Source organism: Mycobacterium persicum (assembly GCF_002086915.1).
GTDB classification, from domain to species: domain Bacteria; phylum Actinomycetota; class Actinomycetes; order Mycobacteriales; family Mycobacteriaceae; genus Mycobacterium; species Mycobacterium persicum.
This window is the reverse complement of the sequence record NZ_MWQA01000001.1, coordinates 4780892-4836777: the sequence shown is the minus strand read 5'-3', so window position 1 is coordinate 4836777 and position 55886 is coordinate 4780892. Positions and strand designations below refer to the sequence as shown.

The 55886-nt window shown below is 65.6% G+C and carries 55 protein-coding genes, 1 other RNA gene and 4 pseudogenes (1 of these 60 cut by a window edge); 29 read left to right on the top strand and 31 right to left on the bottom strand.

Annotation, left to right across the window (positions count from 1 at the left end; translation table 11 throughout):
* The first annotated feature begins 4 nt into the window (after positions 1–4).
* Both B4U45_RS22080 and B4U45_RS22075 read left to right on the top strand, forming a co-directional pair.
* On the top strand, positions 5–700 hold the full coding sequence (locus tag B4U45_RS22080) for a TetR/AcrR family transcriptional regulator (protein WP_075545082.1): 696 nt from the start codon (positions 5–7) through the stop codon (positions 698–700).
* A gap of 33 nt (positions 701–733) precedes the next feature.
* Positions 734–1537 (top strand): SDR family NAD(P)-dependent oxidoreductase, encoded by an 804-nt coding sequence (locus tag B4U45_RS22075; protein ID WP_075545078.1) that lies wholly within the window; start codon positions 734–736, stop codon positions 1535–1537.
* Here the strand turns inward: B4U45_RS22075 and B4U45_RS22070 are convergent.
* From B4U45_RS22070 to B4U45_RS22060, 3 genes are all read right to left on the bottom strand, one after another.
* Positions 1534–2460 (bottom strand): DUF808 domain-containing protein, encoded by a 927-nt coding sequence (locus tag B4U45_RS22070; RefSeq protein WP_075545079.1) that lies wholly within the window; start codon positions 2458–2460, stop codon positions 1534–1536. The genes B4U45_RS22075 and B4U45_RS22070 overlap by 4 nt on opposite strands.
* Positions 2457–2756 (bottom strand): hypothetical protein, encoded by a 300-nt coding sequence (locus tag B4U45_RS22065; RefSeq protein ID WP_075545080.1) that lies wholly within the window; start codon positions 2754–2756, stop codon positions 2457–2459. Before B4U45_RS22065 ends, B4U45_RS22070 begins: the two co-directional genes overlap by 4 nt.
* A gap of 265 nt (positions 2757–3021) precedes the next feature.
* A complete protein-coding gene (locus tag B4U45_RS22060; RefSeq protein ID WP_075545525.1) occupies positions 3022–4245 on the bottom strand; it encodes an IS4 family transposase in 1224 nt (407 codons plus the stop codon).
* A gap of 96 nt (positions 4246–4341) precedes the next feature.
* Between B4U45_RS22060 and B4U45_RS22055 the strand changes: the two genes are divergently transcribed.
* Together B4U45_RS22055 and B4U45_RS22050 are read left to right on the top strand one after the other, a co-directional pair.
* Entirely contained in the window at positions 4342–4509 is a 168-nt protein-coding gene (locus B4U45_RS22055; protein WP_158006377.1) for a hypothetical protein, read from the top strand.
* Between the two features lie 37 nt (positions 4510–4546).
* Entirely contained in the window at positions 4547–5035 is a 489-nt protein-coding gene (locus tag B4U45_RS22050) for a lycopene cyclase domain-containing protein (protein ID WP_131808351.1), read from the top strand.
* An 80-nt stretch (positions 5036–5115) separates the two neighbouring features.
* Here the strand turns inward: B4U45_RS22050 and B4U45_RS22045 are convergent.
* Together B4U45_RS22045 and B4U45_RS22040 are read right to left on the bottom strand one after the other, a co-directional pair.
* Positions 5116–5232 (bottom strand): annotated as a pseudogene (locus B4U45_RS22045) (LLM class F420-dependent oxidoreductase); the annotation flags it as partial.
* A gap of 5 nt (positions 5233–5237) precedes the next feature.
* Positions 5238–6368, bottom strand: a complete 1131-nt coding sequence (locus B4U45_RS22040; protein WP_075548805.1) for an acyl-CoA dehydrogenase family protein — start codon at positions 6366–6368, stop codon at positions 5238–5240.
* Positions 6369–6454: 86 nt separating this feature from the next.
* Here B4U45_RS22040 and B4U45_RS22035 point away from each other — a divergent pair, with 86 nt between their 5' ends.
* From B4U45_RS22035 to B4U45_RS22025, 3 genes are all read left to right on the top strand, one after another.
* Positions 6455–6934, top strand: a complete 480-nt coding sequence (locus B4U45_RS22035; protein ID WP_075548806.1) for a winged helix-turn-helix transcriptional regulator — start codon at positions 6455–6457, stop codon at positions 6932–6934.
* Between the two features lie 119 nt (positions 6935–7053).
* Positions 7054–8187, top strand: a complete 1134-nt coding sequence (locus B4U45_RS22030) for a glycoside hydrolase 5 family protein (RefSeq protein WP_075548915.1) — start codon at positions 7054–7056, stop codon at positions 8185–8187.
* A 105-nt stretch (positions 8188–8292) separates the two neighbouring features.
* On the top strand, positions 8293–8697 hold the full coding sequence (locus B4U45_RS22025; protein WP_131808352.1) for a hypothetical protein: 405 nt from the start codon (positions 8293–8295) through the stop codon (positions 8695–8697).
* A 15-nt stretch (positions 8698–8712) separates the two neighbouring features.
* On the opposite strand, the gene B4U45_RS22020 is transcribed toward B4U45_RS22025, so the two are convergent.
* Both B4U45_RS22020 and B4U45_RS22015 read right to left on the bottom strand, forming a co-directional pair.
* Positions 8713–9915: a cytochrome P450 gene (locus B4U45_RS22020; RefSeq protein ID WP_075548808.1), complete on the bottom strand. Its 1203-nt coding sequence runs from the start codon at positions 9913–9915 to the stop codon at positions 8713–8715.
* Positions 9916–10710, bottom strand: coding sequence for a spirocyclase AveC family protein (locus tag B4U45_RS22015; RefSeq protein WP_075548809.1), 795 nt, complete (start codon positions 10708–10710; stop codon positions 9916–9918).
* 213 nt (positions 10711–10923) lie between these two features.
* Here B4U45_RS22015 and B4U45_RS22010 point away from each other — a divergent pair, with 213 nt between their 5' ends.
* Complete coding sequence (locus tag B4U45_RS22010) at positions 10924–11589, top strand: TetR/AcrR family transcriptional regulator (protein WP_075548916.1); 666 nt, start codon at positions 10924–10926, stop codon at positions 11587–11589.
* An 18-nt stretch (positions 11590–11607) separates the two neighbouring features.
* Here the strand turns inward: B4U45_RS22010 and lipY (B4U45_RS22005) are convergent, their stop codons facing one another.
* Together lipY (B4U45_RS22005) and B4U45_RS22000 are read right to left on the bottom strand one after the other, a co-directional pair.
* Positions 11608–13254: a triacylglycerol lipase LipY gene (gene lipY, locus B4U45_RS22005; protein ID WP_183154972.1), complete on the bottom strand. Its 1647-nt coding sequence runs from the start codon at positions 13252–13254 to the stop codon at positions 11608–11610.
* Between the two features lie 175 nt (positions 13255–13429).
* Positions 13430–14128, bottom strand: coding sequence for an MspA family porin (locus tag B4U45_RS22000; RefSeq protein WP_075548810.1), 699 nt, complete (start codon positions 14126–14128; stop codon positions 13430–13432).
* 235 nt (positions 14129–14363) lie between these two features.
* Here B4U45_RS22000 and B4U45_RS21995 point away from each other — a divergent pair, with 235 nt between their 5' ends.
* From B4U45_RS21995 to B4U45_RS21975, 5 genes are all read left to right on the top strand, one after another.
* Positions 14364–14639: a hypothetical protein gene (locus tag B4U45_RS21995; protein WP_075548811.1), complete on the top strand. Its 276-nt coding sequence runs from the start codon at positions 14364–14366 to the stop codon at positions 14637–14639.
* Between the two features lie 239 nt (positions 14640–14878).
* Positions 14879–15046: a hypothetical protein gene (locus B4U45_RS21990; RefSeq protein WP_176552510.1), complete on the top strand. Its 168-nt coding sequence runs from the start codon at positions 14879–14881 to the stop codon at positions 15044–15046.
* Positions 15043–15807 carry an alpha/beta fold hydrolase gene (locus tag B4U45_RS21985; protein ID WP_075548813.1) on the top strand — a complete coding sequence of 255 codons (765 nt, stop codon included), beginning with the start codon at positions 15043–15045 and terminating at the stop codon, positions 15805–15807. The genes B4U45_RS21990 and B4U45_RS21985 overlap by 4 nt, the downstream gene beginning before the upstream one ends.
* A gap of 34 nt (positions 15808–15841) precedes the next feature.
* Positions 15842–16057 carry a Clp protease/crotonase-like domain-containing protein gene (locus B4U45_RS21980; protein ID WP_122526388.1) on the top strand — a complete coding sequence of 72 codons (216 nt, stop codon included), beginning with the start codon at positions 15842–15844 and terminating at the stop codon, positions 16055–16057.
* Positions 16058–16087: 30 nt separating this feature from the next.
* A complete protein-coding gene (locus B4U45_RS21975; RefSeq protein ID WP_219859511.1) occupies positions 16088–17878 on the top strand; it encodes a serine/threonine-protein kinase in 1791 nt (596 codons plus the stop codon).
* 104 nt (positions 17879–17982) lie between these two features.
* On the opposite strand, the gene lipY (B4U45_RS21970) is transcribed toward B4U45_RS21975, so the two are convergent.
* The 11 genes from lipY (B4U45_RS21970) to prfB all read right to left on the bottom strand — a co-directional run bounded on the left by lipY (B4U45_RS21970) (position 17983) and on the right by prfB (position 27897).
* A complete protein-coding gene (gene lipY, locus B4U45_RS21970) occupies positions 17983–19167 on the bottom strand; it encodes a triacylglycerol lipase LipY (protein WP_082275580.1) in 1185 nt (394 codons plus the stop codon).
* Between the two features lie 400 nt (positions 19168–19567).
* Positions 19568–19935, bottom strand: a transfer-messenger RNA (tmRNA) gene (gene ssrA / locus B4U45_RS21965).
* A gap of 86 nt (positions 19936–20021) precedes the next feature.
* A complete protein-coding gene (locus B4U45_RS21960; RefSeq protein WP_075548818.1) occupies positions 20022–20867 on the bottom strand; it encodes a maleylpyruvate isomerase family mycothiol-dependent enzyme in 846 nt (281 codons plus the stop codon).
* A 19-nt stretch (positions 20868–20886) separates the two neighbouring features.
* Positions 20887–21921 (bottom strand): tetratricopeptide repeat protein, encoded by a 1035-nt coding sequence (locus tag B4U45_RS21955; protein WP_075548819.1) that lies wholly within the window; start codon positions 21919–21921, stop codon positions 20887–20889.
* Positions 21921–23141 carry an ATP-binding protein gene (locus tag B4U45_RS21950; RefSeq protein ID WP_162877277.1) on the bottom strand — a complete coding sequence of 407 codons (1221 nt, stop codon included), beginning with the start codon at positions 23139–23141 and terminating at the stop codon, positions 21921–21923. The genes B4U45_RS21955 and B4U45_RS21950 overlap by 1 nt, the downstream gene beginning before the upstream one ends.
* Before the next feature lie 51 nt (positions 23142–23192).
* Positions 23193–23690, bottom strand: coding sequence for an SsrA-binding protein SmpB (gene smpB, locus B4U45_RS21945; protein WP_075548821.1), 498 nt, complete (start codon positions 23688–23690; stop codon positions 23193–23195).
* A 2-nt stretch (positions 23691–23692) separates the two neighbouring features.
* Positions 23693–24586, bottom strand: a complete 894-nt coding sequence (gene ftsX, locus B4U45_RS21940; protein WP_075548822.1) for a permease-like cell division protein FtsX — start codon at positions 24584–24586, stop codon at positions 23693–23695.
* Positions 24587–25276: a cell division ATP-binding protein FtsE gene (ftsE, locus tag B4U45_RS21935; protein WP_036391809.1), complete on the bottom strand. Its 690-nt coding sequence runs from the start codon at positions 25274–25276 to the stop codon at positions 24587–24589. It abuts the gene before it with no gap.
* A gap of 44 nt (positions 25277–25320) precedes the next feature.
* On the bottom strand, positions 25321–25782 hold the full coding sequence (locus B4U45_RS21930; protein ID WP_082275581.1) for an Rv3103c family proline-rich protein: 462 nt from the start codon (positions 25780–25782) through the stop codon (positions 25321–25323).
* Between the two features lie 2 nt (positions 25783–25784).
* On the bottom strand, positions 25785–26780 hold the full coding sequence (locus B4U45_RS21925) for a mechanosensitive ion channel family protein (RefSeq protein ID WP_075548823.1): 996 nt from the start codon (positions 26778–26780) through the stop codon (positions 25785–25787).
* Positions 26767–27897, bottom strand: coding sequence for a peptide chain release factor 2 (gene prfB / locus B4U45_RS21920; RefSeq protein WP_075548824.1), 1131 nt, complete (start codon positions 27895–27897; stop codon positions 26767–26769). The genes B4U45_RS21925 and prfB overlap by 14 nt, the downstream gene beginning before the upstream one ends.
* Before the next feature lie 109 nt (positions 27898–28006).
* Here prfB and B4U45_RS21915 point away from each other — a divergent pair, with 109 nt between their 5' ends.
* Positions 28007–29380: an FAD-dependent oxidoreductase gene (locus tag B4U45_RS21915; RefSeq protein ID WP_075548825.1), complete on the top strand. Its 1374-nt coding sequence runs from the start codon at positions 28007–28009 to the stop codon at positions 29378–29380.
* Here B4U45_RS21915 and B4U45_RS21910 read toward each other — a convergent pair whose 3' ends face one another.
* The 4 genes and pseudogenes from B4U45_RS21910 to B4U45_RS21895 all read right to left on the bottom strand — a co-directional run.
* The gene (locus B4U45_RS21910; RefSeq protein ID WP_075548826.1) at positions 29381–30964 is read right to left on the bottom strand and encodes an FAD-binding oxidoreductase; all 1584 of its coding nucleotides are present in this window, start codon (positions 30962–30964) and stop codon (positions 29381–29383) included. It lies immediately after the preceding gene.
* A 9-nt stretch (positions 30965–30973) separates the two neighbouring features.
* Complete coding sequence (locus B4U45_RS21905) at positions 30974–31177, bottom strand: hypothetical protein (RefSeq protein WP_075548827.1); 204 nt, start codon at positions 31175–31177, stop codon at positions 30974–30976.
* A gap of 29 nt (positions 31178–31206) precedes the next feature.
* On the bottom strand, positions 31207–32577 hold the full coding sequence (locus B4U45_RS21900; protein ID WP_075548828.1) for an HNH endonuclease signature motif containing protein: 1371 nt from the start codon (positions 32575–32577) through the stop codon (positions 31207–31209).
* Positions 32578–32760: 183 nt separating this feature from the next.
* Positions 32761–32919 (bottom strand): annotated as a pseudogene (locus tag B4U45_RS21895) (dehydrogenase); the annotation flags it as partial.
* On the opposite strand from B4U45_RS21895, the pseudogene B4U45_RS21890 reads away from it, so the two are divergent.
* The 3 genes and pseudogenes from B4U45_RS21890 to B4U45_RS21880 form a co-directional block, all read left to right on the top strand.
* Positions 32914–33346: pseudogene (locus tag B4U45_RS21890) on the top strand (MMPL family transporter); the annotation flags it as partial. The pseudogenes B4U45_RS21895 and B4U45_RS21890 sit on opposite strands and share 6 nt — an antisense overlap.
* Positions 33347–33551: 205 nt before the next feature.
* Positions 33552–34535 (top strand): Acg family FMN-binding oxidoreductase, encoded by a 984-nt coding sequence (locus B4U45_RS21885; protein WP_089025018.1) that lies wholly within the window; start codon positions 33552–33554, stop codon positions 34533–34535.
* Positions 34536–34539: 4 nt separating this feature from the next.
* On the top strand, positions 34540–34968 hold the full coding sequence (locus B4U45_RS21880; RefSeq protein WP_075548831.1) for a pyridoxamine 5'-phosphate oxidase family protein: 429 nt from the start codon (positions 34540–34542) through the stop codon (positions 34966–34968).
* A 7-nt stretch (positions 34969–34975) separates the two neighbouring features.
* On the opposite strand, the gene B4U45_RS21875 is transcribed toward B4U45_RS21880, so the two are convergent.
* On the bottom strand, positions 34976–36367 hold the full coding sequence (locus tag B4U45_RS21875) for a WS/DGAT/MGAT family O-acyltransferase (protein ID WP_075548832.1): 1392 nt from the start codon (positions 36365–36367) through the stop codon (positions 34976–34978).
* Between the two features lie 184 nt (positions 36368–36551).
* On the opposite strand from B4U45_RS21875, the gene B4U45_RS21870 reads away from it, so the two are divergent.
* Entirely contained in the window at positions 36552–37550 is a 999-nt protein-coding gene (locus B4U45_RS21870) for an Acg family FMN-binding oxidoreductase (RefSeq protein ID WP_075548833.1), read from the top strand.
* Here the strand turns inward: B4U45_RS21870 and B4U45_RS21865 are convergent.
* From B4U45_RS21865 to B4U45_RS21855, 3 genes are read right to left on the bottom strand one after another with little or no spacing between them, the layout of a single operon-like run.
* Positions 37530–39263 (bottom strand): GAF domain-containing sensor histidine kinase, encoded by a 1734-nt coding sequence (locus tag B4U45_RS21865; RefSeq protein WP_075548834.1) that lies wholly within the window; start codon positions 39261–39263, stop codon positions 37530–37532. The two genes, B4U45_RS21870 and B4U45_RS21865, sit on opposite strands and share 21 nt — an antisense overlap.
* 9 nt (positions 39264–39272) lie before the next feature.
* Positions 39273–39920 (bottom strand): hypoxia response regulator transcription factor DosR/DevR, encoded by a 648-nt coding sequence (gene dosR, locus B4U45_RS21860; RefSeq protein ID WP_075548835.1) that lies wholly within the window; start codon positions 39918–39920, stop codon positions 39273–39275.
* Between the two features lie 37 nt (positions 39921–39957).
* Positions 39958–40758 (bottom strand): universal stress protein, encoded by an 801-nt coding sequence (locus tag B4U45_RS21855; RefSeq protein ID WP_075548836.1) that lies wholly within the window; start codon positions 40756–40758, stop codon positions 39958–39960.
* 237 nt (positions 40759–40995) lie between these two features.
* On the opposite strand from B4U45_RS21855, the gene B4U45_RS21850 reads away from it, so the two are divergent.
* From B4U45_RS21850 to B4U45_RS21830, 5 genes are all read left to right on the top strand, one after another.
* Positions 40996–43338 carry a nitric-oxide reductase large subunit gene (locus B4U45_RS21850; protein ID WP_219859510.1) on the top strand — a complete coding sequence of 781 codons (2343 nt, stop codon included), beginning with the start codon at positions 40996–40998 and terminating at the stop codon, positions 43336–43338.
* Positions 43339–43341: 3 nt separating this feature from the next.
* Entirely contained in the window at positions 43342–43968 is a 627-nt protein-coding gene (locus B4U45_RS21845) for a hypothetical protein (protein ID WP_075548838.1), read from the top strand.
* On the top strand, positions 43965–44762 hold the full coding sequence (locus tag B4U45_RS21840; RefSeq protein WP_075548839.1) for a slipin family protein: 798 nt from the start codon (positions 43965–43967) through the stop codon (positions 44760–44762). The genes B4U45_RS21845 and B4U45_RS21840 overlap by 4 nt, the downstream gene beginning before the upstream one ends.
* Positions 44763–45121: 359 nt before the next feature.
* On the top strand, positions 45122–46258 hold the full coding sequence (locus B4U45_RS21835; RefSeq protein WP_075548840.1) for a PPE family protein: 1137 nt from the start codon (positions 45122–45124) through the stop codon (positions 46256–46258).
* A 480-nt stretch (positions 46259–46738) separates the two neighbouring features.
* On the top strand, positions 46739–47878 hold the full coding sequence (locus tag B4U45_RS21830) for a PPE family protein (RefSeq protein ID WP_075548841.1): 1140 nt from the start codon (positions 46739–46741) through the stop codon (positions 47876–47878).
* Positions 47879–47883: 5 nt separating this feature from the next.
* Here B4U45_RS21830 and B4U45_RS21825 read toward each other — a convergent pair whose 3' ends face one another.
* The gene (locus tag B4U45_RS21825) at positions 47884–48228 is read right to left on the bottom strand and encodes a hypothetical protein (RefSeq protein WP_075548842.1); all 345 of its coding nucleotides are present in this window, start codon (positions 48226–48228) and stop codon (positions 47884–47886) included.
* Between the two features lie 23 nt (positions 48229–48251).
* Here B4U45_RS21825 and hisN point away from each other — a divergent pair, with 23 nt between their 5' ends.
* The 4 genes and pseudogenes from hisN to B4U45_RS21805 all read left to right on the top strand — a co-directional run bounded on the left by hisN (position 48252) and on the right by B4U45_RS21805 (position 52914).
* Positions 48252–49034: a histidinol-phosphatase gene (hisN, locus tag B4U45_RS21820; protein WP_075548843.1), complete on the top strand. Its 783-nt coding sequence runs from the start codon at positions 48252–48254 to the stop codon at positions 49032–49034.
* Positions 49035–49053: 19 nt separating this feature from the next.
* Positions 49054–50160: pseudogene (gene amrS / locus B4U45_RS21815) on the top strand (AmmeMemoRadiSam system radical SAM enzyme).
* Positions 50161–50242: 82 nt separating this feature from the next.
* On the top strand, positions 50243–51673 hold the full coding sequence (locus tag B4U45_RS21810) for an acyl-CoA dehydrogenase family protein (protein WP_075548844.1): 1431 nt from the start codon (positions 50243–50245) through the stop codon (positions 51671–51673).
* 32 nt (positions 51674–51705) lie between these two features.
* The gene (locus tag B4U45_RS21805; protein ID WP_075548845.1) at positions 51706–52914 is read left to right on the top strand and encodes an acyl-CoA dehydrogenase family protein; all 1209 of its coding nucleotides are present in this window, start codon (positions 51706–51708) and stop codon (positions 52912–52914) included.
* A gap of 20 nt (positions 52915–52934) precedes the next feature.
* Here B4U45_RS21805 and B4U45_RS21800 read toward each other — a convergent pair whose 3' ends face one another.
* Both B4U45_RS21800 and B4U45_RS21795 read right to left on the bottom strand, forming a co-directional pair.
* Positions 52935–53168, bottom strand: a complete 234-nt coding sequence (locus B4U45_RS21800) for a hypothetical protein (RefSeq protein WP_075548846.1) — start codon at positions 53166–53168, stop codon at positions 52935–52937.
* The gene (locus B4U45_RS21795) at positions 53165–53806 is read right to left on the bottom strand and encodes a TetR/AcrR family transcriptional regulator (protein ID WP_075548847.1); all 642 of its coding nucleotides are present in this window, start codon (positions 53804–53806) and stop codon (positions 53165–53167) included. The genes B4U45_RS21800 and B4U45_RS21795 overlap by 4 nt, the downstream gene beginning before the upstream one ends.
* A 106-nt stretch (positions 53807–53912) precedes the next feature.
* On the opposite strand from B4U45_RS21795, the gene B4U45_RS21790 reads away from it, so the two are divergent.
* Both B4U45_RS21790 and B4U45_RS21785 read left to right on the top strand, forming a co-directional pair.
* Positions 53913–55511, top strand: coding sequence for a bifunctional 3-(3-hydroxy-phenyl)propionate/3-hydroxycinnamic acid hydroxylase (locus B4U45_RS21790; RefSeq protein WP_122526386.1), 1599 nt, complete (start codon positions 53913–53915; stop codon positions 55509–55511).
* Positions 55508–55886 carry the 5' portion of an alpha/beta fold hydrolase gene (locus B4U45_RS21785; RefSeq protein WP_075548849.1) on the top strand. It continues 497 nt past the right edge of the window, so 379 of the gene's 876 nt are visible here — the first part of the coding sequence; the start codon lies at positions 55508–55510; its stop codon lies off the right edge, out of view. Before B4U45_RS21790 ends, B4U45_RS21785 begins: the two co-directional genes overlap by 4 nt.

Sequence of the window (55886 nt, the reverse complement as noted above, 5' to 3'; positions counted from 1 at the left end):
ATCTATGACGGATCCGCGTAACCGGAATTCCCGCCAACCCACCAACCTCAACGGCCGGCTCACGCGGCGCCGACACAAGCTTGCACCGGACCCCGGCATTCGACGCGCCATCCTGGTGGCCGCCTCAATGTCGGTGCGCGAGCACGGGGTACGAGGGCTCAACGTCGCCACCGTCCTGGACCGCGCGCAGCTGAGCACCCGTGCCTTCTACCGGCACTTCGAATCGAAAGACCAACTGGTCGCGGCGGTCTTCCTGGAGGTGGCGCGGGTCGAGGCGACGCGGCTGCGAACCCATATGGCCAAGGCCGCCAACCCGGTCGAGGCGGTGGCCGCCTGGATCGACGCGCGACTGGACCTGGCCTTCGACGAGACCGTGAAGGCCGACCTGCGTCACCTGGCCGTGGAGGCCCAATCACACATGCTCACCACCCCCGAGCTCGTCGCACCCGCATACGCCGAAACGCTCGAGCCACTGGTCGAACAGCTTCACCTGGGCCTGCAACAGAACGTGTTCGACGACATCGACCCGGTGAACGAGGCGCAATCCATCCAAGGTGTGGTGTGGGCCAGCACCGAGCAGCAGTGGGCGTCGGGTGATGGTGAACGCGGCGGCGTTCGGAAACGCACCGTCCGGTTCTGCCTGCGCGGTCTGGGCGTGGCGCCGGACACCATCGCCGAAGTGGCCGGCGCCGGCTGCTAAGCCGGCTGCTAACCCGGCTGCTAAAAAGGTGCGATGGACCTCGGCTTCACCGGATCGAAAGCTGTCGTCACCGGAGGCAGCAAGGGCATGGGCTTGGCCATCGCGGAAACCCTTGCCGCCGAAGGAGCCAGTGTGGCCGTCATCGCCAGGGGCAGGGCGGCGCTCGACGCGGCAGTGGACAGGCTGCGCCGGGCCGGTGCCCCGGATGCCGTCGGATTCAGTGCGGACATGGCCTACGCCGCCGCCATCACCGATGCCTTCGCCGCCGTCTCGGAGCGCTGGGGGCAGCTGAATTGCCTGGTCCACACCATCGGGCCGGGCGACGGGTATTTCGAAGACATGGACGATGCGGCCTGGGATGCCGCGTTCACGCTGGGCACCATGTCGGGTGTCCGGTCGATTCGCGCGGCCTTGCCGTTGCTGCGGGCCGCTGACTGGGCCCGCATCGTGACCCTGTCCGCGCACTCCATTCAGCGGCAGAGTCCGCGTTTGGTCGGCTACACCGCATCGAAGGCAGCGCTGACCAGCGTCACCAAGAATTTGTCGAAAAGCCTTGCCAAGGACGGCATTCTGGTGAACTGCGTGTGCCCGGGGACCATCGTCACGGCCAGCTTCACCGAACAGCTCACCGATCTCCTGGCCGCCGACGGCCTGGACGCCACCAATCCGCACGACGTTATGACGTGGATTGACAAGCATTTTCACCACCCATGTGATCTGGGCCGCGCCGGTCTTCCCGAGGAGGTAGCGTCCGTCACCGCTTACCTGGTGTCGCGGCGCAACGGCTATGTCACCGGCGCGACGGTGAACGTCGACGGGGGCTCGGACTTCATCTAACCGGCGGCGCGACCGTCCCGCCGAAACGGCAGCACATGCACCAATGGCACGACGATGGCTCCGACGGCCAATCCGATGACCGCCGAGGCCCCCGTGTCGACCAGCCAGGCCAGCACCGCGCCCATGGACCCCGCAGCGTGACGCACCTGCTCCTCGACGTGGTGAACCAAGGCGTACGGCGGGTGCCAGCCGACGCGGTCGCTGCCGACCAGCAGGATGTGGCCGCCCACCCACAGCATGGCCACCGTCCCGACCGTCGTGAGCGCTGAGAGCAGTTTCGGCATCGCGGCGACCAGGCCCCGGCCGACCTGCCGGCCCAACCGGGATCCGGTTTCGGCAAGCCGCAGGCCCACGTCGTCCATCTTGACGATGGCGCCGACGGCCCCATACACCACTGCGGTGATGATCAGGGCAACAACGACGAGGATGACGAGCCGCGGCAAGAACCTCTGGCTGGCCACCTCGTTGAGGGCGATCACCATGATCTCGGCCGACAGGATCAGGTCGGTCCGGACTGCGCCGCTCACCACCTCCTGCTCGCTGGCCGGGCCGGCCCCGGAATCATGACCGCGGATGCTGCTCCACACCTTCTCGGCGCCTTCATAGCAGAGGTAGGTCGCACCCAGCATCAGGATCGGGGTCAGTAGCCACGGCACGAACTGACTCAGCAGCATCGCGGCCGGCAGGATGATCAGCAGCTTATTGCGCAGCGATCCGATGGCAATGCGCTTGATGATCGGCAATTCTCGCTCGGCGGCGATCCCGTGCACGTATTGCGGCGTGACCGCGGTGTCGTCGACGACCACTCCGGCGGCCTTGACGCTCGCGTGGCCGGCGGCGCTGCCGATGTCGTCGACCGAGGCCGCGGCCAGCCGGGCCAGGGCCGCGACGTCGTCCAGGAGGCCGAACAGCCCCGCGCTCATGGCGTCTCCCCCATGGCGATCGAGGTTACCGTTTGCCGTTGCACTTGACCGTCGGCTAAGCCGGCTGAGCCGGCCCCGTTCGCCATGATCGCCTTGGCGCCGGTCTGCGCACGTTCGAGCGATGGCGCTGCAGCCGACGTGAGGCACCACGTCGACGTCGTCGGCTGGCGCCGGGCAGGCGCCGGCCCGCGCAACGCCGTCGGGAAGGTGTGCCCCAGGGCATTGTCGACCGGCACTCGGCCCACGGTCGCGCCACTGCGCGGATCAAGGATGGTCAGTTCGGTCGTCTCGGGCACTCGTGAGACTTCACCCGAAGAGCCGAAGCTAAACCCGCGCCTACCGCATGCTTGGGACTAAATGTGGACTAAATGCAATACCGTTCAGTTAAGACGGTGGATGGTGATGTTTGGTGAATGCTCGGGTTGGAGCCAGTGGGCGTAGTCGGCGCGTTTGACGTGCCACTTGGACATTTTGCGTTTGACCACCCGGGGTGCTGCGCGGTGGCGTCGGGCCGGGTTGAGGCGGTCGAGCAGTCGGCGCAGGAAGGCGCGCCAGTGCCGGTCAGGCGTTTCGGGGTGGTCCGGGGGGAAAAGCGCCCTGCTGGGCGACGGATTGACGCGTGATGCTCAGTGCGGCAGTGAAACTGACGCGGTCGGGGTCATGTCCGGCGTGTTCGGCGGCCTGGGTCATCAAGGTACGGATGGCGTAGTGGCAGCACAGGTGTCCCCAGATTTCTTGCTGGACCAGGTCGGGGGATTTGGAGCGCAGCACGATGCGAGGTCCACGCTGGTGGGTTTTGAGTTCGTCGAAGGTGTTCTCGATCTCCCAGCGCTGGGCGTATGCGGCAGCCAGCTCGACCGCTGGCGCCTGCTCGGGGTCGGTCAGCGTGGTCAAAAGCCGGTAGACGGTGGGGTTGTCGCGTCCGTCGTCGAGGGTGTAGTCGATGACGCGGGCCAGCATCGGGGTGCTGGCCCGATCGGCGCTGGCCCGCAGGTGAGCCAGCCAGGAACCGTCGGGAAGGTCTTGCACATGGGCCGGTTCCGGGGCACGCCAACCGGTGCGTACCCGCCACAACAAATCGGCCCCGGTCGCAGAGGCCTTGCGCCACAACGCATACGAGAAGAACCCGCGATCAGCCAGCAGCAACATCCCCGTGGTCAGGGTACCCAGCAGTTGTTCGGCGAGTTTGGACTCCGAATCGCGGTAGGCCCCGATCTGCACGGCAAAGACCGCGTGTGTCGCACACTCGGCCACCCCAACGACCCGAACCTGCGGGAAGGCGGCCTTCTCACCCTTGCTGGCACCGGGCCGGCCGAAGTACTCATCATTGGCCGCTGTGTCGGCCACATCCAGACAGGTTCCGTCGATGGCGACCAGTCGCCGCCCGGCCAACCACGCTCCCGGCGTGGTTGGCCCGGCCAACGGGCGGGCCACCCGCGAAAACAAGCTGGCCAGCGGTGCTGACCCCAGCCGCTCACGGGCCTGAAAGATCGCCGACTTACCTGGTAACCGGTAGCGTTCACGCCACCCCGACGCCCACGCCAGACCATCGGTGAGCTGGGCCAGCACATCCTCATAAGAGCCCTCCGCATACAGGCCCATCGCGATCGCGAAATACGCCATCACCCGCGCAGGCAGCGACCGATGCCGCTGCTGGGTGCGGCCCGCCTCCGCGATCACCTCATCCACCAGCGCCGCAGGAAACACCCGCGTCAACACCCCCACCGATACCAGATCTGACAACCGGCGATCCGACTCAGGCTTGCGCCAACCCGCACGAGGCATACCCTACAAACTACACCCATGTAGTCTTAACTGAACGGTATTGGGACTAAATGGGACTAACTGGATGGGCCGTACAGCCAGAAAGCGAGTCGGAAGGTGACCCACGCATATCTGATCGGCAGCGCAGGGCTGATGCTGATCTGGGTTGGTTTCTGGGTCCCGGCGGATACCACGCGCCGCATGACAATGTTGCGGGTCAGCGGGATCACCGCACTGACCGGCCTCGCCGAACCGCCGCTACTGGAATCCGCCGAGTCTGTTTGATCTGAACAACAGAATAGGCATCGATATCGAAAGTGTTGTGTTCTCATTCGCAGCGGGTGGAATGGTTGCTGCCATCTACACAGGCCTCCGCAAGATCGGCCGGAAAATCGGGCCGCAGCCGCGATGTGCACGCTCCCTCCAAGTTCTTGCCCTGGTTTCCCCGATCCCGGTCTTTGTCACTCTCATCACCACGACGAATGTGAACCCGATCTACATCACGATCATCGCGCTGTTCGCCGGTGCCGCCGCCTCGTGCGCCTGCTGGCCGGCGCGGATCCCGAGGATTATGCTGGCCGGCTTTCTATTCACGGGACTGTATTTTATGTGCTTCGTGATGTTCAGCGCGGTATATCCGCACTACCTGTTCCATGTGTGGAACTTGTCTGCCCTTTCGGGAGCGGTCATCGCGGGAGTCCCACTGGAGGAATTACTATTCGCGTTGTTCTATGGCTTCATGTATTCCAATGCCACAGAATACTTCTTCACCAGAATTTCTGCTGCGCGGGACCACGAAACCAGCCGCTGAACACCGGTCAGGCGATTACCCGGCCTGGTCAATCATGCCCAGGTTGTAGGCTACGTCGCGGCTTTCTCCCATGGCGATGGGGCCATCTCGCCGATCCAGAGGGCGTCGAAGCCTGCGTCGGAGGCCGCCAGCGCGACCTCCATTGCTTCGTGGTCGGGTCGGTCAAGCCAAAACGGCACGGCGACCTCGACGTCCATGCCGCTCACAGCATCGCCACGTCGCTGGGCTGGTCGAGCAGCACCCGGCCGGACAGCTCGCGGGAGGCCTCGTTGACCTGGAAGTGGGCGGTGGCGGTGAAGGCGTCCCGGAACCGGCGCTGCAGTGGCGAGCTGTCGTAAATGGCGCTGCCCCCCGCCAGGTCGTACATGGTGCGCACCACGTCGGCCGAAATCCGCACCGCATGCGTGGCCGCCAGCCGGAGCCGGTTGCGCAACGCCACCGGCACCGCATCGGCGCCGTGGCTGGCCTGCCACGCGGCGTCGATCGCCTGGTAGTACAGCGCGCGCGCGGCATCCAGCGCCGCTTCGGCCGTCGCCACCGCAGCCTGGGTCGCCGGGCGTTCGGCCAGTGTGCGCGTGGAGCCCAGGCCCTTCTTTCCGGCGGCCAGTTCGACGAGGTCGTCGATCGCGGCGCGCGCATTGCCCAATGCGGCCGCGCCGATCGACAGCGCGAAGAAGCCGAACACCGGAAAGCGGTACAGCGGCCGATCCAGCGCAGGTCCGTCGAACACCGAGAACACCCGGTCGGCGGGCACGAAAACCTCGTCGGCGACGCTGTCGTGGCTGCCGGTGCCGCGCAGGCCCAGGGTGTGCCAGGTGTCGAGGACCTTCAGGTCCGCTTTGGGCAACGCGACGACGGAGGGCACCCGCTGATCGTCGACAAAGCAACCCGCGAACATCATGTCCGCGTGGCTGATCCCGCTGCAGAACGCCCAGCGCCCGGACATCACGACACCGCCGTCGACAGAGCGCGCCGTGCCCCGCGGCGCCCACACCCCCGCCGCGACACCCCGCCCGCCGCCGAACATCTCCTCGCGGCTGGACGCCGGCAGGTAGGCGACCAGCAGGGCGCTGGTGATGGCGATCGATACGCACCATCCCGCGGAGGCGTCACCGCGCGCAATCGCTTCGGCGCACCGCAGCGCCGTTTCCGGCGCCAGCTCCAACGCCTCGACCTCGCGGGGCATGGTGGCGCGCAGCAGTCCGGCCGCATTCAGGCTGGTAACGAGTTCGTCGGGGAGTCGGCGATCGCGATCGATCTGCCCGGAAAGCTCGCGAGCCGCGAGGGCGATCTTCTCGGCAAGGTTCTCGATCTCGGCGTCGCGGTGATTCATCAACGGCTCCTGGTGACGGTGACGGCGGCGGTTCAATCAACTTACTCCTGTCGGTTCAGTAATTGAACCGGTAAAGTCGTTGAACTATGCACCCCGCCGAGTTGTCGCATCGCTTCGAGGGCGAGTCTGTCGGACGGGCCCTGGAGCTGGTCGGTGAGCGCTGGACGCTGCTCATCCTGCGTGAGGCGTTCTTCGGGGTGCAGCGCTTCGGCCAGCTCGCCCGCAACCTCAACATCCCGCGCCCCACCCTGTCGTCGCGGCTGCGGATGCTCGTCGACGTCGGCCTTCTCGACCGCGTCCCCTACTCCCGCGATCCCGAACGACACGAGTACCGGCTCACCGAGGCCGGCCGAGAGCTCTTCGCGGCGATCGTCGTGCTCATGCGGTGGGGCGACGAGCATTTGCCCCACCCTGACGGCCCGCCGATCATGCTGCGACACCACACCTGCGGCGAATTCGTCGATCCTCGCCTGATCTGCGTCCGCTGCGGCGAGGAGATCACCGCGCGCAATGTGACCCCCGAGGCCGGCCCGGGATTTCGCGACCGGCTGTCGGCATCGCGGTAACCGCCGCCGCACAACGCAAGTAACGATTCCCAACCTCAAACGTTTCGAATCGATAAGCAACTCCAAACACGTTGCCGAGCAACACCATACGGATCACCTGGCGAAATTATGGTCTTTTCGTGGACCGTCGGACCGCGTTGAAGCTGCCGCTGCTGCTGGCCGCGGGCACGGCGCTGGCCACGGCCGGGCGCGCCGGTGCCGAACCAGGCCGGTGGCCGGCCGAGCGTGCCAACAGCTGGTATCAAGCGCAGGGCTGGCTCGTCGGCGCCAACTACATCACGTCGAACGCCGTCAACCAGCTGGAGATGTTCCAGTCGGGCAGCTATGACCCGCGGCGCATCGACGGCGAGCTCGCCGCGGCGCGGTCACTCGGGTTCAACACGGTGCGGGTCTTTCTCCACGACCTACTGTGGGCCCAGGACCGCCAAGGCTTCCAAGGCCGTCTCGCGCAGTTCGTCGCGATCGCCGCGCGCCATGGCATCAAGCCGCTTTTCGTCTTGTTCGACTCCTGCTGGGACCCGTTCCCCAGGCCGGGCCGTCAGCGCCCGCCCAGGCCCGGGGTGCACAACTCCGGGTGGGTGCAAAGCCCCGGTGCCGAACACCTCGGTGACCGGCGCTACGTCGGCGTTCTTTACGACTATGTCACCGGAGTCGTGGGCCAATTCCGCAATGACGACCGGGTTTTGGGTTGGGACCTGTGGAACGAACCCGACAATCCCGCGCGCGTATATCGCAAGGTGGAGCGCAAGGACAAGCTGGCGCTGGTCGCCGACTTGCTGCCCCAGGTGTTCCGGTGGGCGCGGGCAGTCGAGCCTGCTCAGCCGTTGACCAGTGGGGTCTGGCAGGGAAACTGGGCCGACCCCGGGCAACGCAGCACGATCAGCGGCATCCAACTGGACAACTCGGACGTGATCACCTTCCACAGCTATGGCGCGCCGGCCGACTTCGAGGCCCGGATCGCCGAACTTTCCCCACTGGGGCGTCCGGTCGTGTGCACCGAATACCTGGCCCGCAGCCGGGGCAGCACCGTCGCGGGAATTCTGCCAATTGCCAAGCGGCACAACGTCGGAGCGTTCAACTGGGGGCTGGTCGCCGGAAAGACCCAGACGTACCTGCCGTGGGACTCGTGGGATCACCCGTACCGCACGCCGCCGAAGGTGTGGTTCAGCGACCTGCTGCGGCCCGACGGGCGGGCCTATCAGGACGGCGAACTGGAAACGATTCGGACGCTGACCGGCGTCCAGCAGGAATAGCGCTGCGCCGCATCGCGTGCAGGGGCGAGAAAAGCAAGTTGTTCCGCCACGCGCCTTCGACCGCTATGATTCCGCTGAGTCGCGCACAACCACGAGGTGGTGGACATGTTTCGGGAACTCGCCGTAGGCGCAATAGGAATGGGTGTTCTCGGAGCGGGGCTGCTGGTCGCTCCGCCGGCGCAGGCCGACGACCCCCCGTACCACATTCTGAGCGCCCAGGATCTGTGCAATCTCGTCTACCCGAGCTCGGAGGCGATGCCGGACCCGTCCAAAGAGCCACCGGCCGTTGGACTTATCTGTGTCCGGCAGGGCGGGGTGCTTCTCCGGTTGGCCCGGGATCAGCCGGCCATCTTCTCCAATACCTTCGCTCTCGAACCGGGCAAAGCTCCTGAGCTGCCGAAAGGTTCGGTGCGCGTCAATCCCAAGGATCCGCTCAGCGACTGGATCATTCCGGACTGCTACATCCCTGATCGCATCGACTGCAACCCCAACGCGCCCGGCCACCGCTGACCGGCTTCGCATTGATCAGGGCTTGGCCCGAACTGTCTTGACGGGCAGTCGCGCCCAGCCCCGCACACTGGACGTCCGTGCCCTGCTGGCGTTGTCGTAGTCGACCTCCCAGTCGGTCCATCGCTTGAGGACCTCTTCGAACGCGACCCGGGCCTCGAGCCGCGCCAGGGCCGAGCCGAGGCAGAAATGCAGTCCCTGCCCGAAGCTCAAATGGCCACCTTTGCGGTGGATGTCGTAGCGATCCGGCTCGCTGAATCTCTTCTCGTCCCGATTCGCCGAACCATTGAGCAGCAGCATGTGGGAGCCCTCGGTCACGGTGTGCCCGTACAACTCGACGTCGCGAGCGACGTAGCGCGCCTGCACCGGCGACGGCGGCTCGTAGCGCAGGGTCTCCTCGACCGCCGAGCCGATCAGGTGCGGATCCGCGACGAGTTCGTGTCGTTGGTCGGGATGCTCGCCGAGCAGTTGGCCCATGAAACCGATCAGCCGCGCGGTGGTTTCGTTGCCGGCACCGACGATCATCGCGGTGTAGGCCAAAACTTCGTTGCGTTCCAGGCGCCGCCGGGATCCGTCTGATTCGTCGACTTCGGCGTTGAGCAGATCTGTCGCCAGGTCGTCGGAGGGATGCGTCGCCCGCCACTCGATGTACTCGGCGAACATCGCCATCGAATCCTCGAAGATCGTCGGGCTGACCCCCTCCCGTCGCGGTCCGAGCGCGAGGTTCTGGTCGTTGCGGTCACGGATTAGCTGTTGCGCCTGCTCGGGGATGCCCAGCAGGTAGCCGATGGTGCGCATCGGCATGATCGCCCCCAGATCGGCGACGAAGTCGAACCCGTCCGAATCGCGAAGCGAATCCAGTGCGCGACAACAAAATTCACGCACCAGTCGGTCGACGGCCAGCATCCGCCGAGGGGTGAAAACCCGCGACAACAAGCGCCGGTGCAGATCATGCAGCGGCGGATCCTCGAACAGCAGGATTCCCGGCGGAACTTCGATGCCGCTGAACAAGATGTCGGCCGTGGTGCCCCGTCCCGACCGATACGTCTGCCAATCATGCAGTGCGGCTGCCACGTCGTCGTAGCGACTCAACGCATAGAAGTTGTACTTGTCGTTGAAATACAGTGGGGCCGCTGCCCGCATCCGTTTCCACACCGGATAGGGATCGTCATCGATGTCGAAGTCGAACGGATCGTAGTAAAGCTCCTGTTGGGTGGGCACTCATCCGCCCTGCCGGGGTTGGTTCGGTACGCCGGGGAATAGCTGCTCCGTCGGCCCGGAGGTCACCCACCCGCCCAGCTTGGTGACGAGGTGGGGCGCAAAGACCGCCCCGTACAGTAGGTTCCCGATGACAACGACGGCGACGACGGACAGCACTGCCGACTGCAGCCGGCTCGTCGAGCGCTTGTCGGCCCACATCTCGATGACGTTTCGTCCCTGGGAATCGGTGCGGCCCAGCAGATAGGTGAAGACCATCATCTGCACCCCCAATGCCAGCGAGTCGTAGACCGGGTACTGGTGCTTGGCGCCCTCGAAGATTGCCAGGCCGGGAATCACGTAGCCGTAATGGAAGACGCCGAGCCGGGCCCCGAGGAACGCGTTGAAGACGAAGGCCCAGCAGAAGCCGACGACGAGTCCGACGATCAGCAGCGTGATCGGCCGACACCAGCCGAACCGCGCGCTCAACCGTCGCCCGAGCGCCGCGCCGATCACCGCGGGCAGCACGAAGTAGCCGATGTAGCCGACCGGCACCGACGAGGGGAGCCCACCCCACGTCATGTTCAACGGCCACCACGACGGCACTCGTGGTAGGGCGGGCGGGAATTGCGCGTACATCGCCCAGTCGTAGGGCGCCTCGATCCACGAAAACGAGATCGCCGAGACACACAGCAATAGCAGTGGGTGTAGCCGACGGCGGCGAAAGCTCAGATACCCACCCGCCGCGGTGAACACGATGCCGCTACCCCAGCCAAAGATGACGGCCGCAGTCAGCAACGGCGTCAACTGGGTACTCATCGTGAGCGCCCGCCGCGGCGCGCTTCCGGGTCGATGTAGATAACCAGACCGAAGATGACGACGATCAGCCCGAACAGGGTTCCGAGCATGATGACCGCGCCCACAACACGCCCTTCCGGCAGGCTACCCGGCTTTGTGATAGTGGATACTATTCTAAGTCGAAGGTCAAGGCCGACGATCGTGAAATACCGGAGTGCCCAGGAGTAAATGACGGTGTCCCAGCGACTTTCGTCCAGCAACGGGCGCGCGGCCCAAGCGCCGGTTCAGCCGCTCCGTCGGCCTCGCGGTGAGCCGCGCCGGCTCCTGCTCGATGCCGCGCGCGAGCTGTTCGCCCGCCAGGACTACCGCAGCACCACGACGCGTGAAATCGCACAGGCGGCCGGAGTCAGCGAATACCTGCTATTCCGGCACTTCGGCTCGAAGGCCGGGCTTTTCCGGGAAGCACTGGTTCTTCCTTTCACCCGTTTCGTCGACGAATTCAGCCGGACATGGCAGTCGGTCGTCCCGGAGGAAACCGACGAAGAGGAACTGGCCCGCCATTTCGTCGAGCAGCTCTACGACATGCTCGTGGACCATCGGGGTCTGCTGCTGACGCTCGCGGCGTCGGAGGCGTTCGGCGAGGAGGAAACCGAGGACACCGGCATCGCCGACATGCGACGGGCTATTGCGGTGCTCGGTCAGATCAGCGCCGAGGGCATGCGGTTACGCGGAATCCGCTCGAGTCAGCCGGACCTGCCGGCGCACTCGACGGTGGCGATGATCGTCGGCATGGTCGCACTGCAGGCGACCTTCTTCGGGTCCGTGCCGCCCCCGCGGGAGGCGATCGTCGACGAACTCGTCCAGGCGATTCTGCATGGCTTCCTGCATCGGCGCGACTGAGCGGTGCTTCGCCCGCGATCAGGCGGCGATACCGAGTTGCCGGTTGATCTGCGGCCAGTATTGGAAACCGTCCGGAGTAAGCAGAATCCAGTCGTGAATCTGACCGTTGGCCAGCACGAAGCTGACCGGGGCCCCTTGAGTTACGGCCGCTTGTTGCAGGACAAACACGTCCGGCGCGAGGATGTCCAGGTTGCCCGAGTAGACATACGTCGGCGGCAGTCCGCCCAGGGAGCCGTTCAGCGGACTCACCATGGGGTCGTTCACGTCAAGATTGCCGGCCCACACCCTGCCGATCTGTTGCGCGGGCCCGACAGGAAGCAACGGATCCTGGACCAGCCCGATATTCGGATTGGTCATTCCCACGTCGAGCCACGGAGACACCAGAACCATTGACTCCGGCACGGGGTCGCCGTGGGCCACCAGGTATTGGGTAGCCGCCAGTGCGAGGTTGCCGCCCGCCGAGTCGCCGATCACGCTGACGTTGGACGGCTGGTGTTGAGCGATTTGCGTGGAGATGAAACCGGCCATCGTGGGTACGACCGAACCGGCGGTACCACCTTCCTGCAGCAACGGGTAAATCGGGACTTGAACGGTCGCGCCGGTCTGCTGGGCCATCACCGAGTAATTGATCCAGTGCAAGAACGAGGGCGGAAAGATAAACGCGCCACCGTGAATGGCGACCACGTATTCACCGGTCGGATGAGCCGGCGTGATCTGCACGACGCTCATCCCGTTATACGTTGTGTATTGCACCGTCTCCCCCAGCAGCAAATTCAGAAAAGGTGGCGGGGAGTTACCGAGGAACCACGACAGCGGCGGGATGTCGCTCGCGAACAACGCCAACAGTGGGTTACCGGGCACCGCAAGTTGAGTTTCCAGGCCGGACAACGCGAGCAGGGGTTTCACCGGCCACAGCGCGGCTTCTTCAAGTCTGGTCGCCAGCGACGGGGCGCCGGTGAAGTTCCCCGAATGCGTTGCCGCGAAAGGCGGATCAGCCGGCGCCCCGAAGACGCCGGTGATGAGGGTGTCGGAAACCCGGGCGAATCCACTGGCCAGTGCCGTGGGGGTCTGCTGAATTTGCTGTTCTACCAAGGCGAAACCGTTTCCGATTGCTTTGGCGAATTCGCCTGGCAGTCCAGGCAGATCTTGCAGCGCTTGTTCCCACGGGGCCAACTGCGCGACCGTCGTCGCGGCACTGCTGTGATATCCGCTCATCGCGGCGACGTCCTGAGCCCACATCTGCTCGTATGCAGCCTCGGCGGCCGCGATCGCCGGTGCGTTTTGACCGAACAGGTTAGAGATCACCAGCGACACCAACTGGCCACGGTTGGCGTTGATCAGTTCAGGGTGCACGATGCCGGCCAGTGCTGCTTCATAGGCGATGGCCGCCGCCCGGGCTTGAGCTGCTGACTGTTCGGCTTGAGCGGCTGCCTTTCCCAGCCAGTCCAGGTACCGGGCTGCCGCCGCCGTCATGGAGGCCGACGCGGCGCCTTGCCAGGCCTGAGCCCCCAGGTCCGAGGTGATCGAACCGAATGCGTTCGCCGCTGAGCTCAATTCACCGCCGATTCCGTCCCAGGCCGTCGCCGCCGCCAGCATCGGCTCCGATCCCGGTCCAGCAAGCAGCAGCACCGAATTGACCTCGGGCGGCCACACCGAAAAGCTCATTACCCTGCCCCCTCGATTCCCCCTCGATCAGGCTTATTCCAGGAACGTACCCCGTCCATGCCTTGGCGGAAGAGTTTTCGGCGGCAGTCGCGGTGGCATTCGCCGAGATCCGCAACAGAGCGTGCCGAGCACCAACGCCGCGGGTGCCGTCGAAGCTCGCCTTCGGCAATCGCGGTCAGACGGCCTTGGTGGAGCCGACGTAGGACAGCACCACGTCGGACTCATCGGTGATGCGGGTCATGGTCGCGTAGGAACGGATAAACGACTGGCCAACGCACCCGTCGATCTTGATGTGGAAGTCGCTGATCATGATCCACGGATTTGGCCCCTTGAAGTCTTTGCGGACCACCGGCACGATGACGACGAATCCGGGCTTGAGGCCCACGCTGACCACGTTGTTATACTGCCCGCTGGCCAGCGGAATGACGATCGGCGGCTGGCCGGGACCCAGCGGCAGTTCGGCGGCGAGCGAGGGAGAGATTCCGCTGCCATTTGCGATGACGAAGCCATTGGAGGTGCTCTGGTCGACCCCGCACCCGATCTCGTAGCCGACCTCCAGGACGCCTCGGGGGTCTTCCGGCCCGGTGAGCGAAGCGCCAAAGATTCCGCTGGAGAGGTATTCGCGGGACGACAGCGCGGTGGTCAGCGGCGCCACCGGAACGTGTTTCTCGTCCTTCGCGCCGAGGGCCAGGACCCAGCCGTCAGGGGTGTTCACCCTAGCCGGTGTGCCTGGAGGCACCGACCCGTCGGACGGTGGCACCGCACCGGGAGGGGGTTCGGCGTCGGGTTGGGCACCTGCCGACGGCGCGGTCATCGGTACGACGAGGCACACGGCCAGAACCGCAGCACGGCGAACTACCGCGGAAATCGGCATCACAGCCGATACGCTAAGCACCGCCCCATTCCGTTATGGCGTTGCTGGTTAACGAAATCAGAGTTGTTGCGCGTTTGTAGCTGGTTTGCGATTCAGAAGAGGCAGTCTGGCGAGACCCGCGTCACTCAGCGCTGGTCGCCGAGCGGTTCCTGTTTGCCGGAACGCTCACAGGTGCTTGGCGAGTAAACTTCACGTATAGCCAGGGATTCGTGGCAGACGGCAGAGAGGGCGACCGATGACGCTGCAAAGGTTCGCTCGAACGGCGCTGGCAATCCTGATAGCCAGCATCGGAATATGGATGACGGCTCTGTCCGGCGGCAGCGGCATCGCTTACGCAGACCCAGATGACGATGACGCGCTTCCGATCATCGATGATCTGCTCTTCACCCCGATATTCTCGCAGGATCCGCGCTTGCTACATCCGAGCAGAACAGGCCTCGAACAAGACTGGGGCCGTATCGGAATGGTCTGTCAGAACCGAACTGTCAAGTGCCAAAAGAACGGATTTTAGCCCGAGTTTGAGACGCCGTGGCGGCGATGGCGCTGCGTTATTGCCGTGAACGTGAGCGATATTGGCGCCCCATCGGTCAGTTCTAGGCCGTGCAAGCCCATTCGGTCACCATCGACCAGGAAGGTGGAGCCGGCCGAACTCGGCCCCGCGACCTCGAAATCGCTTGCGCCAAAATGCTTGCCGACCGGGCGGCACGACTGGTGACGGCGGTAACCCATCAGCCGCATGGAGCGATCGGTATGACGAAGGAGTATCCGTTGCACCACGTGACCCGTCGACTCTGGGCCTGGCACGACAAAGGTAAAGGGCATCATCGCTGCCCGAACCGGCTCGGCGCAGCGCTGGTCGCTCGCCGTCCCGACGCCCGCTACCCGGCCATCCAGTGCGGGTCCGAGGTGCTGGCGTGAAGCGCCTGCAGCGACCGGACGGGGTCACGCTGGTCTTCCGGGTGCACAATCCCCAGGCGCCGGGTGTGCCGCTGTTGCTCACGCACGGTTTCGGCGCCACCGGGGGCATGTGGGACCCCAACATTGATGCCTTGAGCGTCGACCGGCCGGTGATCGTCTGGGACCAGCGCGGCCACGGCGGCAGCGACGCGCCCGAGGACATGGACCGCTACAGCGAGCAGATCAGCGTCGCCGACATGGCGGCCGTTCTTGATGCCGCGGGCGCCGATCGGGCCGTGCTCGGCGGAATGTCCTTGGGCGGCTACCTATCCCTGGCCTTCCACCTCGCCCATCCGCAGCGGGTGGCGGCGCTGGTACTGGTCGACACGGGGCCGGGCTACCGCAACGACGCGGCCCGCGACAAGTGGAACGCATGGGTGGAACGGCGCGCCCAACGACTCGAACGAGGCGAAGCGCTCACCGACATGTCACCGGAACTCGCGCAGGCCGTGCACCAGCACCCCGAGGGGCTGCCCCGGGCCGCCCGCGGTGTCATGGCCCAGAAGGACGCTCGGGTGATCACGTCGCTCGACAGTGTCACGGTGCCCACGCTCGTCGTCGTCGGCGCCCAGGACACCGACTTCCTGGCCAGCGCCGACTACTTGGCCCGCAAAATCCCCGGGGCCCGCAAGGTTGTCGTCGACAACGCCGGGCACGCGGCAAACATGGACCAGCCCGGGGCGTTCAACGCCGCGGTGCGCGAATTCCTGGATCGGCTGTGAACATCCCGGAGTCACCGTCGAACGCGGCGGACACGTGGCTGTCGTGGAGATCCATCGACCTCCGAACAACTATTTCGACGCCGCCTTGATCGAGGGCATCGCCGACGCGTATGAGCGGCTGGACGACGACGCCCAATGCCGGGCGATCGTGTTGTGCGCAGGGAAAACACGTCTGCGCCGACGCCGACTTCTCCCGGCCCGCCGGGGGCGTGCCGACGCGGGCTGGCACCTCATCAGCGGGATTCGCTAGCCGGCCGTGGCGGTTTGTAGGCTTTCGGGCATGCCGTTCGACAACGGTGAGGTATTCGCTGGCTACGTGATCGAGCGCCTGCTCGGCACCGGCGGGATGGGGGAGGTTTACCTCGCCCAGCATCCCCCGCTGCCGCGTCACGACGCGCTGAAGGTCTTGTCGTTGGCCGCGACAGCCGACGAGGAGTTTCAGGCGAGATTCAAACGCGAAGCCGAGTTGGCGGCGACGCTGTGGCACCCCCATATCGTCGGCGTTCTCGATCGCGGTGAGTTCAACGGCCGGCTCTGGATCTCGATGGAGTACGTCGACGGCACCGACGCGGGTCGGTTGGTCCGGGAGCGCTACCCGAACGGAATGCCAGAGCAAGACGTCGCGGAAATCGTGACTGCGGTGGCCGATGCGCTCGACTTCGGTCATGATCGCCGTCTGCTCCATCGTGACGTCAAGCCCGAGAACATCCTCGTGACCGCGCCCGATGGCCACCGGCGCAGGGTGCTGCTCACCGATTTCGGCATCGCCCGCAGAATCGACGACGTCAGCAACCTCACCGACGTCAACGTCGCCATCGGAACCATCAGTTACGTGGCCCCCGAGCAGCTGCTGGGCAAGCCACTTGACGGCCGGGCAGATCAATATGCGCTGGCTGCGACGACGTTTTATCTGTTAACCGGTGCCCCGCCGTTTCACGACTCGAATCGCGCCGTCGTCGTCAGCAACCATCTCAATACACCGCCACCGCGGATATCGGCGCGCCGGCCCGAACTCGCGCACCTCGACGCCGTCCTGGCAAGGGCGCTGGCCAAAGACCCCAACCAGCGATACCCGACTTGCACCGAGTTCGCCCTGGCTCTCACACAGCGGGGCGCCCCGGCGCGCTTGCAAACGTCGGGGCCGGGCCCCGCCGAGGACCTCGCTTCGGGCGGACGTCCGGCCACGCAGCGTCTCGAGCGTCTGGTTGTTCACGGAACGGCGCGCGCCGTAGCGCAAAGCGCGGTCGGAGCCCAATCGCAGGTCGGGATCTTGTCGTTCCAGGTAGTCCCCTATGAGCCGCTCGGCGACCGGCGCGCTCCGCTTCCCGTCGAGATCCAAACCGACCTCGTCGCGGGTCAGCTCGCGGACGGGGACGAGGTCGAGATCACCGGCCTGTGGGACGGCGAAACCCTCGACGCTGACAAGATCGTCAACTTGTCAGCCGGAGCTCGTCCGAGGCGACGCCGGTCGGAGGTCGGTGCCACACCGCCGCGAGACAAGGCGCCGAAAGGCAGAAAACTCCGGCTCGCCGCGCTCGTCGCCGTCGTCGGTGTCATCGTGTTGACCGCGGCGGCGGTTCTGTACTTCACGCACGGTTTCGGCACCCGGACCCGCCCTGGACCAATCGTCAAGCCGGTGAGTGCAACGGTTTTTTCACCCGACGGCGCCCCCGACAATCCGCAGCAGGCCAACTTGGCGATCGACGGCAACCCGAACACGGCGTGGTCCACCGTTACCTATCGGGACGCGGTCCCGTTCCCGAAATTCATCGAGGGAATGGGGCTGTTGCTGCACCTGGCCCAGCCGACCGCGCTGAGCGCCGTGACGATCGACGTGTCCAGCACGGGAACCCAGGTGCAGATCCGTTCGTCGCCCAGCCAAACCCCGACCACATTGGCCGACACCACCGCGCTGACCCCGAACACGCCACTGCAGCCGGGGCACAACCGCATCACGGTGGATAACCGGACGAAGACCTCCAATGTGCTGGTGTGGATCTCCACCTTGGGCACCACCAATGGCCAGAGCCGGACGGAAATCTCCGAGATCACCCTGCAGGCGGCCGGGTAGGCGCAACTGCTGGTCGCGGACGGCCAGGCAGGCATGTTTCTGGGTTCGGTCGGGGCGGCAGTGAACAGGGCCAAGATCCCCGTGATCGTGGCGCCACCCTGCGATCAGGCGACGATACCGAGTTGTTGGTTGATCTGCGGCCAGTACGGCAACCCGCCGGGAGTCAGCAGAACCCAGTCGTGAATTCCGCAGGGTTCCACAACGAAGCTCATCGGGGCCCCTTGGGCTAATGCTGCTTGCTGGAGGACGGCCGCTTGTTGTGCAAGTGGATCCAGCGAGCCGGAGTAGACATACGTCGGCGGAAGACCGTCAAGTGACCCATTCAGCGGGCTGACCAGATAGTTGTTCGCGGGAAGATTGCCTGCCCACACCGCGCCGAGTCCCCCAGTCCCCACATCCAGCCACGGAGACAGCAACACCATCGACGACGGTACCGGTTCGGATTGGCTGACCAAGTATTGGACGGCCCCCAGTGCGAGGTTGCCGCCCGCGGAGTCGCCGACCACGCTGACATTCTGGGCTCCGTATTGCGCGATCTGCGATGAGATGAAGCCGGCTGTTTGCGGTACGACCGTGGCGGCGGTACCACCTTGCTGGAGCAACGGGTAAATCGGCACTTCGAAGGTCGCGCCGGTCTGGTAGGCCGTCACCGAGTAATTGATCCAGTGGAACAACGAGGCCGGGAGAATGTACGCGCCACCGTGCAGGGCAACCACGTGTTCGCCCGTTGGAGCGGCCGGCGTGATCTGCACGACGCTCATCCCCTGATACGTGGTGTACTGCACCGTTTGCCCCAGCAGCAAATTCAACAATGGTGGCGGGGAGTTGCCCAAGACCCACGACAGCGGCGGGATGTCGCTGGCAAGCAGCATCAGGAGTGGGTTACCTGGCACTGAAGTCAGGGATGCGAGCCCGGAGCTGAATCCGGCGGCAATCGTCGTGGGGATCTGCTGGATTTCCAGCTGAACGCCAAGCACCGCCTGCTCAAAAGTCGCCAGAGGCGCAGCGCCGGCCGCTTCGGCGGTGGCATACGCCCCGGCAGCGCCGCTCAATGCCTGCACGAACCGCTCATGGAAAGCCGCCGCGTGTGCGCTGACAGCTAGATAGTCCCGGCCGTGGGCCGAAAAGAAGGCCGCGATCGCCTCCGACACCTCATCCTCGGCCGCGGCCAGTACCTCAGTGGTGGCCGCGGCCATCCCCTGGTTTGCGGTTGCGACCACCGAACCAATCGAAGCCACCTCTGTGGCCGCGCCGGACATTAGCTCGGGAGACGCAAGAACATACGACACTGTGCCGCTCCACCCTTCGGGCAACCCGTCGAGTTGCCCAGCCGATACCGATCATCGAGTAGCCGGAGCTTATGCCGAGGACGGGTAATCACGTCGCGGTTTGCCGGAACCGGCGTCCAGGTGGACTCAGGTAAGCAAGACGAGACGACGAACGCGGCCGTCGGGCTGCCGATTGCGTGTTGAACAAGATGAACAGATCGTCAAGGCCGCATTGCGCAACGGCGAGCGCAGAGCGACGTCATCCGGCGGGCACCACGGCTGCTCGAACGGAAAGTGGTCGACCAGGTCCGAACGATCGATGTCGTTCTATGTGCACGGCGATGAACACGCCGTAGCGCGATACCTCGGTCTGTGATGGCTGTCGTTGCCTGCAAATGAGCCGGCGAACCGGCCCGTCAAGTGGTGGAGCTGCCGGGAATCGAACCCGGGTCCTACGGCATTCCCTCAAGGCTTCTCCGTGCGCAGTTCGCTATGCCTCTGCTCGGATCTCCTGGTCACGCGAACTAGCCAGGATGACGATCCCAGTCGCTGTTGGTGTCCCGACGAGTCCCGCGACCGAACTCATCGGTTGATCCCTCTAGCTGATGCCAGGGTCCGGGTCGAGGGCGGTCCCGGTCTGACAGACTAGCCGTCGCTTAGGCAGCGAGAGCGTAGTCGCGCTGATGTGAATCGGCGCTTATTTGGTTGCAACGACGCTTACGGTGGTCTCTTGCCTGCACCGGCACGCTTCCCTTGATTCGATGCGCGAAGTCGAAACCGTTCAGCCCCATGTCTTCGAGCACCCTTGCCGACTTCCGGCAAGACAATCAATGGTACGCGTCTACCAACAACGGGCAACGGGATTATCTTCCCGATCAGATCACGAAGTTCAGACGCTCGACGATCCGGCCCGCGAGGTCCTTGTCGCCGCCGAGTTCTACCTGCTGGCTGCGGGCGGGGCTCATCGGACGACCTCCGGCAAGCCTGGTGAACTGCAGTCCATCAAGCCGGATGGCCGCGGTCGGCTCTTGTCCGCCGAAGTCCTCGACCAGTTGCGCGCGGCCATCGACGCTGACCCGGATGGTGCGGGCCAATGGGCCGGTCAGTTCGAACAGCACCCGGGAGCCATCGGGCGCTTTGGCCAGCTTGCCTACGACGAACCCCATGCTGGAAGACATTTCGTCGAGGGACAGCTCGGCGGTCCGACCACCCAACTCGTCGTCGGACGACGGCCGCTGCAGCGCCTGGCGGATATCCTGTTCGTGCATCCAGCAATCGAAGGTACGGATCCGCATGAAGCGCCCGTAGGTGTCGGGGCCCGCCGGCGTCGTGGTCGCCGCGCTCCAGTCGGTCTCCGGCATTCTCTCCAAAGCCTTGCGGCGTTTGGTGGTCACCTCGCGGAACCGCTCCAGCACGCTGGTGCCCGACTCTCCGCTGAGATGAATCACCCAGCTCTCGTTCATCACTCCGATGGGGTTGCGCACATGCTCGAGCGTGGAGACGTCGATATCGGCCTCCGGTGCGCCGATGCCGAGCAGGAAGGACTCGGTACCGATGATGTGCGACACGACCGCCTTGACATTCCAGCCTGGCAGCGGGCTCATCGACTGCCAATCCGCCTCGGGCAGTCCGTCCAGCAGCGCATCGAGGGAGTCCCACACGGCGAAAAGTCCCGCCAGGACCTCGGACTTGTCGAGTTGGGTCAGCGGACGATCGGCCATGGCTCGGATAGTAGGCCGGTCACCATCCGAGCGTCACGCCGGCCCGCGCGAGAATCAAACCAATGACGATCAACATTCCCCCAACCGCGACCGCCCACGCCGACCCACCGAAAACGGTGACACCAGCGCCGGCACACGCTGCCGAGGCCGCGTGGATCAAGCGGGCGGCGACAAAGCCACGGTTGCGAAAGATGTACGAAATAACCCCACGAGGTATCGCTCGCAATAGCCAGCCAAGGATGGCGATCAGCACAGCGGTGAAGAGCCCGGCCAACATTCGCAATCTGGAGGTTGGCTCGCCCTGGTCGTGCGCGACGCCGACAAAAACGACAAACAATCCCAGGAGCACCGCGACGACAGTCAGACTTTTCAGCACCTTCGTGACAAGGTCGGCGATATTGCGGCGCGCAAGATCTCCTAGCGTCGGGTCACTTCTCGCGGCCCTCAGAAATCCCCGCAGCGCGAGTGAGAACTTACCGGCCAGAAGCCGATTGACGGCAATGTTGTGGAGCGCCGTGGCGTTGCCCGGATCCGACGCCAAGGCCTCCAGATACGTTGCGGTGGATTCGGGGATACGACGCAGGTCATGCAGGATGGAGCCGCGCAGCACCAACGCGTCGACACTCATGGGATCAAGGCGCAATGCCTCGTCTACTACGAGCAGCGCCGATGTAAGCTGGCGCGAATTTTGCAGCAGCTTCGCGTAAAGCCGCTGCGCCGCAGGTTCGTTGGGATGAGTAAGCACGGTCCGCCAGGCCATCCAAAGGGCGTCGTACGAGCGACCCAGGCCTTCCAGCGACAGCGCGTAAAGCCGCATGGCGAACTCGTACTGCGGCGCTGCAGATAACGCGCCGTACGCGCTATGAGAGGCCGTGTCGTAGTTGCCCAGCATGTACTCAGCCCGGGCGAGGTGCGCCTGCAGGACCGGATCGGTCGGGTTTTCCGCCAACGCACGGCGCAGGACATCCCGGGCCCGCTCATAATTTCCCGTGTCGACGTAGGCACTGGCGAGGTGGACAGCTTCGGCCACTCGGTCGGTGTCCGTTTCCGACATCACCGAATCTTTCTGCGCCGCAAGTACTTTGCCAACTCGTCGTAGGTACCGTCGTTGTTGGCGAATTCGACGACGTTGCGCGCGGTCTCAAACCAGGGCCCAGCGCTGGGCCTGACCTGCGCGGCAGCAGCCTGGACGTCCGCCATCGTGACCGGACGCACCTGCTGGCTGCGCATCGAATCGGCCATCGCCAATTGCGTTGCACTGTCGCAAACATGCGCCAGATCGGCGCCTGAAAATCCCTCGGTGCGGCCCGCGATCGCGGCGGGATCGATCCCGGCGACCGGCCGATCCTTCAAATGAAACCGGACTATCCCCGCCCTGGACTCGGCGTCAGGCAACCCCACGAAAATCATCCGGTCAAATCGCCCGGGCCGCCGCAATGCCGGATCGACATCCCAGGGCGCATTGGTGGCACCCAGCACATAGACACCGTTGTTGGCGGACGTAGCGGTGTCGAGTTCTTCCAGCAACGTGTTGACGATGGTGCGGATGCCCGAGCTGCCGCTCAGCGCGGAACGCCGGTGCCCCAACGCGTCGACCTCGTCGAAAAACAGCACGCACGGAGCGTTACGGCGGGCATTGTCGAAGGCCGAACGGATGCTGCGCTCGCTCTCACCCTGGTAACGATGCAGCACGTCGGCGATTCCCAGCTGGTAGAAGCTGGCGCCCAACTCTCCCGAAACCGCCTTGGCGACATAGGTTTTGCCGCACCCAGGTGGCCCGTATAGGAGCAACCCACCACGAGCGGACACCTTGTAGGCCTTCATCAGCTCGGGGTTGCGCAGCGGCCCCAGTAGCGAAAGTTCCAATTGCCGTTTGACATCGGCCATGCCCGCAACGTCGACCAGCCGCACCTGGCTGCGCTGCAGCACGTCGAAATCTCCTTCGGCCAGGACGTCGGGGGGCGCCTCCACGAAGGCGGGCTCGATGATGTCGGCGACTTCTTTTTCGGCAATGGACCAATCGAAGCCGTCTTCGGCAGGAGCCTGCGGCTGAGTCGGGATGGGCTCGGCCAGCGCGGCACTGCACCGCTGCAGCAGGCTCAGCGCGACGGCGTTGCCGGCGTCCTGGCTCAAGGCCGCGCTGCAATGTCCCAACGCCTCGGCATAGCGTCCCTTGTCGGCCAACAAGGTAGCCAAATGCACACGCAGCTCGACGACTTCGGGGCTGCGCTGCACCGCTGCGGACAACTCGCGAATAACTGGGTCTTCAGTCACGGCCATTCCCCGTAAATACCGCAACCCGCCCCTGCGCGCCAGTCAGCGCCGTCAGCCCATGCCCTTGGCGCGGCGGCCCAGCTCCCGGATCACCTCGCGCTGGGCGTCGCGGCGAGCCATGTCCTGGCGTTTGTCGTGGGCATGTTTACCGCGGGCCAGCGCGAGCTCGACCTTGACCTTGCCCTCGGTGAAATACAGCGACAACGGCACCAGCGCGAAGTTGCCTTCGCGCAGCTTCCCGATCAGAGTGTCGATCTGACGCCGGTGCAACAGCAACTTGCGGTTGCGCCGCGGTTCGTGGTTGGTCCAGCTGCCGTGCTGGTACTCCGGAATGTGCAGGTTGCGCAACCAAATTTCGCCGTCGTCGATGGTGGCGAAGGCGTCGACCAATGACGCATGCCCCTCGCGCAGGCTCTTCACCTCGGTCCCCTGCAGGGCCATGCCGGCCTCGAACACCTCGATGATCGAATAGTTGTGCCGGGCTTTGCGATTGGTGGCGATGATCTTTCGGCCGACCTTGGCCTGCTTGCCCGGCGCCTTATTGGCCATCGCTATTGCCGCACGTAGATGCGCAGCGTCGCGTAGGCCGTCAGCCCGGACATCGCCACGCCCAGCAGCAGCAGCCACGGCGCGATGTAGAGGATGTCGGCGTAGTCGACGCGGGCGATCAGATTGGCTTGGTAGAACTGGTTGAGCGCATTCTCCAAAAACATCGCCCGCACCACGATCAGGCCGCCGATGGCGATCAGGACGCCGACCGTCGCGGCCAGCATCGCCTCCACCAGGAACGGCAGCTGGGTGTACCAGCGGCTGGCCCCGACCAATCGCATGATGCCGATCTCGGTGCGCCGCGTATAGGCGGCGACCTGAACCATGTTGGCGATCAACAAGACCGCGCCGATGGCCTGGACAAGTGCGACCGCAAAGGCGGCATTGCTCAGCCCGTCGAGCACGGCGAACAGCCGGTCGATCAGATCCTTCTGGTTGAGTACCGACAGCACCCCGGGCTGGCCCTGCATCGCGGTGTCGAAGTCCTTGTGCTGCTCGGGATTTTCCAGTTTGACGATGAACGACGCTGGGAAGGAATCTTTTCCGGCCACGTCCTTGTACTGCGGGAATTTGCGGATGGCGTCGTCATAGGCCTGCTGACGGTTGAGGAAGCGCACCGCCTTGACGTCGGATCGCTTTTCGATTTTCTCGCGCAGCGCTTTACACGGGTCGCTGTCGCAGGCGGGATCGTTGGCGGAGACGTCATCGGTCAAAAAGACCTGGGTTTCGACACGGTCGAGGTAGATGGCCCGGGAGTTGTCGGCCAGCCGGACCACCAGCAGTCCGCCGCCGAACAGGCCGATCGAGATCGCGGTCGTCAGGATCATCGCGATCGTCATGGTGACATTGCGACGAAGGCCGGTCAGGACCTCGTTGAGCAGGAAGCCGAAGCGCACTTAGCGATCCATCCCATAGACGCCGCGCTGTTCGTCACGAACCAGCCGGCCCAGCGACAACTCGACGACCCGCTGCCGCATCGAGTCGACGATGTGGTGGTCGTGGGTGGCCATCACCACCGTGGTCCCGGTTCGGTTGATCCGCTCCAACAAATCCATGATGTCCTTACTGGTGTCTGGGTCGAGGTTGCCGGTGGGCTCGTCGGCCAGCAGGACCAGCGGCCGGTTCACGAAGGCGCGGGCGATCGCGACCCGCTGTTGTTCGCCGCCCGACAACTCGTCCGGCAGCCGGTTGGCTTTGCCCGACAATCCCACCGTCTCGAGCACCTCGGGCACCACCCGGTTGATCGCGTCAGTGCGTTTGCCGATCACCTCCAGCGCAAAAGCGACGTTTTCGTACACGGTCTTTTGCTGCAACAGCCGAAAATCCTGAAAGACGCAGCCGATCACCTGACGCAGCTTCGGGACGTTTCGACCACGCAGCTTGTTGACGTGAAACTTCGACACCCGCACATCTCCGGATGTCGGCGTCTCGGCTGCCAGCAGCAACCGCATGAAGGTCGACTTGCCCGAACCCGACGGGCCGATCAGGAAGACGAACTCACCCTTGTCGATCTTGACGTTGACGTCATCCAGCGCCGGACGTGCCGACGATTTGTACTGCTTGGTGACATGGTCCAGGGTGATCATCACGGCACGCCAGTGTAGCGGTGAGTTTCGCTGGGAAGCGAAATTCAACTGGCCGGGGGCGTCGAACTGGGCGGTGGCCCCGGTCCGGGCTGCGGTAGCTGTGACGGCGTCGGGGTGCTCGGAGTCGTGGTCGCCGGGCAGAAGGGCGGCGGCAGCAGACACGGAGGTGGCGGCGGGCCAGCCGAGGTCGTCGTGGTGGTCGTCGGTTCCGGCGTTGTCGTCGTGGTGGTGGGCATCGGCCGCACCCGAGTGGTCACAGGAGGTTGCACCCTGTCCCGCGGCACCCAGGTGTAGTCGGGATCGGGCACAAAGCCCGGTGGCACGACCTGCGCAGGCCTTGCGGGGGCCGGTTCCGGACGGTAGGTGTCATAGGTCCACCACACCGCCAGGAACACGATGATCAACACCACCGTCGACGTGCGCACCCGGCCGCCGAACAGGTGGCTCGGGGTGCGCCGTGCGCTATTCCGGTCGCGCTTACCCAGCACGTTGGGCCAGAAGTTCATCACTACCGCACCGCACCCTTGACTTCGCCGGGCTCGGCGGCCTCGGCGGCTTGGGTAGCCTGGGCGGCTGGAACCGCCGGGTCTTCGACCAGGCCGACCGTCGCGTCGGCGGCGGTCACGATGCCGGCGCGAGCAAGGGCCCGGATGACCAGCACCCGCAATTGCCGACCGGCCTCAAACTGCTTCCCGGGCAGCGTGCGGGCCACCAGGCGCAGTGTCACGGTGTCGACTTCGATGCTTTCCACCCCCATCACGGTGGGGGAATCCAGCAGCAACTCCCCCAGCACCGGGTCGTCGCGCGCGTGCTCGCACTCCTGGTGCAAGACCTCGTTGACCCGGTTGAGGTCGGCATTGGTCGACACCGGGATATCCACCACGGCACGGGCCCAGTCCTTGGAGAGGTTGACCGACTTGACGATCTGGCCATTGGGGACGGTGAACACTTCGCCGTCCGCGGAGCGCAGCCTGGTCACCCGCAACGTCACGTTTTCGACAGTGCCGGTCGCATCGGTCGCCGACCCCAGGATGGTGAGCTTGACCAGGTCTCCGAAGCCATATTGCCGCTCGACAATGATGAAGAACCCGGCGAGCAGATCCCTGACCAGCTGCTGGGCGCCGAAGCCCAGCGCCGCGCCGACCACCGTGGCCGGCGCGACCAGACCGCCCACCGAAAACTGCAGGACGTCGGCGATCTGCATGACCACGACGATGCCGATGAGCACGATCGACACCCACGAGATCACCGACGCCACGGCCTGCCGGTGCTTGGTGGCCTCCGAGCGCACCAGCGCATCGCTTTCGGCGAAGCCGAGGTCGAGCTGTCGGGTCACCCGTTCGGCCACCCAGCTGACGAACCGGGCCGCCAACACGGCCGCGATCAGCAGCATGACGATGCGCAAACCCCGGGTGATGATCCATTCGCCGATGTGACCGCGCCAAAAGTCGTGCCAGCGCTGGGCCACCGCGAGGGCGAGAACTGTGGTGTTAGTTGCTGTCATCTTTTCGGTTACGCCACCGGATTCCTGCTTCCAGGAACCCGTCGATGTCTCCGTCCAGGACGGCGGCCGGATTGCCTACCTCGTATTCGGTCCGCAGGTCCTTGACCATCTGGTAGGGATGCAGGACATAGGACCGCATCTGGTTACCCCAGGAACTGCCGCCCTCACCCTTCAACGCATCCAGCTCAGCGCGCTCTTCTAAACGCTTGCGCTCCAACAACTTTGCTTGAAGAACTCGCATCGCCGCCACTTTGTTCTGCAGTTGCGACTTCTCGTTCTGACAAGTCACCACAATACCCGTTGGGATGTGGGTTAAACGCACGGCGGAGTCTGTGGTGTTCACCGACTGGCCGCCGGGCCCGCTGGACCGGTAGACGTCGACCCGTACATCGCCCTCCGGGATGTCGATGTGGTCGGTGGTTTCGACTACCGGTAATACCTCGACTTCGGCGAACGACGTCTGGCGCCGGCTCTGGTTGTCGAACGGGCTGATCCGCACCAGCCGGTGGGTGCCCTGTTCGACCGACAAGGTGCCATAAGCGAACGGCGCGTGCACGGCGAAGGTGGCACTTTTGATGCCGGCTTCTTCGGCGTAGGAGGTGTCGAACACCTCGACCGGATATTTGTGCTGCTCGGCCCAGCGGATGTACATCCGCATCAGCATTTCGGCCCAGTCTGCCGCATCCACCCCGCCCGCGCCGGAACGGATCGTGACCAGCGCCTCACGCTCGTCGTATTCGCCGGACAGCAGGGTGCGCACCTCGGTGGCCTCGATCTCGGCGCGCAGCGCCTTGAGCTCGGCGTCGGCCTCGGCCAGGGCTTCGGCGGCGGTTTCCCCTTGTTCCTCGGCCGCGAGCTCGTAGAGCACCGGTAGATCGTCAAGTCGGCTACGCAGCTGCTCGACCCGGCGCAGTTCGCCCTGGGCGTGCGACAACTCACTGGTCACGCGCTGTGCGCGAGCCTGGTCGTCCCACAATTTGGGGTCGGATGCCTCGTGCTCGAGCTTGTCGATCTTGGCCCGCAAAGCGTCGACGTCGAGCACCCGCTCCACCGTGGTCAGGGTGGAGTCAAGGGCAGCGATCTCAGCTCGTCGGTCGGCTTGACGGTCGGGTTCCACAGCCGACCACGTTACCGGCAGTTACCGTGGTCAGCGTCTAGCATCATGGGACCAGTGCATCGCGCTACCGCGACACTTCCCATTCCGGGCACGAACAGAAAGCTCGAGCATGCGGCCACACCACCGTCCCTACCACGTCGCCATCGTCGGCTCCGGGCCGTCGGGGTTCTTCGCCGCGGCATCGCTGCTGAAGGCCGCCGACGGCTCCGACCACATCGACGTGGCCGTCGACATGCTGGAGATGCTGCCGACGCCCTGGGGACTTGTTCGCTCCGGTGTCGCCCCGGACCACCCCAAGATCAAGTCGATCAGCAAAACCTTCGAGAAGACGGCCGAAGATCCCCGCTTCCGTTTCTTCGGCAACATAGTGGTGGGCGAACACGTCTCCCCCGGCGAACTCTCCGAGCGCTACCACGCGGTGATCTACGCCGTCGGGGCACAATCCGACAAGCCGCTGAACATTCCCGGGGAGGATTTGCCGGGCAGCATCGCCGCCGTCGATTTCGTGGGCTGGTACAACGCACATCCCAACTTCGAACATGCGACGCCGGATCTGTCGGGTGCCCGGGCTGTGGTGGTCGGCAACGGCAACGTCGCCATCGACGTCGCGCGCATCCTGGTCACCGACCCCGAGGTGCTGGCGTGCACCGATATCGCCGATCACGCGCTGGAGTCGCTGCGCCCCTGCGGCGTCCGGGAAGTGGTGCTCGTCGGCCGGCGCGGTCCGCTGCAGGCAGCGTTCACCACGTTGGAGTTGCGGGAACTGGGTGAGCTGGAGGGGGTGGACGTGGTGGTCGACCCGGCCCAGCTGGAGGGCATCAGCGACGAGGACGCGGCGGCGGCCGGCAAGACCGCCAAGCAGAACATCAAGGTGCTGCGCGATTACGCCCAGCGCGCGCCCCGTGAAGGCCACCGTCGGATTGTGTTCCGGTTCATGACCTCCCCAATCGAGATCAGAGGCGACGGCAAGGTGGAGCAGATCGTGCTCGGCCGCAACGAACTGGTCGCCGACGAGAGCGGGTGGGTTTCGGCCAGGGACACCGGCGAGCGCGAGGAGTTGCCGGTGCAGCTGGTGGTGCGTTCCGTCGGCTACCGCGGGGTGCCGACGCCCGGACTGCCGTTCGACGAGAAACGCGGGACCATTCCCAACACCGCTGGCCGGGTTGAAGGCAGCCGCAACGAATATGTGGTGGGGTGGATCAAACGCGGCCCGACCGGCGTGATCGGCACCAACAAGAAGGACTCCCAGGACACCGTCGACACCCTGATCGCCGACCTGGCGGCTACCGAAGCGCTCACGGAATTCCCACCCGACCATGGCGAGCAGCTGGCCGCCTGGCTGGCATCCCGGCAACCTCAACTGGTCACGACGGCGCAGTGGAAAATCATCGACCACTTCGAACGGGCGGCCGGGGAGCCGCACGGGCGTCCCCGCGTCAAGCTGCCGAACGTGGCCGAGTTGCTCCGCGTGGGGCGCGGCTGATCAGGGGTCGACAAGCACACCGGGGTTGAGGATTCCGGCCGGGTCGAGCACGGACTTCGCCGCACGCAGGGCCGCCGCAAATGGATCGGGGCGCTGCCGGTCGTACCACGGGCGGTGGTCGCGGCCCACGGCGTGGTGGTGGGTGATGGTGCCGCCGGCCGTGCTGATCGCCTCGGACACGGCGGCTTTGATCTCGTCCCACTGCGCGTCCAGCGAACCCCAGCGTCCGCCCGCGTAGATGCCGTAGTACGGGGCCGGACCGTCGGGGTAGACATGGGTGAATCGGCAGGTCACCAGGCCGGTTCCGCAGACGTGTGCGATCGCTCGTCGTGCGGCATCGGTCACCGCGGCGTGCAGGGTGTCGAATCCGGCCCAGGTGCAAGCGGTTTCGAATGTTTCGGCGATGACGCTACGGCGGGCCAGGGCGTCTCGTTGGTAGGGCATCCGCAGGAACGCCGAGCGCCAGTTCGTGGAGGCATCGTTTTCCGTTGTGCTGGTTGCTGTTTCGCGGCCACGGCGCGCGGTGGTGCGGCCGCCGTAGTCGGCGGCGATCTCCACCGCCCGAGCCAGCCACGCGTCGACGGGGTGGTCCGCCGACTCGAAAGCCAGCACCAGCAACCCGCCGCTGACCGTGATGCCAGCGTTCAGGAATGCCTCGGCCGGGTCCAGTAGCCGGCAATTCGCGGGATACAGGCCGGCCTGGGCGATGGTCCGGGTTGCCGTCACCGCGGCGGCCCAGTCGTCGAAGGCGATCGACACGGTGAGCTGCCAGCGCGGCCGGTCCTGCAACCGCATCCAGGCCTCGGTGATGATGCCGAGGATGCCTTCCGAACCGAGGAACAGCCGGTCCGGGGACGGTCCGGCGCCGGACCCGGGCAGCCGGAGCGACTCGCTGATTCCGGCCGGGGTGACGACGCACATCGACTCGGTCAGGTCGTCGATGTGGGTGTACAGGGTGGCGAAGTGTCCCCCGGAGCGGGTCGCCAGCCAGCCGCCGAGAGTCGAAAAGCCGAAGGACTGCGGGAAATGGCGCAGCGTGAGATCGTGTGGGCGAAGCTGGTTTTCGATCGACGGACCGAATGTGCCGGCCTGGATACGCGCCACCCGGCTGGCCCGGTCAATGTCGAGCACGGCGTCCAGCGCGCCGATGTCGACCGTGACCGCCGGCTCGTCGAAGCGCGGCTCGACGCCACCGACCACCGAACTGCCGCCGCCGTACGGGATGACGGCGACGTGCTCGCGGGTACACCAGTCCAGCACGTCGACCACATCCTGCTCGCTGCGCGGCCGCACGATCAGGTCCGGGACATGGTCGAGGCGGCCCTGCAGGTTGCGCGCGACGTCGCGGAACGCCTTGCCGCGGGCATGCCCGGCGCGATCGAGTGGATCGGCCGAGCACAACCCGGCCAGCGACGCCGGCGGGGTGATCCGCGGTGGTGCCAACCCGAGCGCCGTCGGATCCGGAGGTTGGTGGTCGGTCAGGTCATGGCCGGGCAGCAGCGCTGCGACGCGTTCCGCCAGTGCCTGCGTCTCCGCCTGCGACAGCGCGTCCTCGACGTCACCCCAGCCCCACCACGAACGCATGCGGTGTGGTCAGCGTTTGACGACGACGACGGCTCCGCCGACGACCAGCAGCACCAGCGCCGTGGCAATAGCCCAGCCGGTGCCCGCCAGCCACCAGATGACGGCCAGCAATGCCAGCACCGGTGACAACGCGAACAGCACCATCCCGGGGTGCTGTTTGATCACTGCGAGCGCGCTTGTCGCCCGGACCCGATCGATTTCCTTGCCTGCCATGCGTTCAGCATGCCATGACACCGGCCCGGTCAACCCCCTTCTTCGTCGTCATCGTCTGCGTCGCGTAGGAGTTTTTCGGCGTGGTGGAACGCGTTGGTGCGGGGTTGGCCGTGGTCGAGATGCGCTGGCGGGATCCATTCGGTGTCACCCCTGGCGTTTTTGCGGGTGGTCCAGCCGCCGTCGAGGAGTTTGTGGTGGGGTCCGCAAGCCAGGGTGAGTTGGTCGACATCGGTGCGACGGGTGGTGGCCCACTCCCGTACATGATGGACCTCGCAGCGATACATCGGCACATCACAGCCCGGCGCTGAGCAGCCACGTTCTTTGGCGCACAAGACAATTCGTTGCCCGGGTGAGGCCAGGCGTTTGGTGTGGTACAGCGCAAGGGGTTTGCCGTCGTCGAAGATCGCCAGATAATGACTCGCGTGGCGGGCCAGGCGGATTACATCCGACATGGGCAGCAGGGTGCCACCACTGGTGAGGGCCTTGCCGGACGCCGATTCCAGGTCTTTGAGCGTGGTGGACACGATGATGCTGGCCGGTAACCCGTTGTGCTGCCCAAGGTTTCCTGATGCCAACAACCCGCGCAGGGCGGCGTTGAGGGCGTCGTGATTGCGTTGGCCTTCCGAGCGGGTGTCACGCTGCGCGGCTTCCTCAGGCGCAGGGCCATCAACTACCGGGCTCTCGTCGGCCGGATTGCACATGCCCGGAGCGCCTAGTTTGGCCAGGACCGCCTCGACGCTGGCCCGGGTTTCCGGGGTCAGCCAGCCATTGAGCCGCGACATTCCGTCAAGGCCCTGCTTGCCCAGGATCAGGCCGCGCCGCCGCGCCCGGTCCCCATCGGAATAGGTGCCATCGGGGTTAAGGCAGTCCATCAGCCGCTGCGCCAGCTTCGCCAACTGGTCGGGCCGGTACTGGATGGCCAACCGGGCCAGATGCGCTTCGGCTTTCTCCCGCGTCTCGATGTCCACATCGACTGGCAGGTGGCGGAAAAAGTCGCGGATCACCCGGACATGCGCCTCGCCGATATGGCCGTCACGCTGTGCGGCAGCGGTGGCGCTCAGCTGCGGGACCAACGGCTCGCCGGTCAAGGCCAGACGCTGCCCCAACTCGGCGGCCTCGCCCACCCGCCGGCCGGCCTCAGCGCGGGTGATCCGCAGCCGGCTGGCCAACGCCGCGGGCAGCCTGCCGCCCAATTCCTCCTCGGTGGACTGTTCGGCAATCTGATTGATCAGCGAGTGTTCGATGCTGGGCAGCTGACGCCGCGTCGTCTCACAGTGCTCCAGCAAGACCAGCCGTTCGGGAGTGGTCAACGCGTCGAAGGAGAGCTCGAGCAGCCGTGCCATTGTCGCCTTGAGCGCATCGAAGGCCGAGATGACATCTTCGCGACTAGCCGCACGCATGTTCGAATTCTATCGCCGGCCACCGACATCGACGACGTCGAACGGACGGGGCCGGTCTCTGGCTTGATCTGCCCGGGAGGACCGGTAGCGCCGATCTATGCCTTGGGGCTGCGCTTCCTGCCGGCTGTCACCGCCACCACGCGCGTCACCGTCACGGCGTGAGCAAGACCTTCACCCGTTCACCCGACCGGGACCCGGCAATCGCGTAGCCCTTGACCCCGGAGGCATGATCGGCGCCGCACCCCGGTCGGCAGCTCGCCCCAATCGCCCCCCGACCAGGTCGACGGCGAAAACCGTTGCTGCGCCTGCCGCAAACGCGCTGCGCAGCGCGCACAGTCCAACCTCGCGGTGTTGCTGTTCCGCATCGCATTCGGTTTGTCGATGGACTACGAAGTCTTCCTGATCGCGAGAATCCGCGAGTATTGGTGCGTGCCGACGCGGGATATGTCCGCCATGGCCCCCGGCCCCACGACGAGCCGCCAATGACGAAAGCGTCACCCGCGGCCTCGCCCACACCGGCCGCGTGATCACCGCCGCAGCGTTGATCATGGCGATCAGCTTTGCGGCACTGACTTCTGCCGACGTCTCGTCCATGCGGATATTCGGTCTCGGGCTCACGATCGCGGTGCTGGTCGACGCCACCGTGGTGCGGATGATCCTGGTTCCGGCGTTCATGTTCCTCATGGGCCAGTGGAATTGGTGGGCGCCCGCGCCGCTGACACGCCTGCACGAACGTATCGGCATCGACGAATCCGCAAGCCTGCCTTGACCGCTCGGTGAGCGACGGATTCCCGCGACTCTCGAGCCACGAATCCCGCTGCACACCCGCAAGCCGCGACCCGCCCGATACCAGCGTCACCAAACGGCCCAACCATTACCTTGAAACCACAGTGACACTCGACATTTGCCGAAATGACGAATGACCCTATCAACTACGGACAATGGCCCGTAACGTCCACCGTGTGGACATCGAGGTGCTCGCGAACGCAGTCCTGCTGGCCTGCCGCGCCCCGTCGGTGCACAACAGTCAACCCTGGCGGTGGGTCGTAGAGCACCATGCCGACGTCTACACCGCCCACCTCTTCGTCGATCGCCACCGAATCGTGCGGGCGACAGATCATTCCGGCCGTGAGGCACTCATCAGCTGCGGCGCGGCGCTCGATCACCTGCGCGTGGCGATGACGGCCGCGCAGTCGCAGCCGAGCATCACTCGCTTCCCCATCCCAGGTCGCCCCGACCACCTGGCCACCATGGAATTTAGCCCCACCGATCACGTCACCGCGGCCCAGCGACAGCGGGCCGAGGCGATTCTGCAGCGCCGAACCGATCGGCTTCCGCTGGACCGCCCCAGTTACTGGGACCTTTTCGAGCCGGCCCTGCGCGCCGCCGTGGACGACGATGTCGCGATGCTGGATGTCCTCGCCGACGAGCAACGATCACTACTGGTGCAGGCGTCACTGTACAGCGAAGCCCTGCGTCGTGACGATCCGTCTTATCATGCCGAACTCGACTGGTGGACTTCGCCATTCGCGTTGGCAGAGGGCGTACCTCCGAGTGCGCTGGCATCCGACACCGAACGCCTTCGGGTCGACGTCGGCAGGGATTTTCCAGTACGAAGCCACCAGCAGCGCCGCCCGCAGATCACGGCCGACTGGTCGAAAATCCTGGTGCTGTCCACACCCGGGGACACTCGACTGGACGTACTGCGTTGCGGCGAAGCGCTGTCGACCGTCCTGCTCGAATGCACCATGGCGGGTATGGCGACCTGCACGCTGTCGCATCTCATCGAGTCGAGCGAAAGCCGCGACATCGTCCGCGGCCTGATCGGCCACCGCGGCGAGCCGCAGGTCCTGGTACGCGTCGGGATCACGCCACCGATCGACGACGCTCCCCCGCCCACACCGCGGCGGCCGCTGAACACCGTCCTGGAAATTCGCGAAAAGCCCGAGAAAGGTTGAGCCGATGCCCGACGAGCCCGTTACCTTCCTGTCAGCCGACGAAAGCTGGAAACTCCTGAGCAGCGCCGCGCTCGGCCGACTGGTGACCAGCATCGCCGGTGAGCCCGAGATCTTCCCGGTCAACTATGTCGTGCAGGACCGCACCGTGCTCTTCCGCACCGCCGAGGGCACGAAATTGTTTCTCGCCGTGACGAATAGCCCGGTCGCATTCGAAGCCGACGATCACGACGCGGTGGAAGGCTGGAGCGTCATCGTCAAAGGCCATGCACGGGTTCTGCGTACCGACGCCGAGGTCCGGAAAGCCGAGCAAGCCCAACTGCGGCCATGGGTCGCGACGTTGAAGCTGCATTACGTGCGGGTCACCCCGTCCGAAATCACCGGCCGGCGTTTCTTGTTCGGACCGGAGCCGGACCGCACCGAGACGTTTGCGTGACGACCGGTCACACGACTAGGGACAGCCGTCCCTTACTGCGGCGGGCCTTGCGCCGCTTGCTGATTGCCACCAGCCGTGCTACCGCGGCTTCGATTCCCCGCGCCAGTTGATCGACATCGGTCACCGCGTCGTAGTCGGTGAGAATGCCGAAGCACAGGTCGTCAGCGTAGCTGAGCATCGCGACCCCGGTTCGCAGGTGCATCGCCAGCGGCGGAACCGGGAATACCGCGACCACCCTTTTACCCAAGACCTTTAGCGGGTGACGCGGCCCGGGCACATTCGTCGCCACCGTCACGATCCCACGCTGGGGCAACCGCATCAACAGCCCGACCGCCCGGGCCGTCATCGCGAATGGAAGGCGATTCGCAACTGACATGAACACGTTTCCGGCTTGCGGCTGACCGCTGGTCTTGGCCCGGCTCAACCGTTCATGCACGCTCCGCAGCCGCTGCACCGGATCCTCTTCCTCCACGGGAAGATTTGGAAGCATCGCGGATACGCGATTGTCGACCTCACCGAAGGCGTCCGTCGAACGGACCGAAACCGGCACCAAGGTGCGCAACGAACCCCGCCGGGGCCGCTGCCCACGCGCGACCAGGACGTTGCGGTAGCTCTCGGTAATCGCCGCCAGCGCAACGTCGTTGATGGTGACACCGAACGTCTGACACACCACATCGAGATCGGCCAGGGAGACCCGCGCCCCGCCGAACCGGCGCAAGTCGCTCAGCGGCCCGTTCAGCGTCGACTCGGCGGGGGTCAACAGACCCGCGACCAGTCCGCCGGCACCCCGGACGATGCGGACGATACCTGATGTGATCGCGCCGGGGGCAGTCCCTAGGCCACTCAGCAGGCTCAGCGGATTCGATGCGCCCAGTTCTGGTTTCAGCGCGGCGTGGGTCTTCTCCGCGAAACTGTCCCGAGCGACATGACCGCTGGGGTCGCACAATCCGGCCAGGATGTGGGAAGCCGCGATTCCGTCGGCCATGCAGTGGTGGACCTTGGTCAGCATCGCCCACCTGTCGTCGGTGAGACCTTCGATGACCCAGAGCTCCCATAGCGGGCGGTCGCGGTCCAAACGCCGGGCCATCACGTCGGCGACCAGCCGGTACAGCTCGCGGTCGTCGCCCGGATGTGGGACCGCAACCCGCCGCACGTGCCGGTCGATGTCGAAGTCCGGGTCGTCTACCCATTCGGGAGCACCCAGGTCCAAGGGGTGCAGCCGCAACCGTTGCCCGAACCGCGGACAGGCGCGAATGCGCTCGGCAAACAGCGCCACCAACACATCCTGGTCGGGCGCGGGGCCTTCGATGACCGCGAGGCCACCGATGGCCAGACTGACTCGCGGATCAACATCTTCGGCCTTGAGAAAACCGGCATCCAGCGTCGTCAGGTGAGTCATCATCAGCGTCTTTTCCCAGTTATCTGCAACTCTCGGTACCACTATGCCTGCCGCCGGGGCGTCGCGGCAGGGCCAAAGGTCCCTGCTTGCCGAGGGCTTCGTCCTCTGCCACGATCAATTGCCCCGCCCCGATCCTTGATGCATGACAGCGATGGGACGGCTGGTCTGAATCGGAAAGGCAGCCATGAATGCCCAATTCCCGGACGCGGGCACCCTTCGAGCGGTCCTCACGCTGGCTACCCGCGCGCCCTCGGTCCACAACACCCAGCCGTGGCGGTGGCGGGTGGGCGCGGCAAGTCTGGACCTGTTCTCCGAGCCCGACATGCAACTGCACAGCACCGATCCCGACGGGCGCGATCTGATCATTAGCTGCGGTGTCGCGCTGCATCACTGTGTCGTTGCCTTGGCGTCGATGGGCTGGCGCGCCAAGGTGAACCGGCTGCCCGATCCGGACAACCCCCGCCACCTCGCGACCATCGAGGTCCAGGCCCAGGATGCCGATCACGCCGACATCGCACTCGCCGCGGCCATTCCGCGGCGCCGGACCGACCGTCGCGTCTACAGCAGCTGGCCGGTGGCCGGAGGTGACGTCGCCCAGATGGCCGCGCGGGCTGCTCGCTGTGGGGTCATGCTGCGCCAGGTCGACGAGCTGGACAGGATGAGATCAATTGTCGCCCAAGCTGTGTGGCGCCATGCGGGCGACGAAGGGTACATCCGCGAGCTCACCACTTGGAGTGGCCGGTACGGCGGCGTGGCCGGGGTTCCGGCCCGGAACACTCCGCCGTCGGATCGCAGCGCCCCGATCCCGGGACGGCTGTTCGCGGCGCCGGCGCTGGCCCAACCCTCCGGCGTCTCGCCCGCCGACGACGGCGGCGTCATCGTGGCCCTGGGCACCGACCACGACGACCGGGTGTCTCGGCTACGGGCCGGAGAGGCAACCAGCGCCGTCCTGTTGACAGCGACCGCCATGGGATTGGCGTCCTGCCCGATCACCGAACCATTGGAGATCCAGAGCACGCGCGACGCCGTTCGCGCGGACGTGTTCGGCGACAGCGGCTACCCGCAGATGCTGCTCCGAGTCGGTTGGGCGCCGATCAATGCCGACCCGTTACCGGCCACGCCGCGGCGTAGTCTGTCGCAGGTCGTCGACGGGCCCCGGGAGCTACTGGATGAGCGGGGCTGACCAGCGCAGCAATGTACCGCCACCGGCGGCGGCTTCGATGGCGAATTCGCCGCCGGCCTCCGCTGCGCGCCGGCGCAGATTGGTCAGGCCGCTAGCGGTGAACTGCTCGGGCATTCCGCATCCGTTATCGCTCACCTCGATGCACAGGTCGTCGGCGACTTGGACCCGGACCATCAATGTCGTGGCCCGCGCGTGGCGGACGGCGTTGCTGACCGCTTCCCTGACCACTGCCTCGGCGTGGTCGGCCAGCAGGTTGTCGACCACCGACAGCGGCCCGACGAACTGCACCGAGGTGCGCAACCCCGATCCGGCGAATTGGGCGACCGCGGTATCGATTCGCTGCCGGAGCCGGGTGATGCCCTGCGAGCCGCCGTGCAGGTCGAAAATCGTGGTGCGGATCTCCTGGATGACTCCCTGCAGATCGTCGATCGCCTCCGAAAGCCTTTGCTGCACTTCGGGAACCCGTGTCCGGGGAACGGCAGCCTGCAACGCCAGACCGACGGCGAAAAGCCGCTGGATCACGTGGTCATGCAGGTCGCGCGCGATCCGGTCGCGCTCGGTCACGACGTCGAGCTCACGCATCCGGCGCTGCGAGCTGGCCAGCTGCAGTGCCAGCGCGGCCTGGTCGGAGAAGGCGGCCATCATCTCGAGTTGGTCCTCGGTGGCCGGTCCGGAACTGTCGTGACGCAACAGCACGACGACGCCGGCGCAGGTATCGGTAGCCCGTAGCGGCAACAGCAGCGCCGGACCAGCGACGTCGGCACCGTCCAGCTCGAACTTCTCGACCTGTTTGGGGCTGCTGTCGACGCAGACATCCGCGAGGGCGGCATCCGCCAACGAAATGACTTGCCCCATAACGGAAGCCACGGCGCTGCCCACCGTCTCGATCACCAGTAGCTCCGTCACGTCGACGGCCGGCACGTTCTCGTCGAGCGGAACGGCAACCAGGGCCGCGTCGGCCCCAGTTAGCTTGAGCGCCTCCTCGGCGACCAGCCGAAACACCGTCGCGGGTTCGGCGCCGGAGAGCAATTCGGTGGCGATGTCGCGGGTGGCCTCGATCCACGACTGTCGCGCCGTGGCCTGTTGGTAAAGCCGGGCGTTCGCAATGGCGATGCCCGCGGCCGCGGCCAGCGCCTGGACCAGCAATTCGTCGTCGTCGCTGAACGGCTGACCGTTGGTCTTGTCGGTCAGGTACAACGTGCCCAGCGACATGTCGTGCACCCGAACCGGCACCCCGAGGAAGGTGCTCATGGGCGGATGGTTGGTCGGAAAGCCGACGGATGCCGGATGCAGTGAAAGGTCGTCCAGCCGTAGCGGTTTGGGCTCGTCGATGAGCAGACCGATGATGCCGAGGCCCTGCGGCAGGTGGCCGATCCGCTCGACGGTCTCTTCGTCGAAGCCCTCATAGACGAACTGCAGCACCCGCTTGTCCCGGTCGTGAACCTCCAGGGCACCGTAGCGGGCGTCGACGAGATTGGTCGCCGAGTGCACGATCGTGCGCAGGGTCGCGTCCAAGTCCAGACCCGACGTGACGACGAGCATGGCTTCCACCAGCCCGTCGAGGCGGTCGCGGCCCTCCACGATCTGCTCGACCCGCTCCTGCACTTCCACCAGCAGCTCACGCAGCCGCAGCTGAGAAAGCGTTTGGCGCAGCGGACGCAGACCGGCGTCCAGGGTTGTGCCGGGATCGACGGGAAGCCTGCCATCAGCCATGGGTGCGCGTCACCCCGCGCCCGGTCGCGAACGCTGCAACTGCGTTGCGAATACCGCGGCCTGCGTCCGGCGCTCCATTCCCAGCTTGGCCAACAGCCGGGATACGTAGTTCTTCACCGTCTTTTCGGCCAAGAACATCCGGTCGGCAATCTGCTTGTTGGTAAGGCCCTCGCTCAGCAGCCCCAGCAGCGTGCGCTCCTGTTCGGTCAGGCCGGACAACGGGTCCGGCTCCTCGACACCGCCCCGCAGTTTGGACATCAGCGCGGCCGCTGCCCGATTGTCGAGCAGCGACCGTCCCGCGCCCACTTCTTTGACCGCACGGGCCAATTCCATTCCCTTGATGTCCTTGACGACGTAGCCACTGGCACCGGCCAGGATCGCATCCAGCATCGCCTCATCGGAGGTGTACGACGTCAGGATCAGACAGCGCAGTTCCGGCATGCGCGACAACAGATCTCGGCACAGCTCGATGCCATTGCCGTCGGGCAACCGGACGTCGAGCACCGCCACGTCGGGGTTAGCCGCCGGAATTCTGGCCATCGCTTCGCCCACCGAACCCGCCTCACCGACGACCTCGAGTTGAGGGTCCGCGTCGAGCAGGTCGATCAGACCGCGCCGTACCACCTCGTGGTCGTCGACCAAGAAGACTGTTACCAAGACTTCACTCCTGAGATAGTCCCGAGATTGGCTGTTCCTAGAGGTTGCCACTGCGCACGGTCAGCACCGAGCATCCTGCGCTGTAGACGTTGCATGCCTGGGCGGCATGGGAGTCGGTGACATATAGCTGGTCCGGCTTGGCGTTGGCGGTGATGTAACGGCAGGCATGCCCGCGGATGACGGTCGACTCGATTTTGACGTCAGGGTACAGCCGCGTCCACCGGGCCAGCCGGCGGCTCAGTTGCGCTTGCGCCAAACGGTTTCCGTCTCCGGCGTCGCCCGATGTGTCGGCCATGCGTGCCGAAAGCGCCCGCAGCGGCACTCCCCGCAGCCTTGCCTCCTCGAATGCATGTCGCAGCACCGAACCGTTGTTCACCTCCGCGACCACCGTGCTGACTTTCGGCGCCGGCATTCCGCCGGTGGGCACCTGGATGACCGCCACCGGGCATAGCGCCGAGCCGGCCAGGGTCGCCGCGACCGAGCCTTCGCCGCGGCGCGCGTGGTTGAGCCCGATGGACCCGACACACACCATCACCGCCGACCTGGACTCCTCCATCAGCTTGGTGAGCGGCCTGCCCCGCAGGACTTCGGTTTCCACCTTGACCGGGTGTCCGGTGGCTTCAACGGCACGGCATACGTCGAACAGTGCCGCGTGCGCCGTACCTTGCCGACCATCACGACCGCCACCGCCCGACGGTTCCAGCGGATCGATGACGTACACCAGGCGCAGCGGAATGTCTCGGCTGACCGCCTCGTCGATCGCCCACAGCGCCGCCTGGGTTGCCGCCTTCGATCCGTCGATACCGACGACCACCGCCGGAGCTGACGGGTTGCTCATCGTGCTCTCCTCTGCTGAGCCGTTGGCTACTCGCACGTTATCGATGAGGCAACCGGCTTACCCAGGGGCGTTGGTCCCGATATCAGTGCCATTGGTCCCTACAGGACAACGGTCGGTCAAACGCACTATTGCCAGCGCGCCGATAGACGAATTGGATGTTTACGAGCCGTCGTTGCATGTGAACAAGGAGTTGAATCCGCGGCGATACAGCCCATCATCCAGACAGGAGATCTCGGAATGGCTGCTCAACAGACATCGTCATCGCCAATTCCCAGCCGGCAATCGTCGCGCCCCCTGATCGGGAAGGGCTGGATTCAGGGTGTGGCCCTGGTGATGATCTTCGGCTTCCTGGTGATGGGAATCCTGGTCTACCGCACGTACACCGCGGCGATTCCGCTGCCGGACAAGGTCGTCGCCGAATCGGGCCAGGTCCTGTTCACCGGCGACGACATCACCCGCGGCCAAGAGCTCTACCAGGCGCGTGGCCTCATGCAATACGGATCGGTGCTCGGCCACGGCGCCTACCTGGGGCCCGACTACACCGCCGACTACCTGCGCATGGCCACCGACGACGTCGCCGATCAGCTACGGGCCCAAGGGGTGGCCGACCCCCGCGATCGGGTGGTCACCGAATTCCGGACCAACCGCTACAACCCCGATACCAAGACGCTGGTGTTCACCAACCGCCAGGCCGCGGCGTTCGGGCGGATCCAAAACCACTACGCGGCCTACTTCGGGGAGAACTCGACCAAGTACGGGCTGCTGCCGCAGCTGATCACCGATAAGGCACAAATCCGCGACCTGACCGCGTTCTTCGCCTGGACGGCATGGGCGGCCGCCGCCGAGCGGCCCGGCCACAAGTACAGCTACACCAACAACTGGCCGGCCGAGCAGCGCGTCGACAACGGTCCGACCGCAGCGGTGATCCTGTGGTCGGCGCTGTCGCTGATCGCGTTGCTGGGCGGCATCGGGATCATGTTCGCCATCTACGGACGCTGGAGCCAAAAGGTCGGCTGGCACAGCGCCGAGGCGTCCAACCTCTCCTTCCGCCAACCCGGCGAGGTGAGCCTGACGCCGGCCCAGCGGGCGACCATCTGGTTCTTCGCGATCGTCTCGGTGCTCTTTCTGGCCCAAACACTGCTGGGCGCCGCCGCCGAGCACTATCGGGCCGACTTGTCGAACTTCTTCGGCCTGGACCTGGCCCGGCTGCTGCCGTACAACCTGGCCCGGACCTGGCATCTGCAGCTGGCGCTGTTCTGGACCGCGGCGGCGTTTCTGGCGGGCGGCATCTTCTTGGTGCCGTTCATCAGCCGTCGGGAGCCCAAACGTCAGGGCCTGCTGGCCTACGTGTTGCTGGGCGCGGTTGCCGTCGTGGTGTTCGGCTCGCTGATCTGCGAGGCGCTCTCCATCTACGGGGTGATTCCCCAGGGCGGGCTGCTCTCCCAGCAGTGGGAGTACCTCGACTTGCCGCGGCTGTGGCAGATCCTGCTGATCGTCGGCATGTTCGTCTGGATCGCCATCATCTTCCGCGGCATGCGCGCCCGGCTCAAAGGCGAGTCGAAGATGAACATGCCGTGGTTGTTCTTCTTCTCCGGCCTGGCCATTCCCACTTTCTACGCCGTCGGGTTGTTGGCCAGCAGCGGCACCCACTACACCGTCGCCGACTTCTGGCGGTTCTGGGTGGTGCACCTGTGGGTCGAGGACTTCCTCGAACTCTTCACCACCGTGATGGTGGCCTACATGTTCGTGCTGCTGGGTGTGGTGCGGGAACGCATTGCCCTCGGCGTGATCTTCCTCGATGTCATCCTGTACTCCGCCGGCGGCGTCATCGGCACCATGCACCACCTGTACTTCTCGGGTACCCCGGTGGAGCACATGGCGCTAGGCGCCTTCTTCTCGGCTGCCGAGGTCATTCCGTTGACCTTCCTGACGGTCGAGGCGTGGGCGTTCCTGCAGCTGGGTGCGCGCCAGCAGTCCGGCGACGGCAACCCGTTCCCGCATCGCTGGGCGGTGATGTTCCTGGTCGCGGTCGGGTTCTGGAACTTCGTGGGCGCGGGCATCTTCGGATTCCTGATCAACCTGCCGGTGGTGTCCTACTACGAGATCGGCACCGCGCTGACGGCAAACCACGGGCACGCGGCCATGATGGGGGTTTACGGCATGCTGGCCGTCGGCCTGGCGATGTTCGCCTTCCGCTATGTGATCCCGGCCGACAAGTGGCCGGAGAAGCTGGCGCGAATCTCGTTCTGGGGCATGAACATCGGCTTGGCCTGGATGGTGTTCGCCACCCTGCTGCCGCTGGGCATCCTGCAGCTTTACCACTCGGTCAACGATGGCTATTTCGAGGCGCGGTCGCTGGGCTACATCACCAAGCCCGGCAACGCGGTGATCGAATGGCTGCGGATGCCCGGTGATCTGATCCTCATCGTCGGCGGCGTGCTGCCGTTCGTCTGGATCGCCTGGACCGCGTTGCGCAACTTCCGCTCCGGTTCGACGGTCGAGGAATTGCCGGAACATCCGCTGTACACCGAGGTTCAGGCGGAGCCGACATCCGGTGTTAAGTCGCCGGCGAGGGACTGAGCGGTGGCGCCGCCGGCTGCCTCGGTCTGGCTGTTCGCCGGGTATTCGCTGGCGTTGCTGGCCATCGGGTGGAGCTTCGACTCGATGGCGCGGCGGGCATCAGCGCGTGCGGCACGCTGGCGCACCGGCCAGTTCACCTATCACCGCGACCATGACGCCTGGGTGTGTCCACAGGACCAATGGCTATGGCCGAGTTCGTTTGATCCCAAGCACCGGGTCATGCGTTATCGGGCGTTGCCGGTGGTGTGCAACAGCTGTCCGGTCAAAGACAGCTGCACGACGTCGGACCACGGCCGGGAGATCAGTCGCGAGGTGGATCCGTGGCCGCACTCGGACGCCGGACGGTTCCACCGCGGGATCGCTTGCTGCGTGGCCGCGTTGGGAATCGTGCTGCCGCTGGCCACGTTGATCGCCAACCACTCGCCGGCTGAGATGTTGGTGTTGACGGGCACCATGCTGGTGGTCGTGGTGCTGGGGCTGCCACTCGCCCGCCACCTGTGGAACACCCCGTCCAACGCGCCCGACCATCTGCCGCATCGCAGCGCGATCGAAGACCAGGTGGCCGCCGCGGTCGACCGCTATTCGACCCGCTGGGGCGGCTGGGAAGGCAAGGAGGACAAGACATCGTGACCGGTGTGGTGATCGGCTTCATCGTTGTCGGCGTCGTGGTTCTGGTAGTGCTTGCCGTGCTGGCGCTGGCTGTGCTGCGCGAGTACGAGCGCGGCGTGGTGTTCCGGGTGGGGCATGTGCGCCCACTCTACCAACCGGGACTTCGGTTACTGATCCCATTGGCGGACAAAATGATCCGGGTCGACCAGCGGCTGGTCACGCTGACCATCCCGCCGCAGGAGGTGATCACCCGTGACAACGTGCCGGCCCGCGTCAATGCGGTCGTCATGTTCCAGGTGACCGACCCGATGAAAGCGATTCTGGCGGTGGAGAACTACGCGGTGGCCACCTCGCAGATCGCGCAGACCACACTGCGTTCCCTGCTGGGCCGCGCGGACCTAGATACCCTCCTGGCACATCGCGAGGACCTCAACAGCGATCTGCGCACCATCATCGAAAAGATGACCGAGCCCTGGGGTGTGCAGGTTCGCGTGGTGGAGATCAAGGACGTCGAGATTCCCGAGTCGATGCAACGGGCCATGGCCCGAGAAGCCGAAGCCGAGCGGGAACGCCGCGCCAAGGTCATCAACGCCCGAGGAGAGCTGCAGGCGTCAGAGGAGCTGCGGGAAGCCGCCGAGACTTTGTCGAAGAGCCCCGCCTCACTGCAATTGCGCTATCTGCAAACTCTTTTGGAGCTGGGCGCCGACCAGAACTCGACGGTCGTCTTCCCGCTGCCGGTCGACATCATCACCCCGTTTCTGCGGCAACCTGAACTGTTGCAGAGCGTTGTCGACAACTTCAACCACCGCGGCTAACCGGGCACCGCACGTCTGAGGAAGCCACAGGAAAGTCTCGGACACGATTTGGCTTCGCCGTGACTTAAAGTCGCGGCTCCTGGCTGACCTGCGGAGCTATTGCACCACAGCCCTGTTCACACCAGCTGCCAGCCGCGGCACACCGCGGTTCACCACACCCGCAAGCGCGCCTGCGGGGTAGTCGCCGTCCCGCGGCCACGGTCTGACCGGCTATACGCTGACCGCGGCCCGCGGCCTGCCGCACATGTCGTGATGCACGTCGACGGTCTCCGTCCTATTCCCGCACCCGCACCCACGCCGAAGCCGAAGCCACGCCGAAGCCGCCGCGAAGGCCACAACAGTCAAGGGGCTGTGACGCAATGGATTACGCATTCTTGCCGCCGGAGATCAACTCTGCGCGAATCTACAGTGGCCCGGGACCGCGCTCGTTACTGGCTGCTGCGGGGAGCTGGGATACGGTAGCCGCCGAATTGACGTCCGCGGCCGCGGGCTACGGCTCGGTGATCTCGACCCTGACCGCGATGTATTGGTGCGGTCCGGCGTCGGTGTCCATGCTGGCAACGGCTGTTCCATTTGTCGAATGGCTGGAAACGACTGCCGCCCAAGCGAAGGAGTCCGCTGATCAGACCAGAGCGGCAGCGGCCGCGTTCGAGCAGGCCCATGCGATGACGGTTCCTCCCGCAGTGGTCGCGGCCAACCGCAGCAGGCTGAAGGCGCTGATCATGTCGAACTTCTTCGGGCAGAACACTGCGGCGATCGCGGCTACCGAGGCGCAATATGTGGAAATGTGGGCCCAGGACGCCGCCGCCATGTACGGCTACGCGAGCAACGCGGCCGCCGCCACGGCGCTGACGCCGTTTTCCTACCCTGAGCTGAGCGTCAACCCGGCCGGGGTGCTCGCCCAGAGCGCCGCGGGCAGCCAAGCCATCGGCGGATTCGCCGGAAACACCGCGACCGTGTTGTCGTGGTTGGCTTCCCTGGCGCCCGAGGCCCTGCAGGCGGTCCAGGATTGGCCGAATATTCTGCCCGAGGACTTCACCATTCTTGACGCCATATTCGCGGTCTATGCAACCATGGACGTGTCACAGGATGTCGAGTCGGTCGCTGCCGGAATCATCGGGGCCGAGGACAACCTGGGCCTGTTTGGGACCACCGAAAATCCAGCGGAGTTGCTGCCGGCCGACCTCTCCCCGGTCTTCCCGGCGGCCGAAAGCAGTGCTGGCGCAGGGCCGTCCAACGTGGTAACCGCGAGCATGAGCCGGGCGGGCTCGATCGGCCCGTTGTCCGTGCCAGCGTCTTGGACCGCGCCGTCGACCGGCCCCGTAACGGCGTTGTCCGGCAGCGGCTTGACCACCCTCCCCGGGACCGAGGTACCCGATCACGGCCCGCCGGGGGTACCCGGCACGCCGGCCGGCGCCCTGAAGCGAGCCTCGGGCGTCATGCCCCGCTACGGGGTTCGGCTCACCGTGATGTCGCGCCCACCGGCGGCCGGCTGATCACCGGCCACACCTTTCGTCGACTCCGGCAACCGGCCGCGGTGTCGCTACCGGGATATCTGCGACCGAGGATCGGGCAAATCGCGATCGCCGAGCAGCCCCGGCAAACTTTCGTTTCTCTCTGGTTCGTCTGGCAAATTCACTGCGAATTCATGTAGCCGTCGCCTAATATTCACTCCAACCGGCGTACGCGGTCGGCTGTGGCTTGCCAGTTTTAGGGCATTCCGGAATCGAAGGTCACCCAACATGCCCTGTGCGAATGGCCCACCAGCGACCCACCTCCCACGACGCCACCTGAAAAGAGCCCGAAAAGTTCTGGGCCGCAATCTCACTGACCCGGCGCGCTGTTAGTCCCGGGTTCCGGACCGACGGGAACAACCTGTCGTCCACGACACCGCCAACGCGGCACCTATCACGCCGGCACCGAACCGATCGCGGGGCACGTCCCACCGTACGAACTACCTAAGGAGCTGTGACACAATGGATTTCGCTTTATTGCCACCGGAAGTCAACTCCGGCCGGATGTACACCGGTCCCGGCCCGACCTCACTGCTCGCGGCGGCGGGCAGCTGGGACGCGCTGGCCACCGAGCTGGACACCACCGCCCAGACCTACGAATCGGTGGTGTCGGGCCTCACCACTTTGGATTGGTACGGCCCGGCATCGGAGTCGATGGCCGCAAGGGTCGCCCCCTATGTGAGTTGGCTCTACACGACCGCGACCCAGACAAAGCAGACGGCCATGCAGGCCAGGGCCGCTGCGGCGGCCTTCGACCAAGCGTTTGCGATGACCGTGCCACCGCCGGCGATCGCGGCCAACCGCATCCAGCTGATGGCGTTGATCGCCACCAACTTCTTCGGCCAGAACACGGCAGCGATCGCGGCCACCGAGGCGCAGTACGCCGAGATGTGGGCCCAGGACGCGGCGGCGATGTACGGCTACGCCACCGGCTCAACGGCGGCGGCGCAACTGACACCGTTCCCCTCACCGTCGCAGATCACCGATCCGGCCGGGCTGGGCGCGCAAAGCGCCGCCGTCGCCCAGGCCAACGCCAGCGCGGCCGCCACGGACCCGATTTCGCAGCTGGTTGCCGCGGTGTCCCAATCCCTGGGGGCGTTGTCCGGATTACAAATACCCAATTTCCTTCCTGCCGACTACGCCGTCCTTGACGGGATATTCGCCATCTACGCGACGTTCAGCGCGATTGACAGCGTCGAGTCGATCGCCGACGGCATCATCGGCGATGAAGCCGCATTGGCTCCGGCGTTGACCAGCGCAACCGAGACCCTGCCGGCCGAGGCCGGTTCGGTGCTCGCCGCGGCGCAACAGCCGACCGGCGCCGCACTGGGGTTGGGTGGCAACGCGGTGCTTGCGAGTGCCGGCCGGGCCGGTTCTATCGGGCAACTATCCGTGCCGGCGAGCTGGGCCGCCCCGGCAACCCGGACTGTCGCGGCATTGTCGCCCGCGGGCCTGACGACGATACCGGGCACCGAGGAGGTCGGGGCAGGCACGCCGGGTGTCCCGGGAATGGCGGTGCCGGCGCCGTCACGTGCCTCCGGCGTGCTGCCCCGTTACGGGGTGAGGCTCACGGTCATGGCACATCCACCGGCGGCCGGATGACTCGATTAGTCGGGCCGCGACTCCGGTGGCGGCTCGGCCGGTGCGAAGTTCCAATTGTCAGGATTCTTCGGCGAATACACGACCGGAAGCACCTGACCGATGGCCGGCCACTGGCTGGCGTCGACCGCCATCCGCCGATAAACACTGTGCTCGTTGACGGTTGGGCCGTTGATGACGCCGGAGATGGTGACGAACTGCTCACCGGCCGCGTCCGGCCGGGGACTGACGCCGGTCACCAGCAGCGTGCCGCTCGCCAGCGCACCGCGCGGACCCGGCGGAAAGAACCGCGGAGCAAGAAACACCACCAGGACCGCAACCAAAATGAGCAGCACGCCAAATTCCCATCCCACGCCGCCATGGTAGGACTGCTGGCGTGAGTCAGCAGGATCTACGCCTTGCGTTGGCGCTCGCCGATCGTGCGGACGCGGTGACGCGCGCCCGGTTCGGCGCGCTCGACCTGCACGTCGACACCAAGCCCGACCTGACGCCGGTGACCGACGCCGACCGAGCGGTTGAAGCCGACATCCGTGCCGCACTCGCCCAGGAACGTCCGGGTGACAGCATCCTCGGCGAAGAGTTCGGCGGAACCGCCACTTTCCGCGGACGACAATGGATTGTCGACCCGATCGACGGCACCAAGAACTTCGTGCGCGGGGTGCCGGTGTGGGCCAGTTTGATCGCCTTGCTCGACGACGGCGTTCCGTCCGTCGGGGTGGTGAGCGCGCCCGCGCTGCACCGACGGTGGTGGGCCGCGCACGGCCAGGGTGCGTTTGCCTCAGTCGACGGCACGCAACCGCGCCGGCTGTCGGTTTCCTCAGTGCCGGAACTGGATTCGGCGAGCTTGTCGTTCTCGAGCCTCTCGGGCTGGGCACAGCTCGGCTTGCGAGACCGTTTCATCGAGCTGACCGATGCGGTGTGGCGGGTGCGCGGCTACGGCGACTTCCTGTCTTACTGCCTCGTGGCCGAGGGCGCCGTCGATATCGCCGCCGAACCGGAGGTGTCGGTGTGGGATCTGGCTGCGCTGGACATCCTGGTACGCGAGGCGGGAGGCCAACTCACCAGCTTGGACGGCACACCCGGACCGCACGGCGGCAACGCGGTGGCGACCAACGGCCTACTGCACCAGGGGGTTCTGGCCAGGCTCCACGCGGCGTAGCCTGGCGTCCGAGAATGACATGACTGCCGTTGCTTCGCCGGACGACCCGTTCACCATCCCGACGAGACACTGGCACCGCCTCGATGACGGCCGGATCCAGTGCGACGTATGCCCGCGCGCCTGCAAGCTGCACGAGGGGCAGCGCGGGCTCTGCTTCGTCCGCGGCCGCCGTGCCGACCGGATTGTGCTGACCAGCTATGGACGCTCCAGCGGGTTCTAAGTCGATCCGGTCGAGAAGAAGCCGCTCAACCATTTCTTGCCCGGGTCGGCCGTGCTGTCGTTCGGCACCGCGGGGTGCAACCTGGCATGCAAGTTCTGCCAAAACTGGGACATCTCCAAGTCGCGGGAGACCGATACCCTTGCCGGCCGCGCCGGTCCCGACGACATCGCTGGTGCTGTCGACGAATTAGGTTGTCGCAGTGTGGCATTCACTTACAACGATCCGACGATCTTCTGGGAATACGCCGCCGATGTCGCCGACGCCTGCCATCAACGGGGCATCAAAGCGATCGCGGTGACGGCCGGGTACATGTGTCCGGCCCCGCGCGCGGAGTTCTACCGGCATATCGACGCCGCCAATGTCGACCTGAAGGCGTTCACCGAAGACTTCTACCGCAAGGTCTGCGTCGGCCACCTGCGCGATGTGCTCGACACCCTCGTTTACCTACACAACGAGACGAACGTCTGGCTCGAGATCACCACCCTGCTGATCCCGGGCCGTAACGACAGCGATGCGGAGCTCGCCGCCGAATGCGCATGGGTTCGCGAAAACCTGGGCGTCGACGTGCCGATGCATTTCACCGCATTCCATCCGGACTACAAGATGACCGACACGCCGCCGACGCCGCCGGCCACCCTGACGCGGGCCCGTCGGATCGGCATCGACGAAGGCCTGCGCTTCGTCTACACCGGAAACGTCCACGACACCGAGGGCGGCACCACACACTGCCCGGGATGCGGGACTGCGGTGGTGGTTCGCGATTGGTATGCGATGCGGGTTTATGCGCTGACCGATGACGGATGCTGCCGATCGTGTGACCGTCAGTTGGCCGGTGTGTACGACGGCCCCGCGGGCGGTTGGGGCCGGCGGCGGCTTCCGCTGCCCACCAGCCTGTCAACGGTGTGAATTAACTAACACCAGCCCCATTTATCTTACTCGGGAGTAAGATAGGGTTATCGCATCGCCCCAACGACAGAGGCAAGCTGACATGACCAACACAATTCCTGCTGCTCCTGCTGCTGAACCCGCTTCCGGCTCGCCGGCTCCGCGCTCCCGATCGCGCCTGCCGCGCCGCGGCCGCCAAAGCGCAATCGGACTGCAGCCGCACAAGCGGAGCGGCATCGACGTCGCCCTGGCCTTCCTGACGCCCATCGTCGGTCAGGAATTCCTGGACAAGTACCACCTGCGCGATCCGCTGAACCGGACCTTGCGCTACGGCGCCAAGACGATCTTCTCCACCTCCGGGGCCGCAAGCCGGCAGTTCCGGCGGGTGCAGGGCCTCCGCGGCGGCCCCACCCGGCTCAAGGCCAGCGGCAAAGACTATTTCGACCTCACGCCCGACGACGACCAAAGGATGATCGTCGAGACCGTGGACGAGTTCGCCGCAGAAATTCTGCGACCCGCCGCACACGACGCCGACGAAGCCGCGACCTACCCGGTCGACCTGATCGCCAAAGCCGCCGAACTCGGCATCACCGCAATCAACATTCCCGAGGACTTCGACGGCATCGCCGAGCACCGCTCCAGCGTGACCAACGTGCTGGTGGCCGAGGCATTGGCGTACGGCGACATGGGGCTGGCGTTGCCGATCCTGGCCCCCGGCGGTGTGGCCGCAGCGCTGACCCATTGGGGCAGCGCCGATCAGCAGTCCACCTACCTCGCCGAGTTCGCCGGTGAGAACGTTCCACAGGCGTGTGTGGCGCTCGCCGAACCGCAACCGCTGTTCGACCCCACCCGGCTAAAAACGACCGCCATCCGCACCCCGTCCGGCTACCGGCTGGACGGCGTCAAGTCGTTGGTCCCGGCCGCTGCCGCCGCCGAGCTGTTCATCGTCGCCGCGCAGCTGGACGGCAAACCGGCGTTGTTCATTGTCGAGTCGTCGGCCAAGGGTCTGACCGTCAAGCCGGACCCGAGTATGGGCATCCGCGCCGCGGCCCTGGGCCAGGTCGATCTCGCCGGGGTTTCCGTCCCGCTGAGCGCGCGCCTGGGTGAGGACCAGGCGAGCGACGCCGACTACTCGGAAGCGATCGCGCTGGCCCGGCTCGGCTGGGCGGCGCTGGCGGTCGGCACCTCACATGCGGTTCTCGACTACGTCGTCCCCTACGTGAAAGAACGCCAGGCCTTCGGCGAACCGATCGCGCACCGGCAGGCCGTCGCGTTCATGTGTGCCAACATCGCCATCGAGTTGGACGGACTGCGGCTGATCACCTGGCGCGGGGCGTCTCGCGCCGAGCAGGGACTGCCCTTCGCCCGGGAGGCCGCGCTGGCCAAGCGGCTGGGCGCCGACAAGGGGATGCAAATCGGCCTGGACGGCGTCCAGCTGTTGGGCGGTCACGGTTTCACCAAGGAGCACCCGGTCGAACGCTGGTATCGCGACCTGCGGGCCATCGGCGTCGCCGAGGGTGTTGTCGTTATCTGAGTCGTTATCTGATCCGAGCTGAAAGTCCAACGATGCCAATCAATCTGGAATTACCCCGCAAACTGCAGGCCGTGATGACCATGACCCATCAGGGTGCCGCCGAAATCATGCGGCCGGTATCGCGCAAATACGATCTGAAAGAACATGCATACCCGGTCGAACTGGACACCATGATGAGCCTGTTCGAGGGTGTCGCGGACGCCAAATCGGTCGCCTTCGCCGGAGCTGATGCGCTCGGCGACACCGAATCCACCACCGACAACCACAACGGCGCCAACATGGCCGCACTGCTGCAGACGCTGGAGGCCTGCTGGGGTGACGTCGCGCTGATGTTGACGGTCCCCTACCAGGGGCTGGGCAACGCGGCCATCTCCGCGGTCGCCACCGAAGAGCAACTCGAGCGGCTGGGCAAGGTATGGGCGGCGATGGCCATCACCGAACCGGGATTCGGATCCGATTCGGCCGCCGTGTCGACGACCGCCACCCTCGACGGCGACGAGTATGTAATCAACGGCGAAAAGATCTTTGTCACCGCCGGATCGCGCGCCACCCACATCGTGGTCTGGGCCACCCTCGACAAGTCGAAGGGCCGTGCGGCGATCAAGTCGTTCATCGTGCCGCGTGAGCACCCGGGTGTGACGGTCGAACGTCTCGAACACAAGCTCGGTATCAAGGCTTCCGACACGGCGGTGATTCGCTTCGATAACGCGCGCATCCCCAAGGACAACCTGCTGGGAAACCCGGAAATTCAAGAGGGCAAGGGCTTTTCCGGGGTGATGGAGACTTTCGACAATACCCGGCCGATTGTTGCCGCCATGGCTATCGGGGTCGGGCGTGCGGCGTTGGAGGAGATCCGCAAGATCCTCACCAATGCCGGGGTCGAGATCGACTATGACAAACCCGCATATGTGCAGAGCGCTGCCGCCGCCGAGTTTCTGCGGATGGAGGCCGAATGGGAGGCCAGCTACCTGCTGGCGCTGCGCGCGGCATGGCAGGCCGACAACAACATTCCCAACTCCAAGGAAGCCTCGATGAGCAAGGCCAAGGCCGGCCGGATGGCCAGCGACGTCACCCTGAAGAGCGTCGAATTAGCCGGTACCACAGGCTATTCCGAACAAACGCTGCTGGAGAAGTGGGCCCGCGACTCCAAGATCCTGGATATTTTCGAAGGCACCCAGCAGATCCAGCAACTCGTGGTCGCCCGTCGGCTGCTGGGCCTGTCGTCCGCCGAGCTGAAGTAAGCGCAGACCCGCTTGACTCGTTACCGTTGAGCGCCGGAGTGAGTTTCGCTCCGGTCACAGGAGTCTCCGCGGGTTCGAGTGCTGGTTTTGCCCGGCTCTGCGCGGCAACGTCGTTGCGTGTGTGCGTGACCGCGGTGAAACAGTTCGTCCATGCCGGGATACCGCAATGTCAACGGGCCGATCGGCGCAACGCCGGCGTCCGCCGCGGCGAGCAGGGCGGCGGCTTCGTCGATCATGCCGGGCAGCGGCGTCATCGGTCGTCGTTCTCCTCGATCATGCGCAGCGCGGTGTCATAGAGCGCCTTTCCGTGGATCTCGAACATCGCGGTGAGATCGACACTGTCGCCGCCGATTTCCTTGGCGATGAACAGGCCGTCGGCGCCGGCGATGCCATACGTCGCCAGCTGGTGCACCTGCTCGTCGGTCAAGCTCGGGGCCAGGTCGCGAAGACTGCGGCTCATGGCATCGAAGGCCTGGTCCCTGACCTGAATGAACATCGCCCGCGCCCGCGGTTCGATCGGGCGGCGCTCCAGCGCCAGCATCAACCCCAGCCGCAGAAAGTCCGGTGAATTCAGCACCGCCTTGGCGGTTCCGGCCGCGACCTCCAGCAGCCGGTCGCGCGCAACCAGATCCCCGGGCAACTGCCAGACCTTGAGCCAGTTGCCGAAACTGCGTTCGATGACGGCGGCGATCAGATCGTCTTTGTCCTTGAAATGCCAGTAGATCGAGCTGGCCGGAAGCCCGCACTTGGCGCTCACCGCGCCGATGCTGGTGCCTTCGTAACCACGTTCGGCGGCGATCTCGGTGGCCGCGTCCAGGATGCGGTTTCGTGACATCTCGCCGTCGGCGCGCCGCTGGCGGCGCTTGGGTTCGCTTTTCGGATTCTTGGTCATCGGACTCCCGCCTATTGACTCTGTAGTGATCATTACACTACCGTAGCGATCACTACAGAACAAGTCCCCGACCGCCCCCGGGGCCGCAATAGAATGTGAGACGGCAGTGAGTGACACTTCGAGTTACGACGTCGCGATCGTCGGCTACGGGCCGACCGGCGCGACCGCGGCCAATATCCTGGGTCGACTTGGACTCAAAGTCGTTGTGATCGAACGCGATCCGGATATCTACCTGCGTGCCCGCGCCATCTCTGTCGACGAAGAGGTAATGCGGGTGTGGCAGTCGATCGGGCTGGCCGACCGGCTGCAGGAGGACATGCTGCCCGGCCGGCCGATCGCCTTTGTCGACGCCAACTGTGTGCCGTTCATCGAGTGGGTCATCGGCTCGAAGGGCTCCGGGCATCCACCGCAGCAGTTCATCTATCAACCCGCCGTCGATCAGGTGCTGCGCGAAGGTGTTGCCCGCTTTCCCAACGTCGAGGTGCTCGTCGAGCATGAATGCCTGCGCGTCCTCAACAGAGGTGACGAGGTCGAGCTGATGCTGGCCGACCTGGCCAGCGACACCTTCAAACGGCTGCGAGCGTCCTACGTGATCGCCGCCGACGGCGGCTCGTCGCCGACCCGGCGGAAACTGGGCATCGGCTACCAGGGGCGCACCTACGGGGAGCGCTGGATCGTCATCGACACCAAGGTAGGCAAGACCTGGGATGCCCACGACCGCTTGCGGTTTCACTGCACGCCGAAGCGTCCTACCGTCGACTGCCCGACCCCGCTGATGCATCACCGCTGGGAGTTCCCGATCCGCGCGGACGAGGACGAGAAGCAGCTGTCCAGTCACGAGGAGATCTGGAAAGTCCTTGGCGCTCAAGGCATCACACGGGATAATGTCGAGATCCTGCGCGCCGTGGTGTACAGCCACCACGTCCGCTTCGCCGACCGGTGGCGGGCGGGCCGAATCTTCTTGGCCGGTGATGCCGCGCACGCCATGCCGCCGTGGCTGGGCCAAGGTATGTCGGCCGGCGTTCGCGATGTGAACAATCTGTGCTGGAAGATCGCCGCGGTGCTGCGCGGACAAGCCCCCGACACGCTGCTGGACTCCTACCAGAGCGAGCGGATGCCCCACGTCAAAGAGGTGACTCGGCGCGCGGTCATGATGGGCCGGCTCATCACCGAACGGCACCGGCCCGTCACCTTCGTCCGCGATCATCTGCTTCGCAGGCTGACCCGCGGGCTGCCCCGGTCGGTGGATGTGCTGCAGAAGTACTTCTGGATACCCGACGCGCGGTACGCCGACGGGTTCCTGGCGGCCAGGCAACCGGCCGTCGGGTGGCAGCTGCCCCAGCCCTGGGTCATCGACACCAAGGGTGCGACGGTCCGCCTTGACGACGCGCTGGGGAACCAGTGGGCGATCCTGTACACCGACACCCTGCCCGCCGGCGCCGGCGCCTGGACGGAACTCGGGCTGCCGGCCTTCCGGATCGACGGACCGAACTCGGCAAGCCACAAGGACGCGATCCGCGATAGCGGCGGCAACCTGCTCGCCTGGCTGAAGGACAAGGCAGCGGCCGCCGTGGTGATGCGCCCGGACGGATTCGTCTATGCCGCAAGCGTATCCGGGAAGCCACTACCCCCACCCCCGGCCGGACTGACGCAGTGCAGCGCGCCCGCCCCGGTCGAGCCGATCAGAAGTGGAGCAGCAGCATGACCGTCGCGGAGCTGACCGAAAACACTGCCGTCGTCGCTGGCAAGACCATCTTCTTCGCGGAAAAGGGTCGCGGCTTCCCGGTGGTCATGTTGCACGGCGGCGGACCCGGAGCGTCGGGAGTCTCGAACTACTCGCGCAATATCGACGCCCTGGCACAGTCCTATCGCGTCATCGTTCCCGATATGCCGGGCTACGGCCGCTCGGCCAAGAGCGCCGACCACAACGATCCGTTCGGGTATCTGGCCGACATGATCCGCGGCCTACTCGACGAATTGGGCGTCCAGGCCGCACATCTGATCGGCAACTCCTATGGCGGCGCCACAGCTCTGCGGCTGGCGCTGGACACGCCACATCGCGCCGGCAAGCTGGTGTTGA

What these genes read in the sequence shown, in the direction of transcription:
- B4U45_RS22080 (WP_075545082.1), top strand. Translation starts at nt 5, where the DNA reads ATGACGGATCCGCGTAACCGGAATTCCCGCCAACCCACCAACCTCAAC.
- B4U45_RS21880 (WP_075548831.1), top strand. Translation starts at nt 34,540, where the DNA reads ATGCCCGACGAGCCCGTTACCTTCCTGTCAGCCGACGAAAGCTGGAAA.
- B4U45_RS21900 (WP_075548828.1), bottom strand. Translation starts at nt 32,577, where the DNA reads ATGCGTGCGGCTAGTCGCGAAGATGTCATCTCGGCCTTCGATGCGCTC.
- B4U45_RS22035 (WP_075548806.1), top strand. Translation starts at nt 6,455, where the DNA reads ATGCACCCCGCCGAGTTGTCGCATCGCTTCGAGGGCGAGTCTGTCGGA.
- B4U45_RS21835 (WP_075548840.1), top strand. Translation starts at nt 45,122, where the DNA reads ATGGATTACGCATTCTTGCCGCCGGAGATCAACTCTGCGCGAATCTAC.
- B4U45_RS21995 (WP_075548811.1), top strand. Translation starts at nt 14,364, where the DNA reads ATGACGCTGCAAAGGTTCGCTCGAACGGCGCTGGCAATCCTGATAGCC.
- B4U45_RS21850 (WP_219859510.1), top strand. Translation starts at nt 40,996, where the DNA reads ATGGCTGCTCAACAGACATCGTCATCGCCAATTCCCAGCCGGCAATCG.
- B4U45_RS21870 (WP_075548833.1), top strand. Translation starts at nt 36,552, where the DNA reads ATGAATGCCCAATTCCCGGACGCGGGCACCCTTCGAGCGGTCCTCACG.
- smpB (WP_075548821.1), bottom strand. Translation starts at nt 23,690, where the DNA reads ATGGCCAATAAGGCGCCGGGCAAGCAGGCCAAGGTCGGCCGAAAGATC.
- B4U45_RS21875 (WP_075548832.1), bottom strand. Translation starts at nt 36,367, where the DNA reads ATGACTCACCTGACGACGCTGGATGCCGGTTTTCTCAAGGCCGAAGAT.
- B4U45_RS22000 (WP_075548810.1), bottom strand. Translation starts at nt 14,128, where the DNA reads ATGCCGATTTCCGCGGTAGTTCGCCGTGCTGCGGTTCTGGCCGTGTGC.
- B4U45_RS21810 (WP_075548844.1), top strand. Translation starts at nt 50,243, where the DNA reads ATGACCAACACAATTCCTGCTGCTCCTGCTGCTGAACCCGCTTCCGGC.
- B4U45_RS22025 (WP_131808352.1), top strand. Translation starts at nt 8,293, where the DNA reads ATGTTTCGGGAACTCGCCGTAGGCGCAATAGGAATGGGTGTTCTCGGA.
- B4U45_RS21990 (WP_176552510.1), top strand. Translation starts at nt 14,879, where the DNA reads ATGACGAAGGAGTATCCGTTGCACCACGTGACCCGTCGACTCTGGGCC.
- B4U45_RS21800 (WP_075548846.1), bottom strand. Translation starts at nt 53,168, where the DNA reads ATGACGCCGCTGCCCGGCATGATCGACGAAGCCGCCGCCCTGCTCGCC.
- B4U45_RS22015 (WP_075548809.1), bottom strand. Translation starts at nt 10,710, where the DNA reads ATGAGTACCCAGTTGACGCCGTTGCTGACTGCGGCCGTCATCTTTGGC.
- B4U45_RS21865 (WP_075548834.1), bottom strand. Translation starts at nt 39,263, where the DNA reads ATGGCTGATGGCAGGCTTCCCGTCGATCCCGGCACAACCCTGGACGCC.
- B4U45_RS22075 (WP_075545078.1), top strand. Translation starts at nt 734, where the DNA reads ATGGACCTCGGCTTCACCGGATCGAAAGCTGTCGTCACCGGAGGCAGC.
- B4U45_RS22060 (WP_075545525.1), bottom strand. Translation starts at nt 4,245, where the DNA reads ATGCCTCGTGCGGGTTGGCGCAAGCCTGAGTCGGATCGCCGGTTGTCA.
- ftsE (WP_036391809.1), bottom strand. Translation starts at nt 25,276, where the DNA reads ATGATCACCCTGGACCATGTCACCAAGCAGTACAAATCGTCGGCACGT.
- B4U45_RS21855 (WP_075548836.1), bottom strand. Translation starts at nt 40,758, where the DNA reads ATGAGCAACCCGTCAGCTCCGGCGGTGGTCGTCGGTATCGACGGATCG.
- B4U45_RS21925 (WP_075548823.1), bottom strand. Translation starts at nt 26,780, where the DNA reads ATGACAGCAACTAACACCACAGTTCTCGCCCTCGCGGTGGCCCAGCGC.
- B4U45_RS21910 (WP_075548826.1), bottom strand. Translation starts at nt 30,964, where the DNA reads ATGCGTTCGTGGTGGGGCTGGGGTGACGTCGAGGACGCGCTGTCGCAG.
- lipY (WP_183154972.1), bottom strand. Translation starts at nt 13,254, where the DNA reads ATGAGCTTTTCGGTGTGGCCGCCCGAGGTCAATTCGGTGCTGCTGCTT.
- B4U45_RS22070 (WP_075545079.1), bottom strand. Translation starts at nt 2,460, where the DNA reads ATGAGCGCGGGGCTGTTCGGCCTCCTGGACGACGTCGCGGCCCTGGCC.
- B4U45_RS21795 (WP_075548847.1), bottom strand. Translation starts at nt 53,806, where the DNA reads ATGACCAAGAATCCGAAAAGCGAACCCAAGCGCCGCCAGCGGCGCGCC.
- B4U45_RS21905 (WP_075548827.1), bottom strand. Translation starts at nt 31,177, where the DNA reads ATGGCAGGCAAGGAAATCGATCGGGTCCGGGCGACAAGCGCGCTCGCA.
- B4U45_RS21955 (WP_075548819.1), bottom strand. Translation starts at nt 21,921, where the DNA reads ATGTCGGAAACGGACACCGACCGAGTGGCCGAAGCTGTCCACCTCGCC.
- B4U45_RS21975 (WP_219859511.1), top strand. Translation starts at nt 16,088, where the DNA reads ATGCCGTTCGACAACGGTGAGGTATTCGCTGGCTACGTGATCGAGCGC.
- B4U45_RS22040 (WP_075548805.1), bottom strand. Translation starts at nt 6,368, where the DNA reads ATGAATCACCGCGACGCCGAGATCGAGAACCTTGCCGAGAAGATCGCC.
- B4U45_RS21805 (WP_075548845.1), top strand. Translation starts at nt 51,706, where the DNA reads ATGCCAATCAATCTGGAATTACCCCGCAAACTGCAGGCCGTGATGACC.
- B4U45_RS21960 (WP_075548818.1), bottom strand. Translation starts at nt 20,867, where the DNA reads ATGGCCGATCGTCCGCTGACCCAACTCGACAAGTCCGAGGTCCTGGCG.
- B4U45_RS21915 (WP_075548825.1), top strand. Translation starts at nt 28,007, where the DNA reads ATGCGGCCACACCACCGTCCCTACCACGTCGCCATCGTCGGCTCCGGG.
- B4U45_RS21930 (WP_082275581.1), bottom strand. Translation starts at nt 25,782, where the DNA reads ATGAACTTCTGGCCCAACGTGCTGGGTAAGCGCGACCGGAATAGCGCA.
- B4U45_RS21830 (WP_075548841.1), top strand. Translation starts at nt 46,739, where the DNA reads ATGGATTTCGCTTTATTGCCACCGGAAGTCAACTCCGGCCGGATGTAC.